At 72.7% G+C, this 57,671-nt stretch carries 51 protein-coding genes and 1 tRNA gene (1 of these 52 only partly in view); 18 read left to right on the plus strand and 34 right to left on the minus strand.

Annotated features, from left to right (window positions below):
- Positions 1–413 precede the first annotated feature (413 nt).
- A complete protein-coding gene (locus EV378_RS12235) occupies positions 414–2,081 on the plus strand; it encodes an acyl-CoA dehydrogenase family protein (RefSeq protein ID WP_132424112.1) in 1,668 nt (555 codons plus the stop codon).
- A 295-nt stretch (positions 2,082–2,376) separates the two neighbouring features.
- On the opposite strand, the gene EV378_RS12240 is transcribed toward EV378_RS12235, so the two are convergent.
- The 3 genes from EV378_RS12240 to eno form a co-directional block, all read right to left on the minus strand.
- Positions 2,377–2,823: a DUF501 domain-containing protein gene (locus EV378_RS12240; protein ID WP_132427796.1), complete on the minus strand. Its 447-nt coding sequence runs from the start codon at positions 2,821–2,823 to the stop codon at positions 2,377–2,379.
- Between the two features lie 44 nt (positions 2,824–2,867).
- Positions 2,868–3,251 carry an FtsB family cell division protein gene (locus tag EV378_RS12245; RefSeq protein WP_243653409.1) on the minus strand — a complete coding sequence of 128 codons (384 nt, stop codon included), beginning with the start codon at positions 3,249–3,251 and terminating at the stop codon, positions 2,868–2,870.
- Positions 3,252–3,440: 189 nt separating this feature from the next.
- Positions 3,441–4,736: a phosphopyruvate hydratase gene (eno, locus tag EV378_RS12250; RefSeq protein WP_132424118.1), complete on the minus strand. Its 1,296-nt coding sequence runs from the start codon at positions 4,734–4,736 to the stop codon at positions 3,441–3,443.
- Between the two features lie 172 nt (positions 4,737–4,908).
- On the opposite strand from eno, the gene EV378_RS12255 reads away from it, so the two are divergent.
- From EV378_RS12255 to efeB, 4 genes are all read left to right on the plus strand, one after another.
- Positions 4,909–5,286, plus strand: coding sequence for a tetratricopeptide repeat protein (locus EV378_RS12255; protein WP_132424121.1), 378 nt, complete (start codon positions 4,909–4,911; stop codon positions 5,284–5,286).
- A 184-nt stretch (positions 5,287–5,470) separates the two neighbouring features.
- Positions 5,471–6,319, plus strand: coding sequence for an iron uptake transporter permease EfeU (gene efeU, locus EV378_RS12260; RefSeq protein ID WP_132424124.1), 849 nt, complete (start codon positions 5,471–5,473; stop codon positions 6,317–6,319).
- Positions 6,320–6,350: 31 nt separating this feature from the next.
- Positions 6,351–7,496 (plus strand): iron uptake system protein EfeO, encoded by a 1,146-nt coding sequence (gene efeO / locus EV378_RS12265; RefSeq protein WP_132424127.1) that lies wholly within the window; start codon positions 6,351–6,353, stop codon positions 7,494–7,496.
- A gap of 73 nt (positions 7,497–7,569) precedes the next feature.
- Positions 7,570–8,865 carry an iron uptake transporter deferrochelatase/peroxidase subunit gene (efeB, locus tag EV378_RS12270; protein WP_132424130.1) on the plus strand — a complete coding sequence of 432 codons (1,296 nt, stop codon included), beginning with the start codon at positions 7,570–7,572 and terminating at the stop codon, positions 8,863–8,865.
- Between the two features lie 64 nt (positions 8,866–8,929).
- Here the strand turns inward: efeB and EV378_RS12275 are convergent, their stop codons facing one another.
- From EV378_RS12275 to EV378_RS12295, 5 genes are all read right to left on the minus strand, one after another.
- Positions 8,930–9,850 carry a nucleoside triphosphate pyrophosphohydrolase gene (locus EV378_RS12275; RefSeq protein ID WP_132424133.1) on the minus strand — a complete coding sequence of 307 codons (921 nt, stop codon included), beginning with the start codon at positions 9,848–9,850 and terminating at the stop codon, positions 8,930–8,932.
- A 7-nt stretch (positions 9,851–9,857) separates the two neighbouring features.
- Positions 9,858–10,763 (minus strand): SurA N-terminal domain-containing protein, encoded by a 906-nt coding sequence (locus EV378_RS12280; protein ID WP_165922257.1) that lies wholly within the window; start codon positions 10,761–10,763, stop codon positions 9,858–9,860.
- An 81-nt stretch (positions 10,764–10,844) separates the two neighbouring features.
- Entirely contained in the window at positions 10,845–14,198 is a 3,354-nt protein-coding gene (locus EV378_RS12285) for a S41 family peptidase (protein ID WP_132424139.1), read from the minus strand.
- 35 nt (positions 14,199–14,233) lie between these two features.
- Positions 14,234–17,833: a transcription-repair coupling factor gene (mfd, locus tag EV378_RS12290; protein WP_132427798.1), complete on the minus strand. Its 3,600-nt coding sequence runs from the start codon at positions 17,831–17,833 to the stop codon at positions 14,234–14,236.
- A gap of 145 nt (positions 17,834–17,978) precedes the next feature.
- Positions 17,979–18,668 carry a class I SAM-dependent methyltransferase gene (locus tag EV378_RS12295; RefSeq protein WP_132424142.1) on the minus strand — a complete coding sequence of 230 codons (690 nt, stop codon included), beginning with the start codon at positions 18,666–18,668 and terminating at the stop codon, positions 17,979–17,981.
- A 42-nt stretch (positions 18,669–18,710) separates the two neighbouring features.
- Between EV378_RS12295 and EV378_RS12300 the strand changes: the two genes are divergently transcribed.
- On the plus strand, positions 18,711–19,052 hold the full coding sequence (locus EV378_RS12300) for a DUF488 domain-containing protein (RefSeq protein WP_132424145.1): 342 nt from the start codon (positions 18,711–18,713) through the stop codon (positions 19,050–19,052).
- Here EV378_RS12300 and EV378_RS12305 read toward each other — a convergent pair.
- The 6 genes from EV378_RS12305 to EV378_RS12330 all read right to left on the minus strand — a co-directional run bounded on the left by EV378_RS12305 (position 19,049) and on the right by EV378_RS12330 (position 24,150).
- Positions 19,049–19,858 (minus strand): siderophore-interacting protein, encoded by an 810-nt coding sequence (locus EV378_RS12305; protein ID WP_132424148.1) that lies wholly within the window; start codon positions 19,856–19,858, stop codon positions 19,049–19,051. The genes EV378_RS12300 and EV378_RS12305 overlap by 4 nt on opposite strands.
- Positions 19,859–19,957: 99 nt before the next feature.
- Positions 19,958–20,227, minus strand: a complete 270-nt coding sequence (locus EV378_RS12310) for a DUF2277 domain-containing protein (RefSeq protein ID WP_132424151.1) — start codon at positions 20,225–20,227, stop codon at positions 19,958–19,960.
- 91 nt (positions 20,228–20,318) lie between these two features.
- Positions 20,319–21,341, minus strand: coding sequence for an NAD-dependent epimerase/dehydratase family protein (locus EV378_RS12315; RefSeq protein ID WP_132424154.1), 1,023 nt, complete (start codon positions 21,339–21,341; stop codon positions 20,319–20,321).
- A 52-nt stretch (positions 21,342–21,393) separates the two neighbouring features.
- Positions 21,394–22,074, minus strand: a complete 681-nt coding sequence (locus tag EV378_RS12320; protein ID WP_132424157.1) for a PIG-L deacetylase family protein — start codon at positions 22,072–22,074, stop codon at positions 21,394–21,396.
- A 4-nt stretch (positions 22,075–22,078) separates the two neighbouring features.
- Entirely contained in the window at positions 22,079–22,909 is an 831-nt protein-coding gene (locus EV378_RS12325) for a sugar phosphate nucleotidyltransferase (RefSeq protein WP_132427800.1), read from the minus strand.
- A 5-nt stretch (positions 22,910–22,914) separates the two neighbouring features.
- Positions 22,915–24,150, minus strand: coding sequence for a class I SAM-dependent methyltransferase (locus EV378_RS12330; RefSeq protein WP_207908645.1), 1,236 nt, complete (start codon positions 24,148–24,150; stop codon positions 22,915–22,917).
- Positions 24,151–24,346: 196 nt separating this feature from the next.
- Between EV378_RS12330 and EV378_RS12335 the strand changes: the two genes are divergently transcribed.
- A tRNA-Gln gene (locus EV378_RS12335) sits at positions 24,347–24,417 on the plus strand.
- A 132-nt stretch (positions 24,418–24,549) separates the two neighbouring features.
- On the opposite strand, the gene EV378_RS12340 is transcribed toward EV378_RS12335, so the two are convergent.
- Together EV378_RS12340 and EV378_RS12345 are read right to left on the minus strand one after the other, a co-directional pair.
- Entirely contained in the window at positions 24,550–25,803 is a 1,254-nt protein-coding gene (locus EV378_RS12340; protein WP_207908646.1) for an amidohydrolase, read from the minus strand.
- 122 nt (positions 25,804–25,925) lie between these two features.
- Positions 25,926–26,876 (minus strand): hypothetical protein, encoded by a 951-nt coding sequence (locus tag EV378_RS12345; protein WP_132424160.1) that lies wholly within the window; start codon positions 26,874–26,876, stop codon positions 25,926–25,928.
- A gap of 113 nt (positions 26,877–26,989) precedes the next feature.
- Here EV378_RS12345 and EV378_RS12350 point away from each other — a divergent pair, with 113 nt between their 5' ends.
- Positions 26,990–27,421: an anthrone oxygenase family protein gene (locus tag EV378_RS12350; protein ID WP_243653410.1), complete on the plus strand. Its 432-nt coding sequence runs from the start codon at positions 26,990–26,992 to the stop codon at positions 27,419–27,421.
- A 3-nt stretch (positions 27,422–27,424) separates the two neighbouring features.
- Here the strand turns inward: EV378_RS12350 and EV378_RS12355 are convergent, their stop codons facing one another.
- Both EV378_RS12355 and EV378_RS12360 read right to left on the minus strand, forming a co-directional pair.
- Positions 27,425–28,180, minus strand: coding sequence for a class I SAM-dependent methyltransferase (locus EV378_RS12355; RefSeq protein WP_132424166.1), 756 nt, complete (start codon positions 28,178–28,180; stop codon positions 27,425–27,427).
- A gap of 50 nt (positions 28,181–28,230) precedes the next feature.
- Positions 28,231–28,668, minus strand: a complete 438-nt coding sequence (locus EV378_RS12360; protein ID WP_132424169.1) for an OsmC family protein — start codon at positions 28,666–28,668, stop codon at positions 28,231–28,233.
- Positions 28,669–28,991: 323 nt separating this feature from the next.
- Between EV378_RS12360 and glmU the strand changes: the two genes are divergently transcribed.
- From glmU to pth, 4 genes are all read left to right on the plus strand, one after another.
- A complete protein-coding gene (glmU, locus tag EV378_RS12365; RefSeq protein WP_132424172.1) occupies positions 28,992–30,527 on the plus strand; it encodes a bifunctional UDP-N-acetylglucosamine diphosphorylase/glucosamine-1-phosphate N-acetyltransferase GlmU in 1,536 nt (511 codons plus the stop codon).
- The gene (locus EV378_RS12370) at positions 30,524–31,504 is read left to right on the plus strand and encodes a ribose-phosphate diphosphokinase (protein WP_132424175.1); all 981 of its coding nucleotides are present in this window, start codon (positions 30,524–30,526) and stop codon (positions 31,502–31,504) included. Before glmU ends, EV378_RS12370 begins: the two co-directional genes overlap by 4 nt.
- A gap of 178 nt (positions 31,505–31,682) precedes the next feature.
- On the plus strand, positions 31,683–32,402 hold the full coding sequence (locus tag EV378_RS12375; RefSeq protein ID WP_132424178.1) for a 50S ribosomal protein L25/general stress protein Ctc: 720 nt from the start codon (positions 31,683–31,685) through the stop codon (positions 32,400–32,402).
- Positions 32,399–32,989, plus strand: coding sequence for an aminoacyl-tRNA hydrolase (pth, locus tag EV378_RS12380; RefSeq protein ID WP_132424181.1), 591 nt, complete (start codon positions 32,399–32,401; stop codon positions 32,987–32,989). Before EV378_RS12375 ends, pth begins: the two co-directional genes overlap by 4 nt.
- A gap of 113 nt (positions 32,990–33,102) precedes the next feature.
- Here the strand turns inward: pth and EV378_RS12385 are convergent, their stop codons facing one another.
- Positions 33,103–34,773 (minus strand): fatty acyl-AMP ligase, encoded by a 1,671-nt coding sequence (locus EV378_RS12385; protein ID WP_132424184.1) that lies wholly within the window; start codon positions 34,771–34,773, stop codon positions 33,103–33,105.
- Positions 34,774–34,840: 67 nt separating this feature from the next.
- On the opposite strand from EV378_RS12385, the gene EV378_RS12390 reads away from it, so the two are divergent.
- Positions 34,841–36,202: a dipeptidase gene (locus EV378_RS12390; protein ID WP_243653411.1), complete on the plus strand. Its 1,362-nt coding sequence runs from the start codon at positions 34,841–34,843 to the stop codon at positions 36,200–36,202.
- On the opposite strand, the gene EV378_RS12395 is transcribed toward EV378_RS12390, so the two are convergent.
- Positions 36,199–36,789, minus strand: a complete 591-nt coding sequence (locus tag EV378_RS12395) for a L,D-transpeptidase (protein WP_243653412.1) — start codon at positions 36,787–36,789, stop codon at positions 36,199–36,201. The genes EV378_RS12390 and EV378_RS12395 overlap by 4 nt on opposite strands.
- A gap of 126 nt (positions 36,790–36,915) precedes the next feature.
- Positions 36,916–37,422 (minus strand): L,D-transpeptidase, encoded by a 507-nt coding sequence (locus tag EV378_RS12400; protein ID WP_132424190.1) that lies wholly within the window; start codon positions 37,420–37,422, stop codon positions 36,916–36,918.
- Between the two features lie 183 nt (positions 37,423–37,605).
- Here EV378_RS12400 and EV378_RS12405 point away from each other — a divergent pair, with 183 nt between their 5' ends.
- Positions 37,606–38,439, plus strand: coding sequence for an LLM class F420-dependent oxidoreductase (locus EV378_RS12405; RefSeq protein ID WP_132424193.1), 834 nt, complete (start codon positions 37,606–37,608; stop codon positions 38,437–38,439).
- Here the strand turns inward: EV378_RS12405 and EV378_RS12410 are convergent.
- The 8 genes from EV378_RS12410 to metG all read right to left on the minus strand — a co-directional run bounded on the left by EV378_RS12410 (position 38,432) and on the right by metG (position 48,659).
- Complete coding sequence (locus tag EV378_RS12410; RefSeq protein WP_243653413.1) at positions 38,432–39,229, minus strand: alpha/beta fold hydrolase; 798 nt, start codon at positions 39,227–39,229, stop codon at positions 38,432–38,434. The genes EV378_RS12405 and EV378_RS12410 overlap by 8 nt on opposite strands.
- Before the next feature lie 190 nt (positions 39,230–39,419).
- Entirely contained in the window at positions 39,420–41,192 is a 1,773-nt protein-coding gene (locus EV378_RS12415) for an ABC-F family ATP-binding cassette domain-containing protein (RefSeq protein WP_132424196.1), read from the minus strand.
- A complete protein-coding gene (locus tag EV378_RS12420; protein ID WP_132424199.1) occupies positions 41,192–42,217 on the minus strand; it encodes a 4-(cytidine 5'-diphospho)-2-C-methyl-D-erythritol kinase in 1,026 nt (341 codons plus the stop codon). The genes EV378_RS12415 and EV378_RS12420 overlap by 1 nt, the downstream gene beginning before the upstream one ends.
- A 62-nt stretch (positions 42,218–42,279) precedes the next feature.
- Positions 42,280–43,806, minus strand: a complete 1,527-nt coding sequence (locus EV378_RS12425) for a DHA2 family efflux MFS transporter permease subunit (RefSeq protein ID WP_132424202.1) — start codon at positions 43,804–43,806, stop codon at positions 42,280–42,282.
- A 45-nt stretch (positions 43,807–43,851) separates the two neighbouring features.
- Positions 43,852–44,703, minus strand: coding sequence for a 16S rRNA (adenine(1518)-N(6)/adenine(1519)-N(6))-dimethyltransferase RsmA (gene rsmA / locus EV378_RS12430; protein WP_132424205.1), 852 nt, complete (start codon positions 44,701–44,703; stop codon positions 43,852–43,854).
- 71 nt (positions 44,704–44,774) lie between these two features.
- On the minus strand, positions 44,775–45,515 hold the full coding sequence (locus EV378_RS37045) for a resuscitation-promoting factor (protein ID WP_132424208.1): 741 nt from the start codon (positions 45,513–45,515) through the stop codon (positions 44,775–44,777).
- 413 nt (positions 45,516–45,928) lie between these two features.
- Positions 45,929–46,765, minus strand: coding sequence for a TatD family hydrolase (locus EV378_RS12440; RefSeq protein ID WP_132424211.1), 837 nt, complete (start codon positions 46,763–46,765; stop codon positions 45,929–45,931).
- A gap of 103 nt (positions 46,766–46,868) precedes the next feature.
- Positions 46,869–48,659 carry a methionine--tRNA ligase gene (gene metG / locus EV378_RS12445; protein ID WP_132424214.1) on the minus strand — a complete coding sequence of 597 codons (1,791 nt, stop codon included), beginning with the start codon at positions 48,657–48,659 and terminating at the stop codon, positions 46,869–46,871.
- Between the two features lie 93 nt (positions 48,660–48,752).
- Here metG and EV378_RS12450 point away from each other — a divergent pair, with 93 nt between their 5' ends.
- Positions 48,753–49,343, plus strand: coding sequence for a hypothetical protein (locus tag EV378_RS12450; protein ID WP_132424217.1), 591 nt, complete (start codon positions 48,753–48,755; stop codon positions 49,341–49,343).
- A gap of 4 nt (positions 49,344–49,347) precedes the next feature.
- Here EV378_RS12450 and EV378_RS12455 read toward each other — a convergent pair whose 3' ends face one another.
- Both EV378_RS12455 and zwf read right to left on the minus strand, forming a co-directional pair.
- Entirely contained in the window at positions 49,348–51,144 is a 1,797-nt protein-coding gene (locus EV378_RS12455) for a glycoside hydrolase family 15 protein (protein ID WP_132424220.1), read from the minus strand.
- Positions 51,141–52,526, minus strand: a complete 1,386-nt coding sequence (gene zwf, locus EV378_RS12460) for a glucose-6-phosphate dehydrogenase (protein WP_132424223.1) — start codon at positions 52,524–52,526, stop codon at positions 51,141–51,143. The genes EV378_RS12455 and zwf overlap by 4 nt, the downstream gene beginning before the upstream one ends.
- 65 nt (positions 52,527–52,591) lie before the next feature.
- On the opposite strand from zwf, the gene EV378_RS12465 reads away from it, so the two are divergent.
- Together EV378_RS12465 and EV378_RS12470 are read left to right on the plus strand one after the other, a co-directional pair.
- A complete protein-coding gene (locus tag EV378_RS12465; RefSeq protein ID WP_132424226.1) occupies positions 52,592–53,074 on the plus strand; it encodes a cation:proton antiporter regulatory subunit in 483 nt (160 codons plus the stop codon).
- Between the two features lie 6 nt (positions 53,075–53,080).
- Positions 53,081–54,268, plus strand: coding sequence for a cation:proton antiporter (locus tag EV378_RS12470; protein ID WP_132424229.1), 1,188 nt, complete (start codon positions 53,081–53,083; stop codon positions 54,266–54,268).
- Between the two features lie 4 nt (positions 54,269–54,272).
- On the opposite strand, the gene rsmI is transcribed toward EV378_RS12470, so the two are convergent.
- Positions 54,273–55,124: a 16S rRNA (cytidine(1402)-2'-O)-methyltransferase gene (gene rsmI, locus EV378_RS12475; protein ID WP_132424232.1), complete on the minus strand. Its 852-nt coding sequence runs from the start codon at positions 55,122–55,124 to the stop codon at positions 54,273–54,275.
- Positions 55,125–55,241: 117 nt separating this feature from the next.
- Here rsmI and EV378_RS12480 point away from each other — a divergent pair, with 117 nt between their 5' ends.
- On the plus strand, positions 55,242–56,753 hold the full coding sequence (locus tag EV378_RS12480) for a dolichyl-phosphate-mannose--protein mannosyltransferase (protein WP_132427809.1): 1,512 nt from the start codon (positions 55,242–55,244) through the stop codon (positions 56,751–56,753).
- 97 nt (positions 56,754–56,850) lie between these two features.
- Here the strand turns inward: EV378_RS12480 and EV378_RS12485 are convergent, their stop codons facing one another.
- Both EV378_RS12485 and EV378_RS12490 read right to left on the minus strand, forming a co-directional pair.
- Complete coding sequence (locus EV378_RS12485) at positions 56,851–57,183, minus strand: hypothetical protein (protein ID WP_132424235.1); 333 nt, start codon at positions 57,181–57,183, stop codon at positions 56,851–56,853.
- Positions 57,180–57,671 carry the 3' portion of a hypothetical protein gene (locus EV378_RS12490; RefSeq protein ID WP_132424238.1) on the minus strand. The gene runs 18 nt beyond the window's last position, so only the last 492 of its 510 coding nucleotides appear in the window; the start codon falls outside the window, past its right edge; it ends in the stop codon at positions 57,180–57,182. Before EV378_RS12490 ends, EV378_RS12485 begins: the two co-directional genes overlap by 4 nt.

Below are 57,671 nucleotides of genomic sequence, written 5' to 3' on the forward strand. Positions count from 1 at the left end.
CGGACGCGCGCGCCCACCACGACCGTCGCGTGCGTCCACGACCGTCGCGCGCGTCCAACACGACGGCGTGCGTCCACCACGGACCCGCGCGCCCACCACGACCGCCTGCGCCACCGTCGCGTGCGCCCACCACGGACCCGCGCGCCCACCACCGTCGCGTACGCCCACCGCCGTCGCGTGCATCCACCACGGACCAGCGCCATCTCCACGAACGCGCACGCCGACCACCACCGTCGCGCGCGCCCAACACCGTCGCGCCGCGCCACCGTCGCGTGCGCTCACCACGGACCCGCGCTCACCGCGGTCGCGTGCGTTCACCGCCGTCGCGCGCGCCCACCGCGGTCGCGAGGTTCGGACGGGCGGGGGTTTCGCAACCGTTTCCCGCCGACCGACCGCAAGTTACTCTCCGGTACATGACGGAGCAGTCGGTTCGGCCGGACGGGATCACGTCTCCGCAGGCGGCGCCGCCGGTCGCCGACCTCGGCACGCACGAGGTCACGAACCAGGTCCCGCCCCGCGCCGACGGGGACATGCTGTCGGCCGATCCCGCTCTCGTCGACGCCGTGCGACGGGAGTGCGGCGACCCGGCCGCGCTCGGGCGGCTGGCCGACGCGATCGGCACGGCGGAGCACCGCGAGCACGCCCACCGCGCGAACGCGCACGAGCCGGTGCTGCACACCCACGACCGCACCGGGCACCGGATCGACGAGGTCGAGTTCCACCCGTCGTGGCACGAGCTGATGCGCGTCTCGGTCGAGCACGGCCTGGCCGCGGCACCGTGGCGGGCCGCACCCGGTACCGGCGCGCACGTGACCCGGGCCGCGGGGTTCTACCTGACCTCGCAGCTGGAGCAGGGCCACCTCTGCCCGGTCTCGATGACGTACGCGTCGGTCCCCGCGCTGCGCCACGATCCCGAGCTCGCCGCGCGGTTCGAGCCGGGGCTCACGGCCGGCACGTACGCGCCGGGCCTCGCGGAGCCGGACCTCAAGGCGGGCCTGCTCGCCGGCATGTCGATGACCGAGAAGCAGGGCGGCTCCGACGTGCGCAGCGGCACCACCGTCGCCACCCCGCAGCCGGACGGGACGTACCGGCTCACCGGCCACAAGTGGTTCACGTCCGCACCGATGAACGACCTGTTCCTCACGCTCGCCCAGGCGCCCGGCGGCCTGACCTGCCTGGTCCTGCCGCGCGTGCTGCCGGACGGCACGCGCAACGCGATCCGCCTGCAACGCCTGAAGGACAAGCTCGGCAACCGGTCCAACGCGTCGTCGGAGATCGAGTACCTCGGCGCGGTCGGGTGGCGGGTCGGCGACGAGGGACGCGGCGTCGCGACGATCATCGAGATGGTCTCGATGACCAGATTGGACTGCGTGCTGGGCTCGGCCGGGACGGTCCGGGGCGCGGTGACCGAGGCGGCGCACCACGTCGCGCACCGGTCCGCGTTCGGTCGCAGGCTCGCCGACCAGCCGTTGATGCGGGCCGTGCTGGCCGACGTCGCCGCCGAGTCCGAGGCCGCGACGCTGCTCGCGCTCCGTCTGGCCGGTGCGGTCGACCGGGGCGAGACGTCCCTGCTGCGGCTGGCCTTGCCGATGGCGAAGTACACGGTGTGCAAGCGGACGTCCGCGCTCGTCGCGGAGTCGCTCGAGTGCCTGGGCGGCAACGGCTACGTCGAGGAGGGCCCGCTCCCCCGGCTGTACCGGGAGGCGCCGCTGAACTCGATCTGGGAAGGCTCCGGAAACGTCACGGCGCTGGACGGGCTGCGTGCCATCGCCCGCGAGCCGCACGCCGTCGACGCCCTGCTGTCCGAACTGGACACGACGCGCGGCGCCGACCACAGGCTCGACGACGCCGTCGCCGCGCTCCGGAGTGAACTGTCCACTCCGGACGAACGCCGGGCGCGCAGGCTGGCCGAGCTCGGCGCCGTGTGCCTCCAGGCGTCGCTGCTGGTCCGGCACGCGCCGGACGCGGTGGCGGGCACGTTCCTCACCAGCAGGTTCGACGACGGCCCGTTCCGCACCGCGGGCACCCGCCCGTCGGGCGCGGAGGACGTGCTGCTGGAGCGCGCGACGCCCGGACGCTGAGCCGACGACGCGCACCACGCCTGCCGCTGCACCCCATCTCGGCGTGTCGCACCCTCTGCGACCGGTGCGGCACGCCGAAGCGGGGTGCGGCACGCCCAGGCAGAGTGCAGCACGCCCAGGCGGAGTGCGGCACGCCCAGGCAGAGTGCGGCACGCCGAGACGGGGTGCGGCACGCCGAGGCGGAGTGCGGCACGCCGAAGCGGAGCGCGGCACGCCCAGGCGGAGTGCGGCACGCCCAGGCGGAGTGCGGCACGCCGAAGCGGGGTGCGGCGCGCGTCACGCTCCGGGCGGCGCGTCAGACGCAGGGCCCGGCGGCCCACCACTGGCCGACCTCGTCCAGCGCCTCGTCGCCGAACGGGTTCACACCAGGTCCGGCGGCCAGTGCGTGCGCGGCGTGCACGTGCAGGCACTTGACCCGGTCCGGCATGCCGCCCGCGGTGACCCGGGTACCGAGCGGCTCGATCGCGTCGCGCTCGGCCAGGTACGCCTCGTGCGCGGCGCGGTACCGCTCGGCGAGCGACGGGTCGTCGGAGAGGCGGTCGGTCATCTCCCGCATCCGGCCCTCGGCCTCCAACGTGCCGAGGCGCGACGCGAGCCGCGGGCACGTCAGGTAGTACAGCGTCGGGAACGGGGTGCCGTCCGGGAGCTTCGGCGCCGTCTGGACGACGTCCGGCTTCCCGCACGGGCAGCGGTGCGAGACCTCACGAGCCCCGCGGGGGGCTCGACCGAGCTGGGCGGTCATCGCGTCGAGGTCCGCGGAGGAGACCCCGTCGGTGTCGGCGGCGCTCACCGGGACGCACCCGACACGTCCGTCCACAGTGTGTGGAACCACGGCACGCCGGGCTCGGCCACACCGGTCTGCGCGGGTGCCGGCGGAGCGGGCAGCTGCACGACGTACGGCGTCTCCCCCGGCGGGACGTAGCCCAGGCGCGAACGGGCCTGTGCGGCCACCTCGGACGGATCGGAGAGCCGGTCACGTTGCGCCGCAAGGTCGTTCACCTCGCCCTGCAGCGCCTGCTCCTGCTCGGTGACCTGGGAGAGCTGCTGGCGCTGCGCGACGTAGTTGTGCAGCGGGACGGCGACGGTCAGCGCGAGCGCGCACACGACGATCGCGAGGATCGCCGCACGCTTGGTCGACGAGAGCCCGAGCAGGCCGGTCGTGCGGGCCATCACCTCACCCGCCCGCGAACGGACCCTGGTCAGCCGCGGCTCGTGGGCACGGGCCGCTGTCGGGCGTGCCTGCTCGGACGCCGTGCGGCGCCCGGACGTCCGCGGTCCCGACGCGCTGCCGGGCCCGCGCCCGCCCGCCGGGCGCGCGCGGGACTCACGGGCGCGCCCGCGCTGCTCCGCCACCTCGCGTCACGCGTCCTGCGGCGGCGTGTAGCGCGGGAACGCCAGCTCGCCCGAGTAGCGGGCGGCGTCGCCGAGCAGCTCCTCGATCCGCAGCAGCTGGTTGTACTTCGCGACCCGTTCGGAGCGGGCCGGGGCGCCGGTCTTGATCTGCCCGCAGCCGGTGGCGACGGCCAGGTCGGCGATCGTGGTGTCCTCGGTCTCGCCGGAGCGGTGGCTCATCATGCAGTGGTAGCCGGCGTTGTGCGCCATGCCGACCGCGTCCAGCGTCTCGGACAGCGTGCCGATCTGGTTCACCTTCACCAGCAGCGCGTTCGCGACACCTCGGCCGATGCCCTCGTCGAGGCGCTCCGGGTTCGTGACGAACAGGTCGTCGCCGACGAGCTGGACCTTGTCCCCGATCGACTCGGTCAGCGAGACCCAGCCGTCCCAGTCGTTCTCGTCCAGCGGGTCCTCGATGGACACCAGCGGGTAGGCGTCGACGAGCTCGCCCCACTTCTGCGCCATCTTCTCCGCGGTGAACGAGCCGCCCTCGTAGGCGTACTTGCCCTTGGCGTGGAACTCGGTGGCCGCCACGTCGAGCGCGAGCACGATGTCGGTGCCCGCCGTGAACCCGGCCTTCGAGATCGCGCCGAGGATCAGGTCCAGCGCGCCCTTGGTGCCGCCCTCGACGTCCGGTGCGAACCCGCCCTCGTCGCCGAGGCCGGTGGACAGGCCCTTGTCCTTCAGCTCGGACTTCAGCGCGTGGTAGACCTCGGCGCCCCAGCGCAGCGCCTCGCGGAACGTCTCGGCGCCGATCGGCGCGATCATGAACTCCTGCACGTCGACGGACGTGTCCGCGTGCGCGCCGCCGTTCAGGATGTTCATCATCGGAACCGGCAGCACGTGCGCGTTGGAGCCACCGACGTAGCGGAACAGCTCCAGCCCGGACGACTCCGCGCCTGCCTTCGCCACCGCGAGCGACACGCCGAGCAGCGCGTTCGCACCGAACCGGGACTTGTCAGGGGTGCCGTCCAGGTCCACCAGGCGCCCGTCGACGAGCCGCTGGTCGACGGCCTCCATCCCGGACAGCTCCGGGCCGATCTCGTCCAGCACGGCCGCGACGGCCTTCTCGACGCCCTTGCCGCCGTAGCGGGACGCGTCGCCGTCGCGCAGCTCGACCGCCTCGTGCTCGCCGGTCGAGGCGCCGGAGGGCACCGCGGCACGGGCCAGCGTCCCGTCGTCCAGGGCGACCTCCACCTCGACCGTGGGATTGCCCCGCGAATCGAGGATCTCGCGTGCCCCGACCTGCTCGATGACCGCCACCCGCAACTCCTGTTCGACGTGCTCGACCGGACCGCGGGCCAGGGTAACGGGCTGTTGCTCCGTTCCGGTGCACGATCGGGTGTGAGGGCGTCCGTGCCGCGCCCGAATGCCCGCATCGCCCCCGATGTCAACCCTCGCGATTCCGCGCCGTCGCACCTAACGTGGGGTGACCATGAGTAGACCGGCAGATCTCGTGACGCACTTCCGCCGTGCGGAGAAGCTGCTGGCCGACCGTCGCCCGCTGGAGGCGCTGTCGGCGCTGCGCGACGTCGTCGAGAACCAGCCGAACGACGCCTCGGTGCTCCTGCTCGCCGGCCGTGCGTACCTGAACTCGGCGCAGCTGCAGCGGGCGCAGGACGCGTTCGAGAAGGTGCTCGAGCTCGACCCGGCCGACCACTACGCACGGTTCGCGCTCGGCAAGACGCTCCAGCGGCGCGGGCGGCTCGCCGAGGCCGTCACGCAGCTGAAGATGGCGGCCGCGATGGACCCGCGCCCGGAGTACCAGGAAGCACTCGGCGAGGTCCGGGCTCGGATCGCGCTCAACGGCTGACCGGACATTTCCGACAAAGCCCTGATCTGCGCGTTCGTTACACCTCTACGACGTGACGCTCGTCTTCGTCGCAACCACGTCACATCTCTTCTCAGCACGAATCGGCGAGGCTAGCCTGCCCCACGGGCAGCGCACCCTCACCTGATCGTCAGCGCCTGCCGTCTGAGCGCTCGGGAGGTGTGCCGTGCTGGGGAATGCGCTGATCGGACTGCGCGAGGGCCTGGAGGCCTCACTGGTCGTCGCGATCCTCGTCGCGTTCCTGGTCAAGACCGACCGCCGCCGGGAACTGCCGCGGGTGTGGCTCGGGGTCACGATCGCCGTCGTCGTCAGCGTCGGGGTGACGCTCGCGCTGACCCTGGCCGAGCAGGCGCTGACGTTCGAGGCCTCGGAGGCGCTCGGCGGGTCGCTGTCGATCATCGCCGTCGGCTTCGTCACCTGGATGATCTTCTGGATGCGGTCGCACGGGCGGTCGATGTCCACGGAGCTGGAGGGCAAGCTCGACGCCGCGATCACGATGGGGCCGGTCGCCGTCGTCGTGATGGCCACGCTGGCCGTCGGCCGCGAGGGCCTGGAGACGGCCGTGTTCTTCTTCAGCGCCGCCCAGGCCGCCGGCCAGACCGTCGGGCCGCTGATCGGGTTCCTGATCGGCATCGCGGTCGCGATCCTGCTCGCCTACCTGATCTACCGCGGCGCGATGCGGATCAACCTCGGGAAGTTCTTCACCGTCACCGGGTTCCTGCTCGTGTTCGTGGCGGCGGGCATCCTCGCCTACGGCGTCCACGACCTGCAGGAGGCCGGGATCCTCCCGGGGCTGAACACGATCGCGTTCGACGTCAGCGCCGCCGTCCCGGCCGACTCCTGGTACGGCACGCTCCTCAAGGGCGTCCTCAACTTCTCCCCGCGGACCACCGTGCTCGAGGCGATCGTCTGGGTCGTCTACGTCGCCGTCGTCCTCGCCTTCTTCCTGCGCCCGACCCGCCGGTCGTCGCGGACCAGTTCCAGCAGCACCGACAGCACGACCAGCGCGGCCTGAACCACCGCCCGTCCCCCCGAGGAGCACGCTCATGTCCCGCCGATCCACCGTCGTACTCGGCACGGTCAGTCTCGGTGCGGCCGCCGCCGTACTGGCCGGCTGCACGTCCACCGCACCCACCCAGAACGCCGAGGGCGGCGGGCCGATCACGGTGAACGCCACGGACTCCGCCTGCGAGGTCTCGACGACCAGCGCCCCCGCGGGCAACCTCTCGTTCAAGGTCACCAACGGTGGCACGAAGGTCACCGAGTTCTACCTCTACGGCGAGGGTGACCGGATCATGGGCGAGGTCGAGAACGTCGGCCCCGGCCTGTCCCGCGACCTGCTCGTCGAGGTCCCCGACGGCGGCACCTACACGACGGCCTGCAAGCCCGGCATGGTCGGCGACGGCATCCGCGCCCCGTTCACCGTCACCGGCAACGCGCAGCGCCAGACCGACCAGAACGCGAAGCTCGCGGAGGCGACAGCCGGCTACACGCGCTACATCAGCTCGCAGAACGACGCGCTGGTGGCGCGCACGACCGACTTCGCGAACGCCGTCAAGGCCAAAGACGTGAACCAGGCGAAGGCGCTGTTCCCGATCGCGCGCACGTACTACGAGCGGGTCGAGCCGGTCGCCGAGTCGTTCGGCGACCTGGACCCGAAGCTCGACGGCCGTGAGGACGACGAGCGCGACCCGGGCGTGGCGTGGACGGGTTTCCACCGCCTGGAGAAGGACCTGTGGGTGGACGGCCTGAAGGCCGACTCGCCGAAGATCGCCGACCAGCTCGTCGCGGACACCAAGGACCTCCAGGCGCGCACGCCCGGCCTCAAGCTCACCCCCGCACAGCTGGCCAACGGCGCCAAGGAGCTGTTGGACGAGGTCGCCACCGGCAAGATCACCGGTGAGGAGGACCGCTACTCGCACACCGACCTCTACGACTTCAAGGCCAACGTGGAGGGCTCGCAGGCGGCCGTCTCGGCGCTGCGCCCGGTGATCGACGAGAAGAACAAGCAGCTCGGCACCACGCTCGACCAGCAGTTCGCGAACGTCGAGAAGCTCCTCGAGGGTTACCGCCAGGGCGACGGCTTCGTCCTGTACACCTCGCTGACCGAGGACGACAAGAAGAAGATGACCGCAGCCGTCGACGCGCTCGCCGAGCCGGTCAGCCAGGTCGCGGGAGCCGTCACGACGTGAGCGAGCTTGCGAGCTCACCATCAGACGCGGCAGCACCGCGAACGCGGCCGACGAGCGCCGGCGAGGAGGTCCCGTGAGCACGGAGCAGGACGAACGGGCTCCGGCCGCCTCCGACGAGGCGGGCGAGGCCCCGCCGCGGCGCGGCGTCTCCCGTCGGGGCCTGTTCGGCCTGGCCGCGGGCGGGGTCGCGCTGGCCGGCGTCGGCGCGGCGGCCGGATACGCCGTGGGCGACGCCGGGAGCTCCGACGACGGCGTCGTCCCGTTCCGCGACGCGCACCAGGCCGGGATCGCGACGCCGGCGCAGGACCGGTTGCACTTCGTCGCGATGGACCTGACCACGACCGACAAGGGCGCGGTGCAGGACCTGTTCCAGCGGTGGACGCTCGCCGCGGAGCGCATGACGTCCGGCGGCGAGGTGACCGAGAACGGGGCGGTCGGGCTGAACCCGAACTCCCCGCCGACCGACACGGGCGAGGCGCTGGGGCTGCCGGCGTCGTCGCTGACGCTGACGTTCGGCATCGGCGCGTCGCTACTGACCAAGCTCGGGCTGGGGGCGCAGCGGCCGCCCGGCCTGATCGACCTGCCCCGGTTCACCGGCGACCAGCTCGACCCGGCCCGCTCCGGCGGCGACCTGTGCATCCAGGCCTGCGCCGACGATCCCCAGGTCGCCGTGCACGCCGTGCGCAACCTGGTCCGGATCGGCTTCGGCGTGACCGAGGTGAGGTGGTCGCAGCTCGGGTTCGGGCGCACGTCGTCGACGTCGACGAGCCAGGACACGCCGCGCAACCTGTTCGGCTTCAAGGACGGCACGAACAACCTCAAGGTCGAGGAGCCGTCGCTGCTCGACCAGCACGTGTGGGTCCCGCCGGGCGAGGGGCCGCCCTGGATGGCGGGCGGCAGCTACCTGGTGGCGCGCCGGATCCGGATGCACATCGAGACGTGGGACCGGACCTCGCTCGACGAGCAGGAGAAGATCGTCGGCCGGACGAAGGGCGAGGGCAACCCGCTCTCCGGCGGCGGCGAGTTCGACCCGGCGAACCTGGCCGCGACGGGCCAGGACGGCGAGCCGGCGATCCCGACCGACGCGCACATCCGGCTGGCGTCCGCGGAGGAGACGAACGGCGCGCGGATCCTGCGCCGCGGCTACAACTTCGTGGACGGCTCCGACGGCTCGGGGCACCTGGACGCCGGGCTGTTCTTCGTGGCGTTCGTGCGCGACGTCGGGCGCCAGTTCGTGCCGATGCAGCGCAGGCTCGCCCGTGAGGACAAGATGATGGAGTACATCGAGCACAGCGGGTCGGCCGTGTTCGCCGTCCCCGGTGGGCTCTCGGCGCCGGGGGCCTACTGGGGCGACGGGCTGTTCGCCTGACTCACCTGACGTCGCTTCCTGCTGCGGCACAGCGCTCCGTTCCGCGCCGGGCGACGGTGTGCGGTCAGCGCCGGGGCCAGTAGTGGCGCCAGTCGTCGGCGTCCAGCGCGTGCGGGTCTCGCCCGTCCGCGACGGCGGCGCGTTCCGCGGAACGGACGGCGTCGTCGAACGCGCGGGCGACCATGCGCAGCTCGGCCTCCGGGTCACCACCACCCAGCTGGGCCTCGGCGGCGAGGCGGAACAGCGTCGCCCCCGGCGCGTCACCGGACGGCAGCAGGTCGCCCGGCAGCCCGGCGCGCGACGTGCGGGACGCCAGCTTCGCGGCCAGCGCGACGGCCGGCTGCCCGGTCGCCACGCCGTCCACACTGGACTCACGCTTCTTCTCGGTGCGCTTGATCTCGTCCCAGCGCCGGTCCTGCGCGTCCGCCGACTCGACCGACTCGCCGTCGGCGAACACGTGCGGGTGACGCCCGACGAGCTTGTCCACCAGCCCGGTCGCGACGTCGTCGACGTCGAACGGGTCGTCCGGCGACTCGGCCGCGACGCGCGCGTGGAACAGCACCTGGAGCAGCACGTCACCGAGCTCCTCGCGCATCTCGGTGCGGTCGCCGTCCTCGATCGCCTGGTACAGCTCGTAGCACTCCTCGACGAGGTAGCGCAGCAGCGAGGCGTGCGTCTGCTCGGCGTCCCACGGGCAGCCGCCCGGCGAGCGGAGCCGGTCCATCACGGCGACGGCGTCGAGCAGCGCGGACCCGGCGGGCGCGGGCAGCGCCCAGTCCCCCACCGGCTCGGTGACGAGCACGACGACCGAGTCCGACAGCAGCGCCGGGTCGGTGCCGTCCCACTCGACGGCCCCGGCGGCCTCGACGATCGCGTCCGGCACCCCGGGAGCGGCCAGGACCGACGTCGCGGCGCGCAGCGCGGGCAGTGCCGCGGCCGGCACGACGGCGGCGCGGCGCGGGCAGGTGACGACGACGGCGGGCACGGCGGCCTCAGCCGGCCGAGGCGGACGGCAGGAGCTCACCCGCCTGGTCCGCGTTCGGTACGACCGACAGCGTGACCGGGTCCCACGTGCCGTAGCGCGGGCTGACCTCGACGCCCGCCTGCGCCGCGACGGGCGTGAGCAGCCGGATCCCGGCCTCGGACAACGTCTGCGGGTCGAGGCGGGACGCCGTGGCCGGGCCGGCCGGCGGGGCGTCGGTGCGCCGCTCGGTCACCCGGACCACGACCCAGCCCTGCTGCGACGAGATCGGGAACGCGGCCGTGGACCCGGCCGGGATGCCGATCAATGGGGTCGCCGCGGCCTGCGGGGTGGTGGCCGGGCGGATCTGCTGGTTGCGCTGGGCGGTGGCCGCCGTCGCGAGGGCGCGGTCCGCGGCGGGCCCGCCCGCGGCGATCGCGCGGGCCAGCGTGAGCGCCTCGTCCCGGGACTGGACGACGGCGATGTCCGCCGTCACGGACAGCCGGTCGATCTCGCGCTCGGCCAGCTTCGTGGCGATCAGCTGGTCGGTGATCCGCTCGCGCACCCCGCCCGCGTCCAGCGTGGACTGGGCGAGGACCTGTTCGCCGCCCGCCTGCGCGATCGCGGCGTTCACCTCGTCGTCGCTGACGACGATCTGCTGCTGTGCGGCGGCCCGGCCGAGCAGGTCGTGCAGGACGACCTGGCTGACGATCGCGCGGCCGATGTCCGGCGGCCCGTAGCCCTGGGACTTCAGCGTCGAGACCAGGTCCGGGCGCGCGAGCGCCGCCGTGATCCGCGGCTGCACGTCGGAGAGCGTGACGGTGTCGTCACCGATCACCGCCGCGGCGTCGACCTTGCTCGGCGTGCTGCCGCATCCGCTGACGAGCGCGACGACGATCGCCGCGCCCGCGAGGAGCCGTCCCGTCCGTGTGCGCACGCCGGTCACCTTCTCACGGGCCGGTGACGACGATCTCGCCACCTCGCTCCCGCCCCTCCGCCGAGTCGCCCATGGCCCGGTTCAGGGCCGGCCCGGCAGCGGCGGACGCGCACGGGACGGGCGGGTCGCGACGTCCGGTGGCCGGGCGGCGGGCTCGGCCTCGAGCCGCTCCAGCGCCAGGTCCACGGCCCGTTCGAGCTGCGGGTCCCGCCCCGCCACCCAGTCCTGCGGGGTGATCACGACCTCGACGTCCGGGTCCACCCCGTGGTTCTCCAGGCCCCAGCCGACGCCGTCGAACCACGTCGCGTACCGGGGCTGCGTGACCCGGGTGCCGTCGACCAGGCCGTACCGGCCGTCGATCCCGATCACACCGCCCCACGTCCGGACGCCCACCACCGGGCCGATGCCGAGCCGCCGGATCGCGGCCGTCACGATGTCACCGTCCGAACCGGACAGTTCGTCGGCCAGTGCGACCACCGGCCCGCGCGGCGCCTCCTCCGGGTAGGTGCTCGGCGTCCGGTGCCGCGGCAGGTCCCAGCCGATCACCTTGCGCGCCAGCTTCTCCACCACCAGCTGCGACGTGTGGCCACCGCGGTTGCCGCGCACGTCGAGGATCAGCCCGTCGCGGGCCGTCTCCCGGGCCAGGTCACGGTGCAGCTGCGCCCACCCGGGCGGCATCATGTCCGGCACGTGCAGGTAGCCGAGACGGCCGCCGGACCGCTCGGCCACCGCGGCCCGGCGTCCCGCCACCCAGTCCTGGTAGCGGAGCTCGTGCTCGGAGCGCAGCGGACGGACGACCACCCGTCGAACCTCCCCAGGGTCGGCGCGGTCCGGCCCGGAGCGCACGGTCAGCTCGACCAGCCGGCCCGCCCGGTCCAGCAGCAACGGGGCCGGCCCCCAGTCCGGGTCCACCGCCACGCCGCCGACCTCGAGGATCTCGTCGCCCGCCCGGACGTCGACGCCCGGGCCGGACAGCGGGCTGCGCGCCGCGGGCGCCGACGACTCCGGCGGCAGCACCCGGCGCACGACCCAGCCCGACCCCTGCGCGGCGGGCTCCAGGTCCGCGCCGAGCAGGCCAGGGCGGCCGGTCGCATCCACGCCGGCCGCACCGCCGCCCATCACGTAGGCGTGCGACGTGCCGAGCTCGCCCTGCAGTTCCCACAGGACGTCGACGAGATCGTTGTGGCTACCCACCTCGTCGACCAGCGGCCGGTAGCGGGCAACCTCGGCGTCCCAGTCCACGCCGGCCATGTCGGCGACCCAGAAGTGGTCCCGCATCAGGCGGGCGGCCTCGTCGAACATCTGGCGCCACTCGACGGACGGGTCGACGCTCACGACGAGCCGCTTGGTGTCGATCTCGAACTCGTCGGCGTCCCCGTCGGACGGCGCCGAGGAGCCGGACCGGTCGGCCCGCAGCACCCGCAGGGTGCCGGCGTCCCGCGTGACGACGCGCGTCCCGTCGCCGCTGACCGCGAACCCGCCGCACGGGTCGGCGATCGTGGTCAGCGTCCGCTTGGTCAGGTCGTAGCGCTCCAGCCACGGCTTCTCGCGCTCGGACTCGTCGTCGGCCCTGCTGTCGCCGAGCGTCCCCGAGATCGGGAAGCGCCGCCAGAGCAGCGCGTCCTTCGCGGCGGCCAGTCCGACGTAGACCGCGGCCTCCACGGGGATCCCGACGACACGCTCGGCGATCCCGTCCGGCTCGACGACGACCTCGGGCGGCGTGTCCTTGTCCCTCTTCGTGCCGGTCTTCTCGTCCGTCCCTGGCCCGTCGGCGTTCTCCGCGGAGGAGCCGTCGGGTGCGGGTGGGTCCTCCGGCTTCTCCTCCTCCGGCGACACCGGGCGCCCGTCCGGCCCGGCTCCGAACGGCGACGGCGTGCGGGCGGCCAGGGGGACCAGGAACGGCTTCCAGCCGGTCTGGAACGTGAGGTCGAACGAGTGCTGGTCGTAGCTCGGGTCGAACACCCGCCGGGACAGGAACGCCAGGTACTTGCCGTCCGAGGTGAACACCGGGTCGCTGTCGTGGAAGCGGGCGGGCGTCACCTCGACGAGATCGCCGTCCGTGATGCGGGCCAGCACGATCCGGGACAGGCCCGGCTCCGGCGGGTCGCAGAACGCCAGCCAGGCGCTGTCCGGGGACCAGGCGAGGTCGGACACCTCGCCGGACCCGCCGCGGGTGATCTCGCGCAGCGTGCCGTCCGGCCACTCGTCGGTCGTCGTCAGGTGCAGGACGAGCAACCGGCCGTCGTGGGTGGCCAGCGCGACCGCCGACCCGTCCGGCGCGGCCGTCAGCTCCAGCACCCGCCCGATCCGGCCGGACGACAGCCGTCGCAGCTCCGGTGCGTTCTCGGCCAGGGGGTCCAGCGGCGCGACGCACACGGCGTCCTCGCCGTCGGCGTCGTCGACCCACACCGCGCGATCGGTGCCCAGCGGCTCGGCCATCCGGGCCCGCACGCCCGGCTCGGCGAGCAGCGTGCGGGACGGCCCGTCCCGGTGCGTGAGCCGGTGCACGGTGCCGCGCACGCCGACGACGCTGGTCCGGCCGGTGCGGTCCGGCGCGAACGACCGCAGGTCCGTCCCGACGTCCGCCCGGAACGTCTCGCGCGCCGAACGCGGGCCGCCGAGCCGGACGTCGATCTCCCGGGGCGCGGAGTCGGCGTCCAGGGACTCCACCACGTACAACCGTCCGGCGGAGGCGTAGACGACCCGCTCGCCGTCGGTCGACGCCTGACGCACGTAGAACGCGGGCGCCCCGTCCGCACCGTGGTCGGTGTGCCGCCGCAGGTCACCACCATTCAGCGCGACGGAGTACAGGTTGCCCCAGCCCTCGTGGTCGGACAGGAAGGCGAGCCGGGACCCGACGATCATCGGCGCGCGCAGCTGGCCGTCGACGTCGGCCAGTATCCGCTCGAACTCACCGGAGCCGGTGGCGTCCAGCCAGACCCGCCCTGCCGTGCCGCCGCGGTACCGCTTCCACCACGCCGCGTCCATGCCGCCGCCGGACAGCGTCGCCACGGCGCCGTCCCCACCGAGGCCGACGGCGGTGAGCGGGCCGTACGGGAGCCGCCGCGGGCTGCCGCCGCCGGCCGGGACGGCGAACGCCCAGCGACGGTCGGTCGCGTCCCCGGTCCCCGAGATCGCGATCACGTCGCCGTCGGCGGTCCAGCCCGCACAGGACGTCGCGGGATCCCCCCACCACGTCAGCCGCGTGGCCCCACCGCCCTCGACGTCCGCGACGTAGACCTCGGCGGCCCCGTCACGCCGCGACGACCACGCGACCCGCGCGCCGTCCGGTGAGATCCGCGGCGACGAGACCGGCACCCCGTCGGCGGTCAGCCGCCAGGCCCGGCCACCATCCAGCGGCGCGGTCCACACGTCGTCCTCCGCGGTGAAGACGACCGTGTCACCGTGCAGGTGCGGGAAGCGCAGGTAGGCCATGCCCGAAATCTAACCGGACCCACCGACGATTCCGCTCAGGCCGGGGCGGGCGTCCCCACCAGCTGGCCGAGCAGCTCGGCGCACCAGTCCAGCAGTGCCGTGTCGCGCACCGCGGCTCCGCCGATCCGGCCGCCCTCCACCGGTTTCGGCACGGTGACGACCTGCGCCGCGGGCTTGTAGGCCGCCTTCGGGTACAGCCGCTTCAGACGCAGCTGGGCCGAGTCCGGCAACGTCACCGGACCGATCCGGATCTGCGTCCCGGCGACCGCCACCTCGGTGACCCCCAGCCGCCGGCACAGCTGCCGGAACCGGGCCACGGCCAGCAGGTTGTGCACCGGCGTCGGCGGCTCGCCGTAGCGGTCGGTCAGCTCGTCGACGATCGCGGACAGCATCTCCTCGTCCGCCGCCTCGGCGATCTTGCGGTAGACCTCGAGCCGCAGCCGCTCGCCGTCGATGTAGTCGTGCGGCACGTGCGCGTCCACCGGCAGGTCCACCCGGACCTCGAGAAGCTGCTCGTCCTCGATCGAGGCGTCGGTGTCCCCGCCCGCCTGCTTGCGGAACGCGGCGACGGCCTCGCCCACCAGCCGGATGTAGAGGTCGAACCCGACGCCCGCGATGTGCCCGGACTGCTCCGCGCCGAGGATGTTGCCCGCGCCGCGGATCTCCAGGTCCTTCATCGCCACCTGCGCGCCCGCACCCAGGTCGGAGTGCTGCGCGATCGTCGCGAGCCGGTCGTGCGCGGTCTCGGTGAGCGGGTGCTCGGGCGGGAACAGGAAGTACGCGTAGCCGCGCTCGCGCCCCCGTCCGACGCGGCCGCGCAGCTGGTGCAGCTGGGACAGCCCGAGCGTGTCCGAGCGCTCCACGACCAGCGTGTTCGCGTTCGAGATGTCCAGGCCGTTCTCCACGATCGTCGTGCACACCAGCACGTCGAACTCGCGGTGCCAGAACCCGCTGACGGTGCGTTCCAGCACGTCCTCGTTCATCTGGCCGTGCGCGACGCCGATCCGGGCCTCCGGGACGAGGTCCTGCAGCGTCTTCGCCGCCCGGTCGATCGAGCTGACGCGGTTGTGCACGTAGAACACCTGGCCGTCGCGCAGCAGCTCGCGGCGGACCGCGGCGGCGACCTGCTTCTGGTCGTAGGCCCCGACGTAGGTGAGCGTCGGGTGCCGGTCCTCCGGCGGGGTCGTGATCGCGGACATCTCGCGGATGCCGGCCAGGCTCATCTCCAGCGTGCGCGGGATCGGCGTCGCGGACAGCGTCAGCACGTCGACGTGCGCACGCAGCGCCGTGATGTGCTCCTTGTGCTCGACGCCGAAGCGCTGCTCCTCGTCGACGACGACGAGCCCGAGGTCCTTCCACCGCACCCCCGACTGCAGCAGCCGGTGCGTCCCGACGACGACGTCGACGGTCCCCTCGGCCAGCCCGGCGATCGTCTCCTTCGCCTCGGCCGCGTCGGTGAACCGGGACAGCCCCTTCACCGTGACCGGGAACGCGCGCATCCGGTCCGAGAACGTCGTCAGGTGCTGGGTGGCGAGCAGCGTCGTCGGCACCAGCACGGCGACCTGCTTGCCGTCCTGCACCGCCTTGAACGCGGCCCGCACGGCGATCTCGGTCTTGCCGAACCCGACGTCGCCGGAGATCACCCGGTCCATCGGGACGGCACGCTCCATGTCGCGCTTGACCTCGTCGATCGCGGAGAGCTGGTCCGGCGTCTCGGTGTACGGGAACGCGTCCTCCAGCTCGCGCTGCCACGGCGTGTCCGCGCCGAACGCGTGACCCGGGGAGGCCTGGCGCGCGGCGTAGAGCTGCACCAGCCCGGCCGCGATGTCCTTGACCGCCTTGCGCGCGCGACCCTTCGTCTTCGCCCAGTCCGCGCCGCCGAGCTTGTTCACGGCGGGCTGCTCGCCGCCGACGTAGCGGCTGATCTCGTCCAGCGCGTCGGTCGGCACGAACAGCCGGTCGGCGGGCTGCCCGCGCTTCGAGCTGGCGTACTCCAGCACCAGGTACTCGCGCGTGGCGCCCTGCACGGTGCGCTCGCGCATCTCGACGAACTTGCCGATCCCGTGCTGGTTGTGCACGACGTAGTCGCCGGGCTGCAGCACGGCGAGGTCCACCGCGTTGCGACGACGGGGCGTCGTCTTCCGGGCGGGCGCGTCCAGTCCCGCACGGCTGCCGGTCAGGTCCGACTCGGACAGCAGCACCAGCGAGATCTCGGTCGCCGTGAACCCGCTCAGCAGCCGCCCGCAGGTCACCGTGACCATGCCCTTGTCCGGCTCGTCGACGAGCTCCTCGACGAGCGTCGCGGGCACCTCCGCCTCCCGCAGCTGCTCCAGCGAGCGCTGCGCGGTGCCGTGCCCGGCCAGCACCAGCACGGCCCGTCCTCCGGAGGCGACGTGCGCCCGCAGGTCGACGATCGCGCGGTCGGTGTCGCCGCGGTACGGCTCGATCTCGTGCACGGCGGGGACGACGGCCTCGCCGTCGCCGGAGACCAGCGGCGACAGCGCGACGACCGGGCGCCCGCTCGTCGTGGAGTGCTCCAGCGTGGTGGTCAGCCCCTGGTAGGCCGACCCGGACACGTCGATCGGCGCTGCCCCGCCGCCCGCGACGTTGAGCCAGGACGCCTCGAGGAACTCCTGCCCGGTGCGCATCAGGTCGGCGCAGCGCGTACGGATCCGCTCGGGGTCGGCGAGCAGCACCCGGGAGCCGGCGGGCAGCAGGTCGGTGAGCATCTGCATCTCCGACCCGACCAGGGCCGGGATCAGCGACTCCATGCCCTCGCCGGGGATCCCCTCTGACAGGTTGTCGAGCAGTTCGCGCAGCGGGTTGCGGTTCAGGCCGACGTTCTCCGGCTGCTCGGCGGCCAGCGCCGCGGCCCGCTCCCGCACCGGCCCGGTCAGCAGCAGCTCCCGGCAGGCCGGCGCCACGACCCGCTCGACCGCCTCCACCGAACGCTGGTCGGCGACGGCGAACGAGCGCAGCTCGGACACCTCGTCGCCCCAGAACTCGACGCGCACCGGATGTTCCGCGGTCGGCGGGAAGACGTCGAGGATGCCGCCGCGCACGGCGAACTCGCCGCGCTGGGTGACCATCTCGGCGCGCGTGTAGGCGAGCTCGACGAGCCGTTCCAGCAGCGCCTCGAAGTCGTACTCGTCGCCGATGCCGAGCGAGACCGGCTCCAGCGCGCCCAGCCCGGGCGCGACCGGCTGGATCAGGCTCCGCGCCGCCGCGACCACCACCCGCGGCGCTGCTTCGGTCACGGCCAGCCTGCGGAAGATCGTCAGCCGGCGCGCGACCGTGTCCGCGCGTGGGGACAGCCGCTCGTGCGGCAGCGTCTCCCAGGACGGCAGCACGACGACGGAGTCGACCATCGGGTCCGGGAACTCGCCGCCGACGCCGAGCAGGTCGGACACGGCGGCCGCGAGGTCCTCGGCCTCCCGGTCGGTCGCGGTGACCACGAGCACGGGGGCGCTGCCGTCGGAGCCGGTCAGGCCCGCGGTCAGGAGGGGGCGCAGCGCGGACGGCCCCTCGACCCGGACGGCCGGGGTCTCGGCGGTGCGCGGATCGGCGGCGCGTGCGGCGTCCACCGCCGCGCGCAGGCCCGGGTCGGACAGGGCGGAGGTGAGCAGGCCGGACAGAGTGGCCACGACGGCGCGGACTCCTCGGATCGAGCACGGTGGGCACGCACGAGACAGACCCCTGCCCAGGTCGGGTAGGGGGTGTCGGGCCCGACGATACGCCCGCCGCCCCGGCCCGGCTCCCGGTGTCCGGGTTCGGCGCGGTTCAGCCGTGCCGCAGGCGGATCAGCGACACGCCTGCGGCCCGCGTGTCCGACACCGTCACGTCGTGGCCCGCGTCAACCGCGCGGGACAGGAAGTCCGCGGCCTGCGGACGGTCCGGGTCGGCGATCCACATCTCGCCACCACCGACGAGCAGCCGGGGCAGCAGCGCGAGCAGTTCCCGCACGCAGCGGTCGTTGTAGAGCACGTCGGCGCCCAGCACCAGGTCCCACGGTCCCCACGCGACCAGCGCATGGTCGTCGGTCCAGGGCCGGACGGCCGTCTCGAGCGTCACCCCGGAGAGCTCCGCGTTCCGCTCGGTGAACGCGACGGCGTCCTCCGAGCGGTCGGTGGCCAGCACCCTGGCTCCGGACAACGCGGCCGCGATCGACGGCAGGCCGAGCCCGCAGCCGATCTCCAGCACGGCCCGGCCCCGGAGGTCGGACCCGGCCACGGCGTACGCCAGCTCGATCCCGCTCGGCCACAGCTCGGCCCAGTACGGCGGGTAGGCCTGCTCCTCGTCGTCGAAGTCCTGGGCCATCAGCAGGTCCATCGCGGAGCGCGGGTGCACGAACTCGATCCGCCCGCGCGGCAGCTCCAGGGAGGCGGACACGACGTCGTTCCACGGGTCGGCATCGGGTGCGCGTTCGACCCCGGCCGCGCGGGCCAGCCGCTGCGTCATCCCGTCGTCCATCCCCCGAGTCTGCTCCTGGCCCGGAAGGGAGAATCCGGCGGCGTGACGGTGCGAGTGCGACGGATCTACGACGACCGCGCGGACGGCGACGGCACGCGCGTGCTCGTCGACCGCGTGTGGCCGCGCGGGCTGCGCAAGGACGACGCGCGCTACGACGAGTGGATCTCCGACGTGGCGCCGAGCACGGAGCTGCGGAAGTGGTACGGCCACGACCCGGACCGCTTCGACGAGTTCCGCCGCCGCTACCGCTCCGAGCTCGACGGTTCCCCGTCGTTGGAGCGGCTCCGCGAGCTCGCCGGAAACGGCACGCTCACGCTGCTCACCGCCACGAAGGACCCGGAGGCGAGCCAGGCCGCCGTGCTGCGCGAGCTGCTGGGCTCCTAGAGCAGTCCGGCCTCGGCCAGCGTGGTCTCGTAGCGGTCCTGGACCTCCTCGTCGTCGCCGCCCGCGGCCTCCGCGGCCGCCCACGCCGTCGCGAACCGGTCCTGGTTCGCCTCGTAGCGCGCCCGCAGCTTCTCCGCGTCCAGGTTCCAGTAGCCGACGACCCGGTAGTGCTTCGTGTCCATGCCGAGCTCGTGGCGCAGGTAGCGGCGCGCCGCGCGCGTCGCGGCGGCCTCGCCGACGACGAACAGGTACCCCGGCCCGTCCGGGATCTCCAGCCCGCGGACGATCTCCTCGAGACGGCTCGTCCCTTCGTCGGCGACGACGGTCCGCACGTGTGCCGCGTCCGGCAGCGGAGGCGGCCCGTCGCCGGCGTGCACCTCGACGGCGACGTCCGTGCGCAGCTCCGCCGGGCTCTCGTCGACGATCCGCGCGATGGCCGGGACACCCGCCGCGTCCCCGACGAGGATCTGCCACGCGACGCCCTCCGGGCGTTTGAACCAGCACGCGGAGCGGGAGACACCCACCTCGTCGCCGACCCTGGCCCGTCGTGCCCACTCGGCACCAACCCCGCCGGCGTGCGCGACGACGTCGAACACGATCGACCGCCCGTCCGGGGAGATGCGCCGCACCGTGTACCAGCGGCCCATCTCGTCGCGGGTCCCGTCCGGCAGCGGGAAGTGCAGCACGATCGCCTCGTCCGGCGTGCCGGGGAGATCGAGCGCACCGCTGGTGACCTCGGCCTCGATCCGCACGAACGGTTCCGACAGCGCCCGCACGCCCGTCACCCGCAGCGTCGTCCCGTCCACGCATCCCCCTCGCCTCGCGCCTCGGCTAAGCCAAGCCTCAGCTAAACACAGGCGCGGGGACGCGGTCCAGGCCGGACGAAACGGGCGACGACGATCACCTCAGCGGGCGTAGCGCAGCTCCGCCCTGGCACGGGCCTTCGCCGCCTCGACCTCGCGGTCCTTCGGCGGGGCGGTGCTGGTCAGGCCGTCGAGCAGCTCACGGGTCGCCTCGGCGACGGCGGCGACGGCCCTGTCGAAGGCCTCCGTGTTCGCCTGCGAGGGCTTCGACGCACCGGAGATCTTGCGCACGTACTGGAGCGCCGCGGCGTCGACCTCGTCGTGCGTCGCGGGCGGCTCGAAGTTGTGCAACGTCCGGATGTTGCGGCACATGCCGGCTCTCCCCTCCGCCCCGACGCGAACGAGGGGCACCTTCGGGCAAGGGTAGTGCTCGAAGGTGCCCCTCGTTCGGAATCGGGAGGGGTCAGACCACGTGCATCGACTCGTCGAGCTCGCCGGCCCTCTGGCGGGCGGACAGCACGGCGAGGCGGGTGAAGCGGTTGTCGAACGCGTCCCGGGTCAGGCCGCGGCTCCGGTACTCGGTGGCCAGCTGGTTGGCGCCGTCCGGGATGCTCCACTGCGCCTCGAAGCCGAGCTCCTTGCGGGCACGGGAGAAGTCGACGCGGTAGGAGCGCGGGTCGTTGCCGGCCTCGCCGGTGATGTTCAGGACCGAGCCGGGGACGGCGTCGACGACGGCCTGCGCGATCTCGGAGACCATGCGGTTGTTGCGCTCGGTACCCACGTTGTAGGCGCGGGCGCGGACCACGTCGGCCGGCGCGGCGAGCGCGGCGACGACGGCACCGGCGATGTCGTCGGCGTGCGCGAGCGGGCGCCACGGCGTCCCGTCGGAGAGCACCTTGACCTCGTTCGACAACACCGCGTGCCCGACCAGGTTGTTCAGCACGATGTCCGCCCGCAGCCGCGGGGAGAAGCCGAACGCGGTCGCGTTGCGCATCGACACCGGCACGAAGTCCGAATCCGCCAGGTCGGCGAGATCGTCTTCGACCCGGACCTTGGAGATCGCGTACGGGGTGACCGGCTTGAGCGGCGCCTCCTCGTCGACGAGGTCGTCACCGGACTGCGCGCCGTACACCGAGCACGTCGACGCGTAGACGAACCGCGAGACCCCGGCCTCCTTCGCCAGCCGGGCCAGGCGCGACGACGCGTGGTGGTTGATGTCGTAGGTGATCTCCGGCGCGAGCGAGCCGAGCGGGTCGTTGGACAGCGCCGCCATGTGCACGACGGCGTCGAACCCGGCCAGCTGCTCGACGGTCACGTCACGCAGGTCGGTGGACAGCCCGTCGACGTCCGGGGTGTCCAGCGAGCCGAGGACGCACTCCGCGAACAGGCCGCTGTCCAGCCCGGTGACCTCGTGCCCGGCGGTGGCGAGGATCGGCGCCATCACCGTGCCCAGGTAGCCCTGATGTCCGGTGAGCAGTACGCGCATGGGCGGTGTTCCTCCTGTGTAGCGGTGTGGCGGTGGTGGCTGTGGGTCGGGCTCAGGCGCCCAGTCCGCCCGGGTCGGACCCGGACAGCGGGGCGACCCCGAGCGTCATCTTCACGACGTGGAACGCCTCGGCGTAGCGCGCGTGGCACTGCACGCCGCGCACCCGCGCGAGGCCGCGGAACGTCTCGTCGTCGAACCACGTGCGGTCGCGCTGCGAGCCGTAGTGCTCGTTCAGCTTCGCGATCTTCTCCGAGAGCACCGGCTCGGCCATCGGGAGGTAGACGCTCGGCTGGGCGAGGTCGCCCTCCCACTTGAGGATCTCGTAGCCGAACGTCAGGTGGTCCCGGTAGGCCGTCGGGATCATCTGGGCGAGCGTGCGATGGTCCTGGTGGGCGTCGTGTGCCGACGGGCCGATCACCAGGTCCGGCTCGCCGCGGGTGCGCAGGTCCTCGAGCGCGTGCTTGGCCCGCTCCCAGTGCTGCGGGACCCGGCCGTCGGGCAGGTCCATCACGTGCACGTCGAGCGTCGCGCCGGGGCAGAAGGCCGCCAGCGCGGACCGCTCCTCCTCCTCGCGCAGCGACCCGGCACCGGTCAGCACGAGCGCGGTCACCGTCACGCCGGGGTGCGCCCGGCAGAGCTCGAGCAGCGTGCCGCCCGCGCCGATCGCGATGTCGTCGCAGTGCGCCCCGAGCAGCAGGAGGCGGTCGAGGCGTTCGGGTAGAAGGCTCAGCACGACGTCACGGATGCCGCTTCTGCATCTCGGCGATCGCGGCCTGCAGCGGGTCGCGGTCGGAGTCCTTGCCCTCCCAGAGCATCCACGGCCGGGTCCCGCCCTGGTAGGCGGCCTCCAGCGCGTTGCGCTCCTTGACCGTGTCGGCGGGCTGCCAGAAGCCGCGGTGCCGGTAGGCGCGCATCCGGCCCTTGCGGGCCAGCGGAGCGCAGACGTCGCCGATCAGGTCGCAGTTCGGCTCGAGGTGGTCGAACACCTCGGGCCGGAACATCAGGTAGCCGCCGTTCTCCCACAGCGGCATCTCCTGCAGCGTGGTGATCGACTCCAGGTTGCCGTCGTCGTTGATGTCGACGCAGTGGAACGCCGACTGCGGCGGGACGGCCATCAGCTGGCCGACCGCGTCGGAGTTCTTGAACTGGTCGACCATCTGGTCCAGCGGGGCGTCGGTGAGGACGTCGGCGTAGTTCGCGTGGAACATCTCCTCGTCCTTGACCAGCGCCTTCACCCGGCGGAGGCGCTCACCGATGGGCGAGTCCAGACCGGTCTGGACGAACGTGATGTTCCAGTCCTGGATGTCGCTGCCGAGCAGCTCGACCTCGCCGCCGTGCAGCGTGAAGTCGTTCGACTCGGTCTCGTCGTAGTTCAGGAAGTAGTTCTTGATGTGGTGCGCCCCGTAGCCGAGGCACAGCACGAAGTCCTTGTGGCCGAAGTGCGCGTAGTAGCGCATCACGTGCCAGATCAGCGGACGCGGGCCCACCGACTGCATGGGCTTGGGGAGGTCGGACACGCCGTCGCGCATCCGCATCCCGTAGCCGCCGCAGAACAGGACGACCTTCACTCTCGTCACACCACCTCGAGGGACGGGATCGGGAACACCAGCTGGCCGCCCCACTCACGAACATACGAGAGTTGCTCGGTGAGCTCCGCGCGCAGGTTCCACGGCAGGACCAGCACGTAGTCCGGGCGGTCCTCGGCGATCCGCTCCGGCGCGTGGATCGGGATCCGGGTGCCGGGCGTGAACCGGCCGTGCTTGTACGGGTTGCGGTCCACCGTGTACGAGAGCAGGTCCGGCCGGATGCCGCAGTAGTTCAGCAGCGTGTTGCCCTTGCCGGGGGCCCCGTAGCCGACGACCGACTTGCCCCGGCGGCGGGCGTCGATCAGGAACGACATCAGGTCGTCGCGGATCGTGGAGACGGACTCGGCGAACCCGTCGTGCCCCTCCGCCGTGTGCAGGCCAGCCTTCTCCTCGGCCGCCAGCACCTCGCGGACCGTCTCGGACGGTTCCCCGGCGACGGCGTCCGGGCGCGCCCACATCCGGATCGAGCCTCCGTGCGTGTCCAGCAGCTCGACGTCGACGAGCGTCAGCCCGCCCGCCGCGAGCGCACGCTGCCCGGTGAGCAGCGTGTAGTACTGGAAGTGCTCGTGGTAGATCGTGTCGAACTGGTTGCGCTCGACGAGCGTGAGCAGGTGCTGCACCTCGATCGAGACCCAGCCGTCGTCGGCGACCATGGCGCGCAGCCCCTGCGCGAAGCCCACGACGTCCGGGATGTGGGCGAACACGTTGTTGCCGCACACCAGCTGCGCCGGACCGTGCTCGGCACGCACGGCCGCGCCGGTCTCCGGCGTGAGGAACGCGGTGAGCGTCGGGACGCCCTTCTCGCGGGCGGCCTCGCCGACGTTGACGCTCGGCTCGACGCCGAGGCAGCGGATCCCGCGCTCGACGACGTGCTGGAGCAGGTAGCCGTCGTTGCTGGCGACCTCGACGACGAACGACTCCGGGGTCAGCCCGGCACGCTCGACCGCGTCACCGACGAAGCGGCGCGCGTGCTCCACCCACGAGGAGGAGAACGACGAGAAGTAGGCGTACTCCTCGAACGTGTCCTCCGGCGTGATCAGCGGCGGGAGCTGGGCCAGCAGGCACGACCCGCAGACGCGCACGTGCAGCGGGAACGTGTCCTCGCGCTGCTCCGCGGTCTCGGCGGTCAGGAACAGCTCGCACGGCGGCGTCGCACCGAGGTCCAGGAAGCTCCGCAGATCGGTGGAACCGCAGAGCCGGCAGGCGATCGCCTGCCCGGTCACGGGGTCACCCCCGCACAGGACCGTGGTGAAAGCTGGTTGAGCACGTTCCTCAGTCTTGCAACCCGACACCCCCGGGCCTGCGTCGGGGTGACGGGTACGCCCGATCAGGCGATTCAGATGCCCGCGACCAGGGGAGGCCGACGCGTGGCCATCCTGGTCGACCGGGTCTCGCGAGGCGTGCCAGGATGAAGGTCCGTCCGCCGTGGTGTAAAGGCAGCACCTCGGATTTTGGTTCCGATGGTCCAGGTTCGAATCCTGGCGGCGGAGCACAGCCCCTGACATGCGGAACGGCCCGACGGGTCTCCCCCGGCCCGGGCCGCGCGGTCGCCGCGGCACCCGTCTCCGGCATCGACCGAGCCCGAACGGGCCGTCCGGCACGTGGGCGGGCGAGGGCGGCGGTCAGGGCGCGAGCCACTCCAGGGCGGCGACGACCATGGCCTGCGTGCCCGTGTCGCAGGTGGGCTGGATGACCGGCGCGAAGTGCGGAGAATGGTTGGCCGGGACGTCCTGGGCGACGCGGTCGGAGTCGACGGCCCTCTGGTACGTGTCGGGGTCGATGCCGCCGATGACCCAGTAGGTGTACGGGACGCCGAGCGCGGTGGGGATGTCGCTGAAGTCCTCGCTGGCGGTCTGTGGGCCGATGCTCTCGGCCCGCTCTCCGAAGAACCGGCCGAAGGCCGCGGCCACCCGCGTGGTCGGGCCATCGTCGTTGCTGGTGAGCGGGAACCGGTCGAACAGCTCGAACTCCGGGTCCTTCGGACACTCGGACGCACGGCATTCCGCGGTCACGATGCGTTCGACGGCCTCGAGCATCTGTGTCCGGGTGTGCTCGGTGTACGTGCGGAGGTTCAGTTCGATGACGGCGCGGTCGGGGATGATATTGCTCTTGGTGCCGGCCTGGATGCTGCCGACGGTGAGTACCGCGGTCTCCGAGGGCGGTATCCGGCGCGACACCACGGTCTGGAGTCGGACCACGATCATCGCGGCCAGGACGACCGGGTCGACGGTCACGTGCGGCATGGAGCCGTGTCCGCCGCGGCCGTGCACGGTGACGCGCATGCTGTCCGCGGCGCTGAACAGCGGGCCGTTGCGGGTACCGACCGAGCCGGCCGGTGCGGGCACGACGTGCTGGGCCAGGGCGACGTCGGGCGTGCCGACCAGCCCGGCGAGCCCGTCCTCGACCATGCCCCGGGCCCCGTCGCCGGTCTCCTCGGCTGGCTGGAACAGTGCGACGACGGTGCCGTTCCAGGCCTCGCGTGCGTGCGCCAGGAGCGACGCGGCGCCGAGCAGGCACGTCACGTGGATGTCGTGGCCGCAGGCGTGGGCGACCGGGACCTCGTCGCCCTGGGAGTCGGTCGCCGTCACCTCGCTCGCGTAGGGCAGGCCGGTGGCCTCGCGGACGGGCAGGGCATCCATGTCCGCACGCATCAGCACGGTCGGGCCGTCGCCGTTGCGGAGGATCCCGACGACGCCGGTCCCGGCGAGTCCGTCGTGGACCTCGAAGCCGTCCCCGCGCAGCCGCTCGGCGACCGCCGCGGCCGTCTCGTGCTCCTGGTGGGAGAGCTCGGGATGCTGGTGCAGGTGGCGGTAGAAGTCCTCCTGCCAGGACCGCACGACGGGCAGCCCGTCCAGCACCGTTCGCTCGACAGCCATGACGCGCATCATGCCCGACCGCCCTCGTCCACAGGCGGTACGAGGAGTGGTCCCGCGCGTGTGTCGCGACGCCGAGCCACCGGACGTCGCCCGGCACTCCACGACCGCGTCGTCGCGTTCCCTCACCGGTTGATCGGCGGCGTCGGGCCCCAGGAGAAGCCGCGGTCGAACAGGTACCGCAGCTCCGGGTCCCCGACGGCGGTCAGCCGGAGCCCGTCGCCGGAGAGCGTCAGCGTGCCGTCCGGGCCCAGCGCCCAGACCAGGGTCACGCTGCGCGCGTACCTCCGTCCGACGAACGTGCGGTCGCCCGCGAGCACCGGGTAGAGGTCGATCCGGACGCGCTCACCCATCGGGCGGTAGCGGCCCTCGCTCAGGTCGCCGTTGGCCTGGCGCAGCGTGAACCGCGCCGTCCCGTCGCCCTCCCACTGCCCGAACGCGACCTCCTGCCACCGCCCGTCCTGGGACAGCCGTGGCGCGGCGGGCGTCGCGTCGGCGGTCACCCGGTAGACGCCGGGCAGCGGCGACGCCGAGCGGGCCGGCGGCTGCTGCAGGGTCCCGAGCGCCACCCCGGCCCCGGCGAACACGACCAGCGCGAGCGACGCGACGACCCACCGCGTGACCCGGTGGACGCGGGGCCACGGGATCGGCATCGGCTCGGAGTACCCGCTGGTCGGCCTGCCGCTCGCGAACCGGGCGAGGCGGCCGGATTCCGGCAGCGCGACGAGCGCGAACCCCACCGCCAGTGCCAGCGAGAGCTGTTTGACCGGCACGTCGAACGTCATGTTGAGCAGGAACACGACCCCGAGCGCGACGGAGCCGAGCACACCGCCGATCCATGCCGTCCGCCGCCAGATCAGCAGCACGCCCGCGAGGAGCTCGGTGATCCCGGCCAGCACCTGCACGGCGGGCGAGTACGCCATGAACGTCCACAACAGACCCATCGGGCTCTTCTCGCCGACGGTCAGCAGGGCGTCCGCGTAGTCGACGCGGCCCATCTGGCCGAGGAACACCTTGCCCCAGCCGTAGGCCAGGACCGAGACGAGCAGCGCGGCGCGCAGCACCGCGTGCGCCATCCACAGAACGGTCGTCAGCCGGCTCCCACGACCGGCTCCCGATGATTCCCCCATGCCGCGATCGTGGCCGGTCGACCGGTCGCCGCGCGTCCTCCCGGAGTACTACTGCATCCGTGGTGGTTCACGCGCTCGCAGTGTTCGTCACCGGTCTCCTCGCCGGCGAGGAGCTGATCGTCCGATGGGGTGTGCAGCCCGCGTTGCGGGGCCTGGGGGACGCCGCGCACCTGGAGGCGCGGCAGGCCCTGGTGCGCCGCCTGAAGGTCGTCGTGCCGATGCTGATCGTCCCCGCCGTGGTGCTGACCGTCGTGTCGCTCGTGCTGTCCGCGACGACGTGGCGCTGGGCGGGTGCGGCCGTCCTGCTCGTGTTCGTGCTGACGTCGGCGATCGGCACGGTGCCGATCAACATCCGGGTCGACGCGTGGGACCTCGACGCGCCGCCGGACGACTGGCGTGAGGTCGTGCGGCGGTGGGAGCGGATCGACGTCCTGCGCTCCTCGGCCGCGGTCGTCGCGTTCGCGTCGCTGCTCGCGGGGCTCGTCGCCTGACGGCTAGACCCGCGTGCTCCGCAGCAGGTGGGTGCACGCCGTCGCGCGGAGCGTCCCGCCCATGGCGTCGATCTCCCGCCGGAGCGCCGCGAACAGCTCGGTGCGACGGTCCGGGTCGAGCGTCGCGTGGTCGCTGAACGTGCCGAGCAGGTCGATCCAGCCGTCCGCGGTGAACGTGCGCGCCTCGCGCCAGATCTCCGTCGTGACCTCGCCGAACGCGGGGTCCGCGACCACCGGGTCGCTGTCGTAGGCCCGTGCGCCGCGACCGTGCCCGCCCGCCTCGACGCCCAGGTCGGCGTAGACGCGTTCCAGCCGCTCGACCGTGGCGTCGTCGAGCACGTGGTAGTTCCAGAAGCGGGCGAGCGTGCCGCCCGGCCGGAGCACTGCGGCGGCCTTCGCCACGCCGCGCGCCGGCTCGACCCAGTGCCATGCGGAGCCGCAGGTCAGCAGGTCGAAGCGGCGGCCGTCGTCGTCCCAGTCCTCGAACGGCGCGATCTCGACGACGACGCCGCGGGACCGCGCGACCTCGGCCATCCGCGTGTCGGGCTCCACACCGAGGACGTCCAGTCCGCGCGCGATGAGGCCGACGGCGGCCCGGCCGTTGCCGCAGCCGATGTCCAGGACACGGTCCGGGCGCCGTGACGCGAGATCGTCGAACAGGCCGTCGGCGTAGGGCGGGCGGTAGCGGTCGTAGTCGGCGGCCCCGGCGCCGAAGCTCTCGGCGCGCGCCCGGTTCCGGTGCCACTCGACGTCGGTCACGTCACGACCCTACGACCGGCGCCGCCGTGGCGACGCCGGCCGGAAGGGATTCAGTCGAGCGCGGCGTCCAGCGTGATCTCGACACCGGTCAGCGCCTTGCTCACCGGGCAGCCGGCCTTCGCGGCCTGCGCCGCCTTCTCGAACCCGGCCGCGTCCAGGCCGCTGACCTCGCCACGCACCGTCAGCGCGATGCCGGTCAGCTTGAAGCCGCCGTTCGGGTCCGGGCCGAGCGAGACGTCCGCGGACACCTCGAGCGCCTCCGGCGTGCCGCCCGCCTCGGCGACGTTCGCCGAGAGCTGCATCGCGAAGCACGCCGAGTGCGCGGCCGCGATGAGCTCCTCCGGGCTGGTCGTGCCGCCGGCGTCGTCCGCGGCCCGCTTCGGGAAGCTGACCTCGTACGTGCCGACCTTGCTGCTGCTCAGCTCCACCTGACCGGACCCGTCCTGCAGTCCGCCGTTCCAGGCCGTCCGAGCGGTACGCGTGGGCATCGATTCCTCCTAGGGATCCAGAGCTGTACCCGTCCGGGACAACCCGGTGACCGGAGCGACCAGCCCCCACCTCCGGACCGCTGCGACGGGCGGTCTCCGGGCCGCGCCGAACGGCCCAGCCGGGACGCGTTCCGCGCTCCGGTGCGGTGATCATCGGAATCGGCGTGGACGAGCACGGCGCAACGGCCCGGACGGGCACCCGTAGGATTCGTCGCGGCGTGCGAGACGGACCGGCCGGCGTCGCGCCACCGTCCCCCGGGACAACGGGAGACCACCGCCCGGTGAACACCGACGACACCACGTCTGACGAGGCAGGAGTCGAGATGCCCGACGGTCACCAGCCCGCGGCGTCGATCGTGCTGGCGGCGGGCGCCGGCTCGCGCATGCGGTCGGCCGTGCCGAAGGTGCTGCACACGATCGCCGGACGGAGCCTGCTGGGCCACGCCGTGCACGCCGTCGGGGAGCTCTCGCCGGAGCACCTGGTCGTGGTCGTCGGGCACGAGCGGGAGAAGGTCGCGGCGGAGACGGCCGCCGTCGCCGACGAGCTCGGCCGCCCGATCGCCACGGCCGTCCAGGAGCGCACGCTCGGCACCGGCGACGCCGTGCGCTGCGGGCTCAGGGGACTGCCGACCGGCACCACCGGCACCGTGCTCGTCACCTACGGCGACGTGCCGCTGCTCTGTCCGGACGCGCTGCGCGACCTGGTGCGCGAGCACGAGTCGGCCGGTGCGGCCGTGTCGCTGCTGACGATGGAGGCGCCCGACCCCACCGGCTACGGACGGATCGTCCGCCAGGGCGGTGCGGTGCACGCGATCGTCGAGCACGCCGACGCCACGCCGGAACAGCGCGCGATCACGGAGGTCAACTCCGGGGTCTACGCGTTCGACGCGGCGTTCCTCGCCGACGGCCTCGCCGGGCTCGCCGCACACAACGAGCAGCAGGAGCTCTACCTCACCGACCTGATCGGCACCGCCGTCGACGGCGGGCGCCCGGTCGCGACCCTGACCTGCAACGACCGCTGGTCGCTGTGCGGGGTGAACGACCGCGTGCAGCTGGCGGGCGTGCGCGCCGAGCTGAACCGCCGGGTGCTGGAGCGCTGGATGCTCGACGGCGTCACCGTCGTCGACCCGCGGAGCACCTGGGTCGACGTGCAGGTCCGGCTGGGCACCGACGTCGTGCTGCACCCGGGTACTCAGCTGCACGGCCGGACGACCGTCGGCGACGGTGCGGAGATCGGCCCGGACACCACCCTGCGTGACTGCGAGATCGGGGCAGGCGCCGCGGTCGTCCGGACCCACGGGTCGGAGTCGGTGATCGGCGACGGAGCATCGGTCGGCCCGTTCGCCTACCTGCGCCCGCACGCACGGCTCGGCGCACGAGGGAAGATCGGCACGTTCGTCGAGGTCAAGAACTCGGACATCGGCGACGGGACGAAGGTCCCGCACCTGACCTACGTCGGCGACGCGACGATCGGCGAGATGAGCAACATCGGCGCCTCGTCGGTGTTCGTCAACTACGACGGCGTGCGCAAGCAACGCACGGTGATCGGTTCGCATGTCCGGACCGGATCGGACACGATGTTCATCGCTCCGGTCCGGGTCGGCGACGGCGCCTACACCGGCGCCGGCACGGTCCTGCGCGACGACGTGCCGCCGGGGGCGCTCGCCGTCTCCGGCGGGCCGCAGCGCACGATCGAGGGGTGGGTCGCGCGCAAGCGTCCCGGCACGGCCGCCGCCGAGGCGGCCGGACGCTCCGCAGATCCCGACGTCCCACAGACCGACCCCGCACAGAACGGCACGGGCCCGCACACCATCGCGGAACCGGCCGGTGACACCCGCCGAGGAGGCACGACACGGTGAGCGCGATCGCAGGAACGCCGAAGAAGAACATGATGCTCTTCTCCGGCCGTGCGCACCCGGAGCTGGCCGAGCACGTGGCCAAGGAGCTCGACGTCACGGTCACGCCGCAGTCGGCGTACTCGTTCGCCAACGGCGAGATCTTCGTCCGCTTCGAGGAGTCGGTGCGCGGGAGCGACGCGTTCGTCCTGCAGGCGCACTCCGCCCCGATCAACGAGTCGATCATGGAACACCTGATCATGGTCGACGCGCTCAAGCGCGGGTCCGCCAAGCGGATCACCGTGGTCATGCCGTTCTGGGGCTACGCCCGGCAGGACAAGAAGCACCGCGGCCGCGAGCCCATCTCGGCCCGGCTCGTCGCGGACATGTTCAAGACCGCGGGGGCCGACCGGATCCTCACCGTCGACCTGCACACCGCCCAGATCCAGGGCTTCTTCGACGGGCCGGTCGACCACCTGTTCGCGCTGCCGGTGCTCGCCGAGTACGTGAAGGCGTCGCGGCCCGATGCGAACTTCGCCGTCGTCTCCCCGGACTCCGGACGTGTGCGGCTGGCCGAGCGCTGGTCGGAGACGCTGGGCGGTACGCCGCTGGCGTTCATCCACAAGTCGCGCGACCCGCGCAAGCCGAACGAGGCCGTCGCGAACCGGGTGGTCGGTGACATCGAGGGCCGCTGCTGCGTCGTGATCGACGACATGATCGACACCGGTGGCACGGTGGCGAAAGCGGTCGACGTGCTCCTCAAGGAGGGTGCGTCGGACGTGATCGTCGCGGCGACGCACGGCGTGCTGTCCGGACCGGCCACCGAGCGCCTCGCGAACTGCGGCGCCGACGAGGTCATCTTCACGGACACGCTCCCGATCCCGGAGGAGAAGCGGTTCCCGAAGATGACCGTTCTCCCGATCGCCCCGCTCCTGGCCGAGGCGATCCACCAGGTGTTCGAGGACGGATCGGTCACCAGTCTGTTCGACGGGAACGCCTGAGCACCTGATCCGTCGGGGCCGTGCACGGCCCGTCACCACGACCGCGTATCGTTGGCCCATCTCCGCGGCGAGGGCGGGTTGCACGACAAGCCCGCCGTGATCGACGTGGGCCGATCTCCGATCGCCCTCCTCGCCGCGCGCCGACGACATCGCACGACGCACGAGGAAGAGCAGAACCGTGGCCCAGACCCGCATCGCCGCCGAGACCCGGACCGAGTTCGGCAAGGGCGCCGCCCGCCGCACCCGGAAGGCCGGCAAGATCCCCGCCGTCCTCTACGGGCACGGCACCGACCCGCAGCACCTGTCGCTGCCGTCGCTGGAGTTCGCCGCCGTCGTCCGCGAGCAGGGCCGTAACGCCGTGCTCGAGCTGGACGTCTCCGACGCGACCGGCGCCCCGCAGCTGGCGCTGACCAAGACCGTGGTCGTGCACCCGATCCGGCCGTACATCGAGCACGTCGACCTGCTGGTCATCAAGCGGGGCGAGAAGGTCGAGGTCGAGCTCGACGTCGTCGTCACCGGCGAGGCCGCCCCCGGCTCCCTCGTCTACCAGGACCTGAACACCGTCCTGGTCGAGGCCGACGTGCTGAACATCCCGGAGAACATCGAGGTCTCCGTCCAGGACGCCGAGATCGGGACCCAGTACCTGGCCGGCGAGCTCCGCCTGCCCGGTGGCGTCGAGCTGCGCACCGACCCGGAGTCCCTGGTCGTGCAGGTCGCCGCGGCGCCGACCGAGGAAGAGCTCGAGGCCGAGATCGACACCGAGGGTGCCGGCGTGGTCGAGGACGCCTCCGACGAGGAGGAGGCCGCCGCCGAGGCCGCCGAGGGCGAGTCGGACGAGTCCTCCGAGGACGGCGACTCCGGCTCCGAGGGCGGCGACTCCGAGTCCTCCGACTCGTGAGCCCGGTGCCGGGCCCCGCTCTGGTGGTCGGGCTCGGCAACCCGGGTCCGGAGTACGCCGAGACCCGGCACAACGTCGGCTTCCTCGTCGCCGATCTGCTGGCGGCGAGGGCCGGCGCCCGGTTCTCGGTGCACAAGCGGTCGAACGCCGAGATCGCCCAGGGCCGTCTGGCCGGGCGTCCGGTGACCGTGGCCAAGCCGCGGACGTACATGAACGTCAGCGGCGGCCCGGTCGCCGGGCTCGTCCGGTACTTCTCGGTGCCCGCCGAGGAGGTCGTCGTCGTGCACGACGACCTGGACCTCGGCTTCGGCGTCATCCGCCTCAAGCGCGGAGGCGGCGAAGGCGGGCACAACGGGCTGCGGTCGATCAGCCAGTCCGTCGGGACCAGGGACTACCTGCGCGTGCGGTTCGGCATCGGCCGTCCGCCCGGTCGTCAGGACCCGGCCGACTACGTGCTCAAGCGGTTCTCCACGCCGGAGCGCAAGGAGCTGGAGTTCGCCGTGGACCTGGCCGTGGACGCGACCGAGGCGCTACTCGAACAGGGTCTGGAACCGGCGCAGAACCGGTTCCACGCACTGTCGGGCTGAGGTCGGCGGGCGGGCCGGGACGGAGACGCCGCCGATCCGCTCGACATGAACACCACTGTCGTCCCGGACGACGCTGAGAACCGTGACGTCCATCTCGGCCCGTCGCCCGCCACCTACCCCGTCGTGATCAGATCCGCCGTGGCGGCGCGGCGAAGCTTCCCCGACGGTGTCTTGGGCAGACTCCCCGGCGCCAGGACCACGACCTCACCGGGCCGTACACCGACGGCCGAGAACACCCGCCCGACGACGTCGTCGCGGATCGCCTTCACCGCGTCGTCGGAGTCCGCGTTCCGGGCCTCCACCACCACCGCGAACGTCTCGCGCCGCCGCCCGTCCCCCGCGGCGAGGCGCACGGCGACGACGTTGCCCGCCCGCACCCCGTCGGCCGTGCCCGCGGCGCGTTCGATGTCGGTCGGGTAGATGTTGCGGCCGCCCATGATGATCACGTCCTTGGTCCGTCCACAGACGACGACGGCGCCGGACTCGGTCCGGTACCCCTCGTCACCCGTGTCGAACCATCCGGCCGTGTCCTGAGTGGACACCGGACCGTCCACGGTGAGGTATCCCGGCGTCACGGCCTCGCCGCGCAGTTGCAGCGCACCGACCTCGCGCGGACCGAGCACCTGCCCCTTCCCGTCCACGGCGCGGACCTCGAGTCCCGGCAGCGGCGGCCCCAGCTCCGGGAACGCACGTGACGGGCGGTCGGAGATCGCGGGCGTGGCACGCCTGCCGTTCTCCAGGGAGTCGGCGTCGATCTCGTCCACCTGCAGTCCGGTATGGACAGGAGCGAACGAGACGCCGAGCGCGGTCTCGGCCATTCCGTAGGCGCACAGCACGGACTCGGGTCGCAGCCCGAAGCGCGCGCCCGCGTCGGTGAACGCGGCCACCGCGACCGGGTCGATCGGCTCGGCACCGTTCAGGGCGATGCGCAGCGACGACAGGTCGAGCTCCCCGTCGTCGACGCGCGCGAGCTGGCGGCCGAGGATCGCGTACGCGAAGTTCGGTGCGGCGGTGACCGTCCCGCGGTACTTGGAGATCAGCTCCGCCCACAGGCGCGGACGGGCCAGGAACTCGGCGGGCGTGACGGTCACGAGGTCCAGGCCGACGGTCATCGGGATCGTCAGGAAGCCGACCATCCCCATGTCGTGGAACAGCGGGAGCCACGACACCATCCGGTCGGTCGCGACGTCCAGTTCGGACGCCTCGACCATCGCCGCGATGTTCGCGTGCAGGTTCCCGTGGGTGATCCGCACGGCCTTCGGCGTGGCCGTGGAACCGCTGGTCAGCTGGAGCAGGGCCGTGTCGGACTCCGCGGCCACCGAGGCGTCGGGCGTGAACCCGGAGGCGTCGCCCTCCAGCGAGGAGAGCGTGCGGAACGCGACACCCTGCTCGGTCAGCACCGGCGCGAGCGCGTCGAACGGCGGGCCCAGCAGCACCATCGTCGCGTCGATCATGCGGAGCGTCTCGACGGTGTCCTGCGCCCAGACGGCGAGATCGGTGCGCTGCGTCGGCTGGTGCAGCATCGTCACGCTGCCGCCGCAGAGCCAGACCGCCTGCGCCGCAGGAGCGATGGCCGCCGGCTCGCCGGCGAGCACACCGACCGCCCCGCCGTGCGCGAGACCCGGCACACCGTCCGCCCCCTCGGCGAGTGCGGCCGCGGCGGCGCGGGCGGCGTGGTGCACCTCGACCCACGAGCGGCTCAGCGGCTCGTGCGGCTCGCCGGTGGTCATCCCCCGGGTCGCGCCGGACGCGGACTCCAGCATCGTCGCCAGAAAGCGTGACATGACGCCACACTACGGGCGCCGGATGAACGGCATCCCCACCGGAGGCGTCGGCGTAGCATCCGGCGACGTGTCAGAGCGTCCCGTCCCGCCGCCCCCGCCCGCCGAGCTCGCCGACGCGGTGAGCCGCGTCCTGCCGGGCGCCCGCACCGATCTCGAGTCGCTCGTGCGGATCCCGAGCATCTGGGCCGATCCAGCGCACGCCGACGACACCCGTCGCAGCGCGGAGGCGGTCGCCGAGCTGGCCCGCGCGGCGGGTCCGGAGTCGGTCCGGATCATCCAGGCCGACGGCGGCGCACCGGCGGTCGTCGCGCACTGGCCTGCGCCGGAGGGCATGCCGACGGTGATGCTCTACGCCCACCACGACGTGCAGCCGACCGGCGGCGACGACCAGTGGACGTCGCACCCGTTCGAGCCCACCGAACGCGACGGCCGCCTCTACGGCCGCGGCGCCGCGGACGACAAGGCCGGCGTGATGACGCACCTGGCCGTCCTGCGCGCCTACGACGGCCGCCCACCGGTCGGCGTCACGCTGTTCATCGAGGGCGAGGAGGAGTCCGGCTCCCCGACGCTGACGGCTCTGCTGGCCGAGCACCACGGGTCGCTCGCCGCGGACGTCATCGTGATCGCGGACGCGGCGAACCCGGCCGTCGACGTGCCGGCGCTGACGACGAGCCTGCGGGGGCTCGTCGACGTCGTCGTGGACGTCGCGATGCTGGAGCGGCCCGTGCACTCCGGTGTCTACGGTGGACCGGTCGGCGACGCGCTGACCGCGTTGTGCCACACGCTGGCCTCGCTGCACGACGACAAGGGCGAGGTCGCCGTTCCGGGTCTGGTCGTCGCGGCGAGCGACGCCCCCGACCAGGACGAGGCGACGTTCCGCAGCGACGTCGGCCTGCTCGACGGCGTGGAGCTGCTCGGCAGCGGCACGATCCCGGAGCGGGTCACGCACAAGCCGGCCGTCGCCGTGCTCGGCATCGACGCGCCGCGGGTGGCCGAGTCGTCGAACGTGCTGCTCCCCAGGGCCAGGGCGATGGTGAGCATGCGGCTGGCTCCCGGCCAGGACGCCGCCGAGGCGCAGCGGGCGCTCGCCGACCACCTGGAGAAGCACGTGCCGTGGGGCGCCCAGGTGACGACGACGCCGGGCACCGGGGTCGCGGAGCCGTACACGCTCGAGGCCACCGGCCCGGTCTACGACGCGGCCCGGCGCGCGTTCTCCTCGGCGTACGGCAACTCGTCGGTGGAGACGGGGATCGGCGGCTCGATCCCGTTCATCGCCGAGTTCGCCAGGACGTTCCCGGGCGCGGCCGTGCTGGTCACCGGCGTCGGCGACCCGGCGAGCCGCTGGCACGGCATCGACGAGAGCCTGCACCTGGAGATGTTCTCCCGCGGTGTGCTCGCCGAGGCGCTGCTGCTGCAGCGGCTGGCCTAGCCGACGACCTGGACCGTGTCACCCGGCTGCAGGGTGGCGAAGAACCTCTTCGCCGACGTGCTGCCGAGGTGCAGGCAGCCGGCCGAGCGGGTGCTCAGGCTGCCGGTGTGGAACGCGACGCCCGGGTAGAAGAACACCGAGTACGGCATCGGCGCGTCGAACTGGCGGCTGTGGTAGTTCCGCACCTTGTTCGACACCGCGAACGTACCCGTCGGGGTCGGCTCGCCCCTGCGTCCGCCCAGCACGCCGACCGGCCCGTAGGTCACGCGACCGTTGCCGTCCATCAGCCACGCCTTGCGGGCGCCCAGCGAGACGCACGCCTCGACGCCCGGCCCGCACGGCGGGCGGTTCGCCGCCAGCGCCCGGCCCGCCGACGCCGTCGACTCGGACATCGACGTCGTCGCCGAGGCCGCGACGAGCGACTGGACACGCCCGGCGGGCACCACGGTCGCCGCCGGCAGCACCGCAGCCGTCGCCTCCTTCTCCGGGCCTGCTGCGGAGGCGGCACCGGTGACCGTCGTCGCCACGAGAGCGGCCACGGCGAGCACGATGGTGGCCAGGAGCGGACGGCGGGCAGCGGGCTTCACGGGACCCCCAGAGTTGAGACGAGGCGATCGGATGGCGCGGATCGTAGACCCCACCGCGTCACCCGATCGGTGGCCGTGACCACTCTGCAACCGCTCCGGAGCCATTGCGTGGCGGGGAATCCGTCCTCAGGGGACGACCTGGACGAGATCACCCTCCCGCAGTGCCCCGAAGAACGCCGCGGACGACTTCTGTCCGAGATGGACACAGCCGTTCGAGTTCTCCGACGGGTTCCCGCCGTGGAACGCGATCCCCGGCGCGAAGAACACGGAGTTCGGCATCGGCGCGTTGTCGAACTGGCGGCTCAGGTGGTCGCGGTCCTTCCACGACACGGTGAACGTGCCGACCGGTGTCGGGTCGGAGCGGCTGCCGCCGCGCGCCGCGACGGGCCCGTAGGTCACGTGCCCCGCGCCGTCGGTGAGCCAGGCCTTGTGCGCGGAGAGATCGACGCAGGCGCGCGCCGTCGGAGCACAGGGCACCTCGGCCCGCGCGGGAGCCGCGGGAGCGGGAGCGACGGGAGCCGGCGGCGCGGGCGGGGGCTCCGGCGCGGCCTGCGCCGGCGCGGCCATGCCGCCCACGGCTGCGGCGGACAGCGTGCCTGCGGCCAGCACGGCGAGTCGGCGGGCGGGTGTCATACGGCCTCCTTCGGGGGCGGTGGACCGTTCCGTCGGATGGCGTACCCACCCCTCGAACGGGCTCACACGGCCTGAACCGGGATATCCGGGAAAGCGCTGGTGAGCGCGGGTCACGACCTCTTCCGGACCGGAAGCACCGCCGCCGCAGGGAATGCCATGGACGGTGGACGGGTACCAGGGACCGTGAGATTCGGAATCGCCACGTTCGTGACCGACGAAGGAATCCGGCCCGCCGCGCTCGGGCGCGCGCTGGAGGAACGCGGGTTCGACTCGGTGTTCCTGGCCGAGCACTCGCACATCCCGACGAGCCGGGAGTCGCCGTACCCGGGCGGCGGCGACCTCCCCCGCGTCTACTACCGCACGCTCGACCCGTTCGTCACGCTCGCCGCGATGGCCGACGCGACGACGGACCTGCTGCTCGGCACCGGGATCATCCTGCTGCCGCAGCGCGACCTGATCCACACGGCGAACGAGGCCGCGTCCGTCGACCTGATCTCCGACGGGCGGCTGGTCCTCGGGGTCGGCGCCGGATGGAACCGCGAGGAGATGCGCAACCACGGCGTGGACCCGAAGAAGCGGGGCCCGCTGATGACCGAGCAGCTCGCGGCGCTCAAGGAGCTGTGGACGTCCGACGAGGCGGAGTTCCACGGCGAGCACGTCGACTTCGACCCGGTCTACCTCTGGCCGAAGCCGGCCCGCTCGCCGCACCCGCCGATCTACCTGGGCGGCGAGAGCGACGCGGCGCTGACCCGGCTCGTCGAGCAGGGCGACGGGTGGTTGCCGCGTGGTGGACAGTCCCCCGAGGACATCACGCGCCTCCGCGCCTGGTTGGCCGACCACGGGAAGCCGGACGTGCCGACGACGCTGTTCGGTGGGCCGACGGACCCGGAGAAGCTGGCGCCCTATGTGGACTCCGGTGACCTCGAGCGCGTGACGTTCATGCTCCCGACCCGACCAGAGGCCGAGACGCTGTCCATCCTGGACGACTACGCGAAGGTCGCGGAGCGCTTCAGCTGAGCCACCGCGCCAGGATCGCGGTGAGCCGTTCCGGTGCGTCGAGCTGGATCAGGTGCGAGGCACCCGGCACCAGGTCCAGCCCGGCCCCCGGGATCAGCTCGGCCAGCCGGTGCGCGCGGTCCACCGGGATCCAGGTGTCCTCGGTACCCCAGACGATGTGCACCGGCAGGTCGATCTCCGGGTAGCGGGGTTCGATCTCGTCGGTGAAGCGCTGGTCGGCCTGGGCGATCTGCCGGTAGAACGCCGGTTGCCCGCGGTCGCCGAGCCAGGGTTCGACGAGCATCCGCTCGGCATCGGTGGACAGGCCACGGGCGCTCGCGCCGCGGATGTACGCCGTCACGAGCGCCTCGTGCAGCGGCGGCGGCAGCGACTCGAACACGGACGCGTTGTCGTGCACCAGCCGGAAGAACTCCGAGCCCCACGGCGCCAGCGCGACGACGTCGACGAGTGCCAGCGAGCGGTACCGCGCGCCGTGCAGGAGATGGGCACGCAGCGCGGTCGCGCCGCCGTAGTCGTGCGCGACGACGTCCGGGCACTCCAGCCCCCACCGCTCCAGCAGCACGGCCAGGATCCCGCCCTGCGTCGCCAGCGTGACGTCCGCGCCGTCCTCCATCGAGGACCGGCCGTAGCCGGGCATGTCCCACAGGAACACCGTGTGCTCGCCGGACAGGGCCGACGCGATCGGCTCCCACAACCCCGACGACCACGGCGTCCCGTGGCAGAACACGACGGGCGGGCCGTCCCCGGTACTCGTCCACCACACGCGGTGGCCCTCGATCTCGTACTCCACGAAGATCACCCTGGTCCGGAGACCCGGCCCGCCGCCACCCCCGACGACGGCGGCGGGCCGGAACCCCTCGGCGTGGCACCGCTCCCCAGCGCGCCACGCACCCGTGACGCTATTCGGTGGCGACCCGCCGGCGGATCGGTCGAACTACTGATTCCTACCCCTACTTCGGTAGGAGACGCCCCGGAGAAAGTCAGGCCTCGGCGCGCTCCGCCGCGGCGAGCCACTCCAGCTCCACGGACTCGCGCTCGGCCACGACGTCCTTGAGCTCCCGGTCCAGCTCGGCCAGCCGGGACGGGTCGGTGGCCGCCTCGGCCAGCTGCTGGTGCAGGCGCTCCTCGCGGGTCGCGAGCGTCTCCATCCGCCGCTCGAGGCGGGCCGCCTCCTTGTGTGCCGCACGCTGTTCGGCCGCGCTGGTGCGGGGAGTGGCAGCGGCGGGGGTCGACAGAACCGGAGTGGAGGCGGACTCCCGGCGGCGCAGGTACTCGTCGATCCCGCCGGGCAGGTGCGTGATCCGGCCGTCCCCGAACAGCGCGACGACCGTGTCGCACACCCGCTCGGTCAGGTACCGGTCGTGGCTGACGACGACGAGCGTGCCCGGCCAGCCGTCGAGGAGGTCCTCCAGGTTGGAGAGCGTGTCGACGTCGAGGTCGTTCGTCGGCTCGTCGAGCAGCAGCACGTTCGGCTCGGACATCAGCAGGCGGGTCAGCTGCAGCCTGCGCCGCTCGCCACCGGAGAGCTGCCCGACCGGCGTCCACTGCCGCGACGCGGGGAACCCGAGCCGTTCCAGCACCTGCGAGGCGGTCATCTCCTGCTTGCCGAACCGCACGTACTTCGCGACGGCCTCGGTCGCCTCCAGCACGCGCATGCCGGTCGGCAGGTCCACGAGCTCCTGGGACAGTTCCTCGAGCTTGACCGTGCTCCCCTGGACCCGCTTCCCGGAGTCCAGCGGCCGCTCGCCGGTCAGCGCGCGCAGGAACGTCGTCTTGCCGGACCCGTTCACGCCGACGACACCGACCCGGTCGCCCGGACCGAGCCGCCAGGTCACCCGGTCCAGCAACGTGCGCTCGGCGATCCGGACGGTCGCGTCCTCCAGCTCCAGCACGGTCCTGCCGAGCCGGTTCGTCGCGAACTGCATGAGCTCGACCGTGTTCCGCGGCGGCGGCACGTCGGCGATCAGCGCCTCCGCGGCCTCGATCCGGTACCGCGGCTTCGACGTCCGCGCGGGCGGCCCGCGGCGCAGCCAGGCCAGTTCCTTGCGGGCCAGGTTGCGACGGCGCTGCTCGGCCGCGTCGGCCTGCCGGGACCGCTCGGCGCGGGCGTAGATCCAGTCCGCGTACCCGCCGAGGTAGCTCTCCACCCGGCCGCCCGCGACCTCCCAGGTCCGGGTGCACACGGTGTCCAGGAACCAGCGGTCGTGCGTCACGACGACGACGGCGCAGCGGCGCTCGATCAGGTGCGTCGCGAGCCAGCCGATGCCCTCGACGTCGAGGTGGTTGGTCGGCTCGTCGAGCACGACGAGGTCCAGCTCGCCGATCAGCGCCGCGGCCAGCGCGACCCGTCGCTTCTCGCCGCCGGACAGGCCGTCCGTCGATCGCTCGATGTCGGTGATGCCCAGGCCGTCCAGCACGTCGCGGATGCGCGGGTCGGACGCCCACTCGTGGTCCGCGCCGTAGTTCGCCAGCACGACGTCGCGGACCCGGGACCCCTCCGGGAACGCGTCGCGCTGCGCCAGGTGCGCCATCCGCAGGCCGCCGACGCGGCTGACCCGGCCGCCCTCGACCGGGCGGTCGCCGGTGAGCACGTCGAGCAGCGTGGTCTTGCCGCCGCCGTTGAGACCGACGACGCCGATCCGGTCGCCACGCTCGACACCGAGGGAGACGGCGTCGAGCAGCACCCGGGACGCGTCACCGGGCACGTGCGCGGTGACCGCCTCCAGGTTCAGCAGGTTCGCCCGGCCCGCCATCAGGCACGCACCGGCGGCCAGGCGCCCGGTCCGGGTGGCGGCGGGGACGAGCCGGGCGGGGTGTCCGGCGGCTGCGCGTCGTCGACGACGCGGGCGCCGGCGACCGGGCCCTGCGCCACCCGCACGGTGCGGCACACGCCGGCTCCGGCCAGCTCGGTGGCCACCTCGACGGCCGAGTCCGCGTCCGCGCACAGGAACGCGCACGTCGGACCGGAGCCGGACACCAGGCCCGCGAGCGCGCCCGCGGCGACCCCGGCCCGCAGCGTGCGCCGCAGGTCCGGTGCCATCGAGACGGCGGCGACCTGCAGGTCGTTGCCCAGGTTCAGCGCGAGCTGGCGCGGGTCGCCGCCGGCCAGCGCCTCCAGGACGGGTTCGACGGGCCGCTCCTCCGGTTCGCCGTCGGCGCGCAACCGGTCCAGCTCGCCGAACACGGCGGGCGTGGACAGCCCGCCGCGGGCGAGCGCGATCACCCAGTGCAGGCGGTGCCGGGCCAGCACCGGGATCACCTGCTCGCCGCGGCCCGTCCCGAGAGCGGTGCCGCCGTGCAGCGCGAACGTGACGTCCGAGCCGAGCTCCGCGGCCAGCGTGGACAGATCGTCCCGGCCGAGCTCCATCCGCCACAGCTGTGACAGCGCGACGAGCGTGCCCGCCGCGTCCGCGGACCCGCCCGCCATACCGCCCGCCACCGGGATCCCCTTGCGCAGTACCACCTTCACGTTCGGCTCACGCTCGGCTTTCGCGGCCAGCAGCTCGACGGCGCGCCACGCCAGGTTCGTCGCGTCCAGCGGGACCTCGGCGACACCCGAGCCACGGCGGTCGAGCGGCGAGACGGCGGCGGCGTCGCCGTGCACCTCGAGAGCGGGCTCGTCGGCCTGTTCCACCGTCACCTCGTCGAACAGGCTCACGGCGTGGAAGACGGTGACCAGGTCGTGGTAGCCGTCCGCGCGCACCCCGCCGACGGCGAGGTGGAGGTTGATCTTCGCGGGGACCCGGACGGTGACCGGTCGCGGCGCGGCGGACAGCACCGCTCAACCCTACGGGCCACCGACCGGACCGTGCCGCGCCCGTCCGGTGTTCATGGCCCGGGTCACTCCCGGGCTGCGACCGCCGGTGCGACGGGCGGCGCGGTGTCGCGCAGCAGGTGCCGCGGCGTCGCGAAGCAGGCGACCGCCACGAACCCGACGACCAGCAGTCCGGCGGGCAGCAGCAGGGACTGCGCCATCGCCGTCGCGAACGGTTCCCGGAGAGCCTCCGGCAGCAGCCCGCCGGTCCCCGGCTCGAGCGATCCGCCCACGGCCGCCCCGCCCGGCATCAGGGCCGCGAGCCGCGCCTGGATCAGCACGGCGATCGCCGCGCTGCCGAGCACGGCCCCGACCTGCCGGGTCGTGTTGTAGACGCCGGACCCGCCGCCCGCCTGGTCCATCGGGAGGTTGCGCGTGGCGCTCGTGCTGATCGGCGCCCACACGCAGGAGTTCGAGACGCCGATCAGGGCCAGCGGCAGCAGCAGCTGCCAGACCGGGGCGTCCGGCGTCATCACCGCGGCCAGCCACACCAGCCCGATCACGAACGTCGCCACGCCGAAGCCGCCGATCAGGCGCGGGTGCACGCGGTCGGTGAGCCGACCGGTGAACGGCGCGAGCCCGCCGGACAGGATCGCCATCGGCGCGAGCAGCAGCGCCGCCTGCGTCGGCGTCATGCCGCGCACCGACTGCGCGTAGAGCATGATCGGGAAGCCCTGGGCGGTGACCGCGAAGCCGACCGTCGTGATCGCGATGTTGGCCAGGCTGAAGTTGCGGTCCCGGAACAGCCGCAGCGAGACGAGCGGCTCACCGGTCATGCGTGCCTGCCACCAGACGAACACGGCGAGCACGGCCAGCCCGGCGACGATCAGCGACCACACCGAGAGCGGACCGGCGATCGTGCCCCAGTCGTACGCCTGGCCCTCCTGGATGCCGAACACGAGCGCGAACAGGCCGACCGCGGACAACGCGACACCCACCAGGTCGAACCGGCGCGCGGTCCGCTCCAGGTCCGGCACCAGCCGCACCGCCGCCACCAAGCCGATCACACCGATCGGCACGTTCACGATGAAGATCCACTCCCAGCCGAGCCCGTCCACCAGCACGCCGCCGAGCAGCGGACCGACGAGCGTCGCGACGCCGGCGACGGAGCCCCAGAGGCTCATCGCCAGGCCGCGCTTGGCCGCCGGGAACGTCCGCGTGATCACGGCCATCGTCTGCGGCGTCATCAACGCGGCGCCGAACCCCTGGACGACCCTGGCCGCGATCAGCATGCCCACGCCCGACGAGAGGCCGCACCACAGCGAGGCGAGCGTGAAGACGGCGAGCCCGACCAGGTAGACGCGCTTCGGACCGAACCGGTCCCCCAGCCGGCCGGTGATCAGCAGCGGCACGGCGTAGGCCAGCAGGTACGCGCTGGTCACCCACAGGACCGAGTTGACGTCCGCGCGCAGCGACGTGAGCAGGGCCGGCGTCGCCACCGTCACGATCGTCATGTCGACCAGGATCATGAAGAACCCGATCACGAGCGCCCACAGGGCCGGCCAGGGACTCGTCCCGTCCGAGCTGACCACGCGGTCGCGTTCCACCACCATGGCGACATCATCGCCCGGACCACCGACAGTTTCGCGCGGGGACCCTCAGCCCCGGTGGGCGGCGATCGCGGCGAACGTGCCGACGTCGACCCGCTCGGCCCGGGTCATCGGGTCCAGCCCGACCGCGCGCAGGGCCTCCTCCGCGGCCGCGGCGCCGCCGGCCCATCCGGACAGCGCCGACCGCAGCGCCTTGCGCCGCTGCGCGAACGCGGCCTCGATCACGGCGAACGTTGCGGCTCTGTCCCCGGCGGGCGGGTCGCGGCGGGTGAACGCCAGCAGGCCGGAGTCGACGCCCGGCACCGGCCAGAACACGGCCCGCGGCACCGGGCCCGCGCGCACGGCGCCGGCGTACCAGGCCAGCTTCGCGCTGGGCGCGCCGTACTCCTTCGAGCCGGGGCGGGCGGCCAGCCGGTCGGCGACCTCGGCCTGCACCATCACCAGCCCACGACGGATCGACGGCAGCTCGGCCAGCAGGTGCAGCAGCACCGGGACGGCCACGTTGTAGGGCAGGTTCGCGACGACGGCCGTCGGCTCCCCGATGTCGGCACCCACGACCCGCAGCGCGTCCGCGGTCGTCACGGTCAGCCGGTCGGCGAGCTCCGGCGCGCGATCGGCGACCGTGCCGGTCAGCGCGCCGGCCAGCGCCGGGTCGATCTCCACGGCGTGCACCCGGGCGGCGACCGGGAGCAGCGCGAGCGTCAGCGACCCGAGCCCGGGCCCGACCTCGAGCACCTCGTCGGTGTCGTCGACGCCGGACGTCCGCACGATCCGTCGGACCGTGTTCGCGTCGTGCACGAAGTTCTGCCCGAGCCGCTTGGTCGGGCGCAGGTCCAGCCGGTCGGCGAGGCGGCGCACGTCGGCCGGGCCGAGCAGGCGGGCGAGCGCGGGGTCGGGCACCGGGACATCCTCGCCGTTCGAAACGACGACGGGCCGCACCGGGGTGGGTACGGCCCGTCGGACGTCGCGCGTCAGCTGCCGCAGACCGGCCAGGCGCCGTAGCCGCGGTCGTCGGCCACCTTCTCCGCGACCGCGATCTGCTCCTCGCGGGACGCCTGGTCCGCGCGCGGGGCGTACTGGTCGCCGCCGTAGGCGTTCCAGGTCTGCTTGTCGAACTGCAGGCCGCCGTAGTAGCCGTTGCCGGTGTTGATCGACCAGTCGCCGCCGGACTCGCACTTGGCGATCTTGTCCCAGCGGGTGCTGCCGCCGACCGCGGGAGCGTCGGACTTCTTCTTCTCGGCGGGCTTCTCGACCTCGGCCTGCTTCGTGCCGACCTTGACGACGCGCGGCTTGGCCGGGGTGGACGAGCCGGCGCCGATGCGCTCGCGCCCGACCTCGCGACCGTTGTCGTAGTTGACCCGCCAGATGACGCTGCGCGTGCCCTCGGCGCCGGGGTCGACGACGGTCCGCGTGCCGGCCGGGGCGTTCGGGTCCTGCTGGACCTGCTCCGGGATCGGCGTCTTCTGCGACTCGACGATCTGCTGCCCGGTCATCGGGGAGGCCGCCGCCTGCAGCGTGCCCGCCTCGACCGGCTGGTACAGGTTCATCGACGCACCGGAGCCGAGCGGCGACGTGCTGGCCGCCAGGTTCGTCTTCAGCGCCTGGGTCTGGTCGCCACCGAGGTCGGTGGCGATGACCGCGGCGGCGACGCCACCGGTCGGGACGGCGAACAGGGCGGCCGCGGCGGCGGTCCGGGCGGTCGACCGGTTCATGCCGGTCGACCGGTGCCGTCCGATGGACTCGTACCCGCTGCCGAGACCCGCCGGACCGGAGTCCGTCGCGGCTCCCGGGGAGGAGGAGCCGGTCGCACGCCCGAAGGCGTCACGGGACAGACGAACAGTGCGCTCGATCATGACTTCCCGAGGGTCGTCGGTCCGGGCAGGGAGAACGTGCGGCGAACGCGAACGGTGCTGTGGATCATCCCGGCGCCGTTGCCGATGATCCGTCGCTGGGGAGCGGACCGGTCGTGTGTCACCGCGGGGGAGCGTTCCCATCCCGGCGGGTACGAGCGAGGACGGTAGTAGATGGTCACGGACAGAACACGGTGACTCGCCGTCCCCGCGCCGAACGGACGGTGTGCGACGCCGAGCGTTGTTCGGCCGACCGGTGGGCGCAGGAGACCCGGTCATCCCGTTCCGGCGAGCCGGAACGTCCGCTCGGCGTTGCGGTGAGTGACATCGGCGACCCGTTCGGCCGAGTCGCCTCGTACATCCGCGATCCCCCGGATCGTCCACGGGAGGCAGTACGGCTCGTTGGCGCGACCCCGGTGCGGGTGCGGCGTGAGGAACGGCGCGTCCGTCTCCACGAGGAACCGGTCGTCCGGCACGAGCGCGGCGGCCTCGCGGAGGGCATGCGAGTTCCTGAACGTCACCGGCCCCGCGAACGACAGAACGTAACCGGCGTCGACACACTCACGGGCCATCGCCGCGTCGCCGGAGAAGCAGTGGAACACCACCGTCTCCGGAGCGCCCTCCTCGCGCAGGATGCGCAGCACGTCGTCGTGCGCCTCCCGGTCGTGGATCATCAGCGGCTTGCCGACGCGCTTGGCCAGCCCGATGTGCCAGCGGAACGCGTCCTGCTGGGCGGCGGGCGGTGAGTGGTCCCAGTAGTAGTCGAGACCGGTCTCGCCGACGGCGACCACGCGCTCGTCGGCGACGAGCCGCTCGATCTCGGCCAGGTCGTCCGCGGACACCGAGGCGGTGCGCGTCGGGTGCAGGGCCGCCGCCGCGTACACGCGCTCGTCCCAGTGTGCGGCCCGCACCGCCCACCGTGCGGCGTCCAGGTCGTCGGCGATCGTCACGGCGCGGGTCACGCCGACGGCCTGCGCCCGGTCCATCGCGGCGGCGACGTCCTCGGCCGTCTCGCACCCGCACGCGTCGAGGTGCGTGTGCGAGTCGGTCACGCTCGCGCCGAGCGGTTCCGGCGGGTCCGGACGGGGACGGCGGCCGTACGGTCCGCTCACCCGGCGCCTCCGCGAACGAGGGGCCCGTTCGAGCAGTCCCGTTGCCCGAACGGCCCGTTCGTTCGCACGGTGGTCGCGGCGTCCGCCGGGCGGTGCGGAGCGCTCACGGGTTGATCGGGGCCCACTCCGGGCCCGTCTCCCCCAGCTCGGGGGCGAGCTTAGCGAAGATCGGCGACGGCTTGGCCAGCGGGCGTCCGACCTCGATCGGCGTCGAGCCCCAGTGCGCCTGCTCGTCCGCGTAGTCGCCGGTGAGCACCGGGTACGACGGGCCGTCGCCCAGCTCCTCGACCTCGCGCCGCTGCGGCTGCGCGGCCCACACGCCGGTGCCGCCGATCGCCTCGTGCACCTTCTGCGCGGCGTGCGGCATGAACGGCGTGAGCAGCGTGTTCGCGTCCTGCACCACCTGCAGCGCCGTGTGCAGGATCGTGTCCCGGCGTTCCGGGTCGTCCTTGCGCTTCCACGGCTCCTGGTCGGAGAGGTACTTGTTCGCCGAGGACACGACGCGCATCGCCTCGGCGGAGGCCTGCTTGAACCGGTTGCGGCGCAGCAGGTCCCCGACGGTGTCGAACGCGGCCTTCGACGCGGCCAGCAGCTCGGCGTCGGCGGCCTCCGGCGCGACCGGCTTCGGGATCGACCCCACGTTCTTGTGCGCCATCGAGATGGAGCGGTTGACCAGGTTGCCCCACTCGTTGGCCAGCTCGAAGTTGATCCGCCGGACGAACTCGTCCCAGGTGAAGTCGACGTCCTGGTTCTCCGGGCCGGCGACCGAGATGTAGTAGCGCAGCGCGTCCGGCCCGAACTCGCGCAGGAAGTCACCGACGTAGATCACGGTGCCGCGGCTGGTGGAGAACTTGGAGCCGCTCATCGTCAGGTACTCCGACGAGACGACCTCGCTCGGCAGGTCCAGCGTCCCGTACGTGCCGGGCTCGCCGCCGCGGTCGCCCTGTCCGTTGTGCCCGAGCAGGATCGCCGGCCACATCACGGAGTGGAACGTGATGTTGTCCTTGCCCATGAAGTAGAAGGCCTCGGCGGACGGGTTCGTCCACCACTGTTTCCACGCGTCCGGGTCCGGCCCGCGCCGCGCCCACTCGACGCTCGCGGACAGGTAGCCGATCACCGCGTCGAACCAGACGTAGATCTTCTTCAACGGGTTGTCCCGCCACCCGTCGAGCGGGATCGGCACGCCCCACTCCAGGTCGCGGGTGATCGCGCGCGGCTTGAGGTCCTCGACGAGGTTGGCCGAGAACCGCAGCACGTTCGGCCGCCAGTCGGTGCGCGTCGCGAGCCAGGACCCGAGCGCGTCGGAGAACGCGGGCAGGTCGAGGAAGAAGTGCTCGGTCTCGACGAACGCGGGCGTCTCGCCGTTGATCCGCGACCGCGGGTTGATCAGGTCGACCGGGTCGAGCTGGTTGCCGCAGTTGTCGCACTGGTCGCCGCGCGCGCCGTCGTAGCCGCAGATCGGGCACGTGCCCTCGACGTAGCGGTCCGGCAGCGTCCGGCCCGTCGACGGGCTGATCGCGCCCATCTGGGTCTTCGGGACGATGTACCCGTTCTTGTACAGCGACAGGAAGATCTGCTGCGTGACCTCGTAGTGGTTCGAGGTCGTGGTGCGGGTGAACAGGTCGTAGGACAGCCCGAGGCCCTGCAGGTCCCGGGTGATCACGTCGTTGTACTTGTCCGCGAGCTGCCGCGCGGTCAGGCCCTCCGCGTCGGCCTGCACCTGGATCGGAGTGCCGTGCTCGTCGGTGCCGGACACCATCAGCACCCGGTCCCCCGCCATCCTCCGGTAGCGGGAGAACACGTCGGAGGGCACACCGAAACCGGACACGTGACCGATGTGCCGGGGACCGTTGGCGTACGGCCACGCCACCGCGGTCAGCACGGACGAACTCATACGACCAGCGTATTCGCCGCACGGAAGCGGATTGCGTGCGGGCGTCAGCGGGCTCACACACCGTGCACAGGGGGCGGTGGCATGCTCGGTTGCGTGGAGGAACCGGGGCGGGAGGGTGCGCGGGAGGCGCTGCTCGACGCCGGTCTGCAGCTGTGGCACGACCGCGGGTGGCCGGCCGCCACGCCCGCCGCGGCGGCGGAGCTGGCCGGGGTGGACCTGGCGGAGTTCCGCGACGAGTTCGCCTCCCCCGCCGACCTGACCTGCGCGATCTTCGACGCGATCGTCGACGAGCGCAGCGCGGCCATGCTCAGCGCGATGGCCGACGCCGCACCGACGATGGCACCGCGGATGCGCGCGCTGCTGGAGGTGATGGTCGGCGACGTCGCCGGGGACCACCGGCGCGCCGTCGTACTGGCCGAGCCGATCGGCTGCCCGGAACTGCTCGACAAGCGGCGCAGCGCGAACCGCGGGTTCGCCGAGATCGTCGTCAACTCCAACCGGGAGTCCCGGATGGAGCCCGACCACCTGCGCGCGGCCGGACACTTCGCGCTCGGCGGACTCAGCGAGCTGGTGTTCGCGTGGCTCGATCCGGCCAGCCCGGTGGAGCGGGACCTGGTGGTCGACCACGGGGTGCGGTTGTTCGAGTCCGCCGTCCGAGCCGGATGGCCAGGGCCGGTCGCCTGAGGCGTCAGCCCAGGGCCCGGTCCAGGTTGATGGCGGAGCTGATCAGGGACAGGTGCGTGAACGCCTGCGGGAAGTTGCCCAGCTGGTCACCGGTCAGGCCGATCTCCTCGGCGTAGAGGCCGAGGTGGTTGCCGTAGCTGAACATCTTCTCCAGTGCGATCCGGGCGTGGTCCAGCCGTCCGGCACGTGTCATCGCCTCGACGTTCCAGAACGAGCACATCGAGAACGTGCCCTCGTCGCCGTCCAGACCGTCCGGCGAGTCCTCCGGGTCGTAGCGGAACACCAGCGTGTCCACCACCAGGTCCCGGTTGATCGCGTCCAACGTGGACAGGAACCGCGGCTCGGTCGGAGCGCAGAACTTGACCATCGGCATGAGCAGGACCGACGCGTCCAGTGTCGTGGCGCCGTAGCGCTGCACGAAGCTCCCCAGTTCGGCGTTCCAGCCGCGCTCCATGATCTGGTGGTAGATCGCGTCGCGGGTCTCGGTCCAGGCCGCGACGTCGCCGGGCAGGCCGCGCCGTCGCGCCATCCGGATCATCCGCTCGATCGCCACCCAGCACATCAGCCGGGAGAACACGTGGTGCTGGCGCCCGGCGCGGGTCTCCCAGATCCCCTCGTCCGGCCGGTCCCAGTGCTCGCGCAGCCAGTCCAGGATCACGACGAGGTTCGTCCAGTCGTCGTGCGAGACACCGTCGCCGTGCTTGTCGTAGAGGTAGACCGAGTCGATGATCTCGCCGTAGATGTCGAGCTGGAGCTGGTCGGCCGCCGCGTTGCCGACCCGCACCGGGCGGGACCCGCGGTAGCCCTCCAGGTGGTCGAGCTCGTGTTCGGCCACGTCGTCGTCGCCGTCGATGGAGTAGAGGACGCGCAGCGGACCGCGCTCACCGTCCTGCCCGCCGGAGAAGCGGTCGGTCAGCCAGCCGATGAACGCGGCCGCCTCCTCGGTGAAGCCGAGCCGCAGCAGCGCGTACAGCGTGAACGCGGCGTCGCGCATCCAGACGTAGCGGTAGTCCCAGTTCCGCTCGCCGCCGATCCGCTCCGGGAGACCCATCGTCGGAGCCGCGACGACGGCGCCGGTCGGCTCGTGCGTGAGCAGCTTCAGCGTGAGCGCGGAGCGGTGCACGCGCTCGCGCCAGCGCCCCGAGTACGTCGAACCGGACAGCCACCGCTGCCAGAACCCGACCGTGCCCTCGAACAGGGCGTCCGCGTCCTCGACCTCGACGAGCTCGCCGGTCCCCTCGCCGATCTCCAGCACGAACACCTCGGTCCGGCCCTCTGCGAGGTCGAAGGCGGCCGTGGCGGCGCCGTCCGCGGTCTCGAGCGACACCGTCGACGAGAGGTCCAGGGTGACATCGGAGCCCTCGAACCGGACCCCGCCCGCGGTGCCGGAGACCGACGGGTGTTCCCGCGCGTAGTCCGGCCGGGGCGCGACCTCGACGCGCATGCCGACCGTCCCCCGGACGCTGGTGACACGCCGGACGAGGCGCTGGCGGTGCTCGTCGTCGTGCGGGCGGAGCAGCACCAGGAAGTCCTGGACCTCGACGATCCCGTGCTCGGTGAGGAAGCGCGTGATCAGGATGTTCGAGTCCGGATAGTAGAACTGGTGCCGGTTGCTGACCTCCGACGTCGGGTGCAGGCGCCAGTGGCCTCCCCGACCGGCGTCGAGCAGGGACGCGAACACGCTCGGCCGGTCGAACCGGCGGGGACAGAACCAGTCGACGGTGCCGTCGGTGCCGACGAGCGCGGCGCTGCGCAGGTCACCGATGACGCCGTGCTCGGCGATCGGGAGGTAGTCGCTCATCCGACGCGCCAGCCGCGCGGCCCCGGCAGCTCCAGCGCCTCGGCCGGACCGAACGAGCCCCTGGCGTAGGTCTGCGACGGCGGCGGGTCGGCGAGCACCGGGTCGCACAGCTCCCACAGCCGCTCCACCTCGTTCGTCGACGTGAACAGCGTCGGGTCGCCGCGCATCACGTCCAGCAGCAGGCGCTCGTAGGCCTCCAGGGGCTCGTCGTCCGGGAAGGACTCGGCGAGGTCGAGCCGCATCCGGCCGCGCCCGATCCGCAACGACGGGCCGGGGACCTTCGCGCGGACGTCCAGCTCGATCGTCGGGTCGTCGGTGAGCTCCAGGACCAGCTCGGACGGTGGTCCGTGCTCGGCGCCGCCGTCGAACATCCGCATCGCGGGCTCGGCGAAGCCGATCGTGACCGTGCGCCGGGTGGCGCCCATCGCCTTGCCGGTGCGCAGCAGGAACGGGACGCCGTGCCAGCGCCAGTTGTCCACGAACGCCTCCAGCGCGACGAACGTCTCGACGGTCGAGGCGTCGTCGACACCGTCCTCGTCGCGGTAGCCGTCGTACTGCCCGAACACGACGCGCGACGGGTCCAGCGGCCGGACGGAGCGGAACACCTTCTCCTTCTCCTCGTGCAGCTGCTCCGGCGTGACGTGCACCGGCGGCTCCAGCGCGACGAAACCGAGGATCTGGAACAGATGCGTGGAGATCATGTCCCGGAACGTGCCGGTGGACTCCATGAACGACGCGCGGCCCTCGATGCCGATCTCCTCCGGCACGTCGATCTGCACGTAGCAGACGTTCTGCCGGTTCCAGACCGGCTCGAACAGCCCGTTCGCGAACCGCAGCGCGAGGATGTTCTGCACCGACTCCTTGCCCAGGAAGTGGTCGATCCGGAAGATGTCGCGCTCGCGGTACACCTCCTGGAGGCCGGCGTGCAGCTCCCGCGCCGACTCCAGGTCGGTGCCGAACGGCTTCTCCAGGACGAGCCGGGAGTTGTCCGCGATCCCGCTGTCGCCGAGCATCCGGACCATGCCGAGCATCGCGCCCGGCGGGACGGACAGGTAGACGAGCCGCCGCGCGCCGTCACCGAGCCCGTCCTCGGCCTCGCGGACGGCACGTGCCAGGTCGGAACCGTCGTCGGCGTTCGACGGGACGAACGTCAGCCGGGACGCGAACTCCTCCCAGCCCTTCTCCCCGTCGAGACCGATCCCGGCCCGGAACTCCTCGTCGGTGCCGGGGGAGTGCCGTCCGGAGCCGATGACCCGGACCTCCGGGAGCAGCCCGGCGTTCCACAGGCGCAGCAGGCCGGGGAACAGCTTGCGCCGGGCGAGGTCGCCGGTCGCGCCGAACAGGACGATCACGTACGGCGGCAGCGTCTCCCCTGGCTCCATGATCGCCCGTGTACCCGCGACCGGTTCGCCGGAACCGTGACCTGCGACCGGGTTACCGTTGCAGTGTGAACGTCGACGTCACTCCTCTTCCCGGTATCGGGGTGCGCAAGGAGTTCGAGCTGCGAGGCGGCCGCCGGATCGGTGTCATCACGCACCGGGACGGGCAGGTCGAGCTGATCCTGTCCAAGGCCGACGACCCGGACGCCTGCGTGGCCGAGCTGCCGCTCACCACCGAGGAGGCCGGGGTGCTGGCCAACCTGCTCGGCGCGCCGCAGCTCGTCAACCAGCTCAACGACGAGCACCGCGAGCTCCCCGGCATCCACACGAAGCAGCTGCCGATCCGCACGAACAGCGCGTTCGACGGGCGCACGCTCGGCGACACGGCGCTGCGCACGCGCACGAAGGTGTCGGTCGTCGCGGTGATGCGGGCCGGCCAGGCACACCCGTCCCCCACACCCGAGTTCACGCTCGCCGGTGGCGACCTGCTGGTCACGGTCGGCACGTCGGAGGGACTGGAGCAGGCCGCCAAGATCCTCCAGCACGGCTGAGTGGCCGTGGATCACACCGCACTCGAACTGCTCGAGCTCGGCGCCGTCTTCTTCGGCCTCGGCCTGCTGGGCCGGCTGGCGAACCGGATCGGGATGTCGCCGATCCCGCTCTACCTGATCGGAGGGCTGGCGTTCGGCTCCGGCGGCATCATCCCGCTCGGTGACATCGGCGACTTCACGTCGCTGGCCGGCGAGGTCGGCGTCGTCCTGCTGCTCCTGCTGCTGGGTCTGGAGTACTCGGCCGCCGAGCTGATCACCGGGCTCCGCCGTTCCTGGATGTCCGGGATCCTGGACATCGTGCTGAACGCGGCGCCCGGCGTGGCGGTCGCGCTGATCCTCGGCTGGGGTGCGGTCGGCGCGATGGTGCTCGGCGGCGTCACCTACATCTCGTCGTCCGGGATCGTCGCGAAGGTCCTGTCCGATCTGGGGCGTCTCGGTAACCGGGAGACGCCTGTGGTGCTGTCCATCCTCGTGTTCGAGGACCTGGTGATGGCGCTCTACCTGCCGATCCTCACGGCGCTGCTGCTCGGAGTGACGCTGCTCGGCGGGCTGTCCGCGGTCGCCGTCTCCGTCGCCGTGATCGCGCTCGTGCTGGTGATCGCACTGCGCTACGGGCGGTTCGTCTCGGCGATCGTCGACTCGTCGGACCGCGAGGTGTTCCTGCTCAAGGTGCTCGGCGCGGCGCTGCTGGTCGCCGGTTTCGCGTCGGCGATGCAGGTGTCCGCGGCCGTGGGCGCGTTCCTGCTCGGCATCGCGATCTCCGGGTCGACGGCGGAGAACGCGACGAAGCTGCTGGAGCCGCTGCGCGACCTGTTCGCGGCCGTGTTCTTCGTGGTGTTCGGGCTGAACACGAACCCGTCGGAGATCCCGCCGGTGCTCGGCTGGGCGGTCGTGCTGGCCGTCGCGACGACGCTGACGAAGCTCGCGACGGGCTGGTGGGCGGCCCGCCAGGCGGGCATCGGGAACCTGGGGCGTGCGCGGGCCGGCGCCGCACTCGTCGCACGCGGGGAGTTCTCGATCGTGATCGCCGGTCTGGCCGTGAGCTATGCCGCCGTGCCGGACCAGCTCTCCGCGCTCGCGACGGCGTACGTGCTGCTCATGGCCGTGCTGGGGCCGATCGCGGCCCGGTTCGTCGAGCCGGTGAGCCGGGCGCTCGTCCGGCGCCCGACCGCACGTCCGGCGACGCAGAGCTGAGTTCTCAGCCTGCGGCGAGGGTCGCGTTGTAGAGGTCGCGCTTGCTGACGCCGGTGGCGGCGGCGACGGCGTTCACGGCGTCCTTGAGCCGCTCGCCGTCGGCCATCCGCTCCCGGACGGCCGGGATCAGGCTCTCGATCGGCGGCGCCTCGGGCGGCGCGGCGCCGGCCAGCACGACCGTCACCTCACCGCGCACCTCCTCCTCGGACGCCCACGCCGCGAGCTCGCCCAGCGTCCCCCGCCGGACCTCCTCGTAGCGCTTGGTCAGCTCGCGGCACACGGCCGCGCGACGGTCCGCGCCGAGCACGGCCACCGCCTCGGCGAGCAGATCGGCGGTCCGGCGCGGGGACTCGAAGAACACGGTCGCCCGCGGCTCGGACACCAGAGCGGAGAGCCACCGTCGTCGCTCCCCCGGCTTGCGCGGTGCGAAGCCCTCGAAGCAGAACCGCTCGCACGGCAGCCCGGACAGCACCAGTGCCGTCGTCACCGCCGACGGGCCGGGCACGCACGTCACCGGCAGGTCCTCGGCCGCGGCGGCCGCCACCAGCCGGTAGCCGGGGTCGGAGATCGCGGGCATGCCGGCGTCGGTGACCACGAGCACCGTCGCCCCGGAGCGCACGGCGTCCAGCAGACCGGGCATCCGGTCGGCCTCGACGGCGTCGTAGTGGCTGACGACCGTCCCCTCGTACCGGACGCCGAGCATGGCGGCCAGCGTCTTGAACCGGCGGGTGTCCTCGGCCGCGACGACGTCGGCGGTCGCGATCAGCTCGCGCAGTCTCGGCGACGCGTCACGCGGATCGCCGAGCGGGGTGGCCGCCAGGACCAGAGCACCGGGACGGTCGAGCGCGGCGGACATCCATCAAGCCTACGATCGGCTCCCGTGGCTTCCGACACCGCGACGGCCGAGCCCGGCAGCCGCGTGGCGGGCACCGGGGAGATCCCCGGGCTGACCCCCGCGGGGACGCCGCCTCCGATGCGCAGGGCCGACCCCGGCCCGATCTCCCGCCTGGGCAGGCCACCGGCCACCGACGCGCTGCGCGGCTGGCTGGTCACGATCGGCGTCACGCTGCTCGCCGCGTTCCTGCGGCTGTGGGACCTCGGGCAGCCGACCGACCGCGGCACGCCCGTCTTCGACGAGAAGCACTACGTGCCGCAGGCCTGGCAGATGGTGCGCAACGGCGGGATCGAGGACAACCCCGCCTACGAGAAAGTCGTGCACCCGGCGCTGAGCAAGCAGCTGATCGCGCTCGGCGAGATGGCCTTCGGCTACGACGGCGTCGGCTGGCGGATCTCCGCCGCGCTCGCCGGCGTCCTCACCGTGCTCCTGGTCGTGCGCGCGGCACGCAGGCTGACCCGGTCGACGGCGCTCGGCGGGCTGGCCGGTGTGCTGCTGGTCTGCGACGGGCTGTCCCACGTGCAGTCCCGCATGGGCATGGTGGACGTGTTCTCGGCGCTGTTCGTGGTGGCCGGGTTCACGGCACTGCTCTGCGACCGCGACGACGTGCGCGCCCGGATGGCCCTGGTGATCAGTCAGGACCGGGTCGGGGACGACCCGTACGGCCCGCGCTGGGGCGTGCGCTGGTGGCGGCTGGCCGCCGGCGTGCTGCTCGGGCTCGGCTGCGGCGTGAAGTGGAGCGGCAGCTACTACGTCGTCGCGTTCGCGCTGCTCGCCGTGCTCTGGGACGTGTCGCTGCGCCGCCGCGCCGGGGTCGCACGGCCGTGGGCGGGCACGGCGATGCGGGACCTGCTGCCGTCGGCGTGGGCGCTCGGGCTGGTCCCGTTCGTGGCGTACCTGTCCACGTGGTGGGCCTGGTTCGCCAGCGAGACCGGTGTCGACCGGCACGTCGTCGGCCGGGAGATCGGGACCGGCGGGGCGTGGTCGTTCCTGCCGGACGCGATCAGGTCGCTCTGGTACTACCACGGCCAGGTGCTGGCGTTCCACGAAGGACTGACCACGCAGACCGCCGGCCAGCACCCGTGGGAGTCGAAGCCGTGGACGTGGCCGATGGGGCTGCGTCCGATGCTCTACCAGTACGCGGACTCCGGCGTGTCCGGCTGCTCGGCGGACAAGTGCGTCCAGGCCGTGATGCTGATCGGCACGCCCGCGCTGTGGTGGCCGGCGATCCCCGTGCTGGTCTGGGGTCTGTGGCGGGCCGTCACGCGCGGGGACTGGCGCTGGGTGGCCGTGCTCGTCGGCTACGGGGCCGGGTTCCTGCCGTGGTTCCTGAACCTCGACCGGCAGATGTACTACTTCTACATGATGCCGGTGGCACCGTTCCTGGTGCTGGCGACGGTGCTGGTGATGGGGCAGATGCTCGGCCGCTCCGGCGTCCCGGAACGACGACGCCGGATCGGCCTGATGCTCGTCTCCGCATGGGTCGCGCTGATCATCGTCAACTTCGTGTGGCTGTGGCCGATCCTGAACGGCAACCCGATCACCGAAGCGCACTGGCAGGCCGAGCTCTGGCTGCCGTCCTGGCGCTGAACCGCCGCCCCGACGATCGAGACCGGTTGACATGTCGTCCATGGCTGTCCCACCCATGATCGAACAGCCATGAGTGCCATCTCGACCGGAGTCCCGGTCAAGCGAGGCGTTCGGCGGTGAGCGAAGGTGGTTCGGGCTCGCCCTCGCGCGTGTCCCACCACTCCTCGATGTTCGCCCGCGCGATCAGCGCCGCGTCCTCCAGCGGGAACTCACACAGGTCGGCCCACATCGAGTGGAAGGTCAGACGCCACCGATCGACACCCCGAGCGTCGGCGACCGTGACCTCGACGAGCACTCCCGCATCGTCCGCACCGGCTCGGTCGAGACGCTCGACGGTGATCGTCGCGGGGCGAGCGGGCGATACGCCAGGCGGAGCGATCAGCGCCTCGCACAGCTGCCCGGCCGTCCAGTCTCCAGCAGGAACGCTCACGCCTGCAGCCTAATCCTGTCGAAGAGTTTGCAGTCCGATCGGTAGCCGGCATCCGCCAGGTTTCCGGTCCAGCCGACCGAGTTCGGCCAGTTCGTCTCGTAGGCGGTCACGATACCCTGAGGGCGAAACTCCACACCGCGAAAGGCCCTGGGATTGACCTTGACACGGAAACGCTCCCGACAGTCCGCGTCGAAGAGCGCGTACGTCGAGCCATTGTGGAACTCCTGTCCTCGCGAGAACGTCAGTGCGATGCTCGCGTCGAAGCGCTCGTTCCACCTCAATCGCGCGACGACATGGCGGAAACCCCATGTCGCCGAACCGCATCGAAGCGGCATGACGACGGCACCACGCCGGTAGTTCAGCACGACCGACTCCTGCGACTTGGCAGCGCAGGCGTCGACGCCAGGGGTCATTGCGACGGCCGCAGGCGGAATCGCGAGCGACAACACGGCAACGATCGACGTACTCGATAATCCTGCGCCGATACG

Origin of the sequence: Pseudonocardia endophytica, assembly GCF_004339565.1 — a bacterium.
Lineage (GTDB): Bacteria > Actinomycetota > Actinomycetes > Mycobacteriales > Pseudonocardiaceae > Pseudonocardia > Pseudonocardia endophytica.

Excerpts from the sequence above, each read along its gene's own strand:
- EV378_RS12235 (WP_132424112.1), top strand. The coding sequence starts at position 414 with ATGACGGAGCAGTCGGTTCGGCCGGACGGGATCACGTCTCCGCAGGCG.
- EV378_RS12240 (WP_132427796.1), bottom strand. The coding sequence starts at position 2,823 with ATGACCGCCCAGCTCGGTCGAGCCCCCCGCGGGGCTCGTGAGGTCTCG.
- EV378_RS12245 (WP_243653409.1), bottom strand. The coding sequence starts at position 3,251 with ATGGCCCGCACGACCGGCCTGCTCGGGCTCTCGTCGACCAAGCGTGCG.
- EV378_RS12255 (WP_132424121.1), top strand. The coding sequence starts at position 4,909 with ATGAGTAGACCGGCAGATCTCGTGACGCACTTCCGCCGTGCGGAGAAG.
- efeO (WP_132424127.1), top strand. The coding sequence starts at position 6,351 with ATGTCCCGCCGATCCACCGTCGTACTCGGCACGGTCAGTCTCGGTGCG.
- EV378_RS12285 (WP_132424139.1), bottom strand. The coding sequence starts at position 14,198 with ATGGCCTACCTGCGCTTCCCGCACCTGCACGGTGACACGGTCGTCTTC.
- EV378_RS12295 (WP_132424142.1), bottom strand. The coding sequence starts at position 18,668 with ATGGACGACGGGATGACGCAGCGGCTGGCCCGCGCGGCCGGGGTCGAA.
- EV378_RS12310 (WP_132424151.1), bottom strand. The coding sequence starts at position 20,227 with ATGTGCCGCAACATCCGGACGTTGCACAACTTCGAGCCGCCCGCGACG.
- EV378_RS12315 (WP_132424154.1), bottom strand. The coding sequence starts at position 21,341 with ATGCGCGTACTGCTCACCGGACATCAGGGCTACCTGGGCACGGTGATG.
- EV378_RS12340 (WP_207908646.1), bottom strand. The coding sequence starts at position 25,803 with ATGGCTGTCGAGCGAACGGTGCTGGACGGGCTGCCCGTCGTGCGGTCC.
- EV378_RS12345 (WP_132424160.1), bottom strand. The coding sequence starts at position 26,876 with ATGGCGCACGCGGTGCTGCGCGCCGCGCTGCTCGTCTCGGTCCTGGCC.
- EV378_RS12360 (WP_132424169.1), bottom strand. The coding sequence starts at position 28,668 with ATGCCCACGCGTACCGCTCGGACGGCCTGGAACGGCGGACTGCAGGAC.
- glmU (WP_132424172.1), top strand. The coding sequence starts at position 28,992 with ATGCCCGACGGTCACCAGCCCGCGGCGTCGATCGTGCTGGCGGCGGGC.
- EV378_RS12385 (WP_132424184.1), bottom strand. The coding sequence starts at position 34,773 with ATGTCACGCTTTCTGGCGACGATGCTGGAGTCCGCGTCCGGCGCGACC.
- EV378_RS12400 (WP_132424190.1), bottom strand. The coding sequence starts at position 37,422 with ATGACACCCGCCCGCCGACTCGCCGTGCTGGCCGCAGGCACGCTGTCC.
- EV378_RS12415 (WP_132424196.1), bottom strand. The coding sequence starts at position 41,192 with ATGGCGGGCCGGGCGAACCTGCTGAACCTGGAGGCGGTCACCGCGCAC.
- EV378_RS12425 (WP_132424202.1), bottom strand. The coding sequence starts at position 43,806 with ATGGTGGTGGAACGCGACCGCGTGGTCAGCTCGGACGGGACGAGTCCC.
- EV378_RS37045 (WP_132424208.1), bottom strand. The coding sequence starts at position 45,515 with ATGAACCGGTCGACCGCCCGGACCGCCGCCGCGGCCGCCCTGTTCGCC.
- metG (WP_132424214.1), bottom strand. The coding sequence starts at position 48,659 with ATGAGTTCGTCCGTGCTGACCGCGGTGGCGTGGCCGTACGCCAACGGT.
- EV378_RS12455 (WP_132424220.1), bottom strand. The coding sequence starts at position 51,144 with ATGAGCGACTACCTCCCGATCGCCGAGCACGGCGTCATCGGTGACCTG.
- zwf (WP_132424223.1), bottom strand. The coding sequence starts at position 52,526 with ATGGAGCCAGGGGAGACGCTGCCGCCGTACGTGATCGTCCTGTTCGGC.
- rsmI (WP_132424232.1), bottom strand. The coding sequence starts at position 55,124 with ATGTCCGCCGCGCTCGACCGTCCCGGTGCTCTGGTCCTGGCGGCCACC.
- EV378_RS12480 (WP_132427809.1), top strand. The coding sequence starts at position 55,242 with ATGCGCAGGGCCGACCCCGGCCCGATCTCCCGCCTGGGCAGGCCACCG.